The organism is Kitasatospora sp. NPDC001119, assembly GCF_053598475.1.
Genome location: NZ_JBSFKI010000034.1, coordinates 1 through 57,020, shown reverse-complemented (window position 1 = coordinate 57,020; position 57,020 = coordinate 1). Strand labels below are relative to the sequence as shown.

Annotated in this window: 45 protein-coding genes and 1 pseudogene (1 of these 46 running past the window's edge); 27 read left to right on the top strand and 19 right to left on the bottom strand. The window is 75.4% G+C overall.

Annotated elements, in window-relative coordinates:
* Together ACWDD9_RS33325 and ACWDD9_RS33320 are read left to right on the top strand one after the other, a co-directional pair.
* Positions 1-166, top strand: partial view of a universal stress protein gene (locus tag ACWDD9_RS33325; RefSeq protein WP_049659205.1) — the 3' portion only. 296 nt of this gene lie to the left of the window's left edge; the window shows 166 of its 462 coding nt (coding positions 297-462); its start codon lies off the left edge, out of view; it ends in the stop codon at positions 164-166.
* A gap of 52 nt (positions 167-218) precedes the next feature.
* Positions 219-1,067, top strand: coding sequence for a DNA-formamidopyrimidine glycosylase family protein (locus ACWDD9_RS33320; RefSeq protein ID WP_049659204.1), 849 nt, complete (start codon positions 219-221; stop codon positions 1,065-1,067).
* Here the strand turns inward: ACWDD9_RS33320 and ACWDD9_RS33315 are convergent.
* The 3 genes from ACWDD9_RS33315 to ACWDD9_RS33305 form a co-directional block, all read right to left on the bottom strand.
* Positions 1,015-1,650, bottom strand: coding sequence for a nucleoside/nucleotide kinase family protein (locus ACWDD9_RS33315; RefSeq protein WP_416875770.1), 636 nt, complete (start codon positions 1,648-1,650; stop codon positions 1,015-1,017). The genes ACWDD9_RS33320 and ACWDD9_RS33315 overlap by 53 nt on opposite strands.
* Positions 1,651-1,680: 30 nt before the next feature.
* Positions 1,681-3,018: an outer membrane protein assembly factor BamB family protein gene (locus tag ACWDD9_RS33310; protein ID WP_449813651.1), complete on the bottom strand. Its 1,338-nt coding sequence runs from the start codon at positions 3,016-3,018 to the stop codon at positions 1,681-1,683.
* A 104-nt stretch (positions 3,019-3,122) separates the two neighbouring features.
* Positions 3,123-3,449: a DUF4326 domain-containing protein gene (locus ACWDD9_RS33305; RefSeq protein ID WP_449813650.1), complete on the bottom strand. Its 327-nt coding sequence runs from the start codon at positions 3,447-3,449 to the stop codon at positions 3,123-3,125.
* 93 nt (positions 3,450-3,542) lie between these two features.
* On the opposite strand from ACWDD9_RS33305, the gene ACWDD9_RS33300 reads away from it, so the two are divergent.
* From ACWDD9_RS33300 to ACWDD9_RS33275, 6 genes are all read left to right on the top strand, one after another.
* Positions 3,543-6,050: a SpoIIE family protein phosphatase gene (locus ACWDD9_RS33300; protein WP_449813649.1), complete on the top strand. Its 2,508-nt coding sequence runs from the start codon at positions 3,543-3,545 to the stop codon at positions 6,048-6,050.
* A 147-nt stretch (positions 6,051-6,197) separates the two neighbouring features.
* Positions 6,198-7,898 (top strand): sensor histidine kinase, encoded by a 1,701-nt coding sequence (locus tag ACWDD9_RS33295; protein ID WP_387974066.1) that lies wholly within the window; start codon positions 6,198-6,200, stop codon positions 7,896-7,898.
* A gap of 149 nt (positions 7,899-8,047) precedes the next feature.
* Positions 8,048-8,716, top strand: coding sequence for a response regulator transcription factor (locus ACWDD9_RS33290; protein WP_049652130.1), 669 nt, complete (start codon positions 8,048-8,050; stop codon positions 8,714-8,716).
* A 556-nt stretch (positions 8,717-9,272) separates the two neighbouring features.
* Positions 9,273-10,004 (top strand): LysM peptidoglycan-binding domain-containing protein, encoded by a 732-nt coding sequence (locus tag ACWDD9_RS33285; protein ID WP_449813648.1) that lies wholly within the window; start codon positions 9,273-9,275, stop codon positions 10,002-10,004.
* A gap of 274 nt (positions 10,005-10,278) precedes the next feature.
* Positions 10,279-11,043 carry an SDR family NAD(P)-dependent oxidoreductase gene (locus ACWDD9_RS33280; RefSeq protein WP_198959499.1) on the top strand — a complete coding sequence of 255 codons (765 nt, stop codon included), beginning with the start codon at positions 10,279-10,281 and terminating at the stop codon, positions 11,041-11,043.
* 176 nt (positions 11,044-11,219) lie between these two features.
* Positions 11,220-11,816 (top strand): TIGR03086 family metal-binding protein, encoded by a 597-nt coding sequence (locus ACWDD9_RS33275; RefSeq protein ID WP_049652127.1) that lies wholly within the window; start codon positions 11,220-11,222, stop codon positions 11,814-11,816.
* 12 nt (positions 11,817-11,828) lie between these two features.
* On the opposite strand, the gene ACWDD9_RS33270 is transcribed toward ACWDD9_RS33275, so the two are convergent.
* The 3 genes from ACWDD9_RS33270 to ACWDD9_RS33260 form a co-directional block, all read right to left on the bottom strand.
* Complete coding sequence (locus ACWDD9_RS33270; protein WP_449813647.1) at positions 11,829-12,986, bottom strand: alpha/beta hydrolase; 1,158 nt, start codon at positions 12,984-12,986, stop codon at positions 11,829-11,831.
* Positions 12,987-13,137: 151 nt separating this feature from the next.
* Positions 13,138-13,605: a (2Fe-2S)-binding protein gene (locus tag ACWDD9_RS33265; protein WP_049652133.1), complete on the bottom strand. Its 468-nt coding sequence runs from the start codon at positions 13,603-13,605 to the stop codon at positions 13,138-13,140.
* A gap of 35 nt (positions 13,606-13,640) precedes the next feature.
* Positions 13,641-16,097, bottom strand: coding sequence for a molybdopterin cofactor-binding domain-containing protein (locus ACWDD9_RS33260; RefSeq protein ID WP_449813646.1), 2,457 nt, complete (start codon positions 16,095-16,097; stop codon positions 13,641-13,643).
* 468 nt (positions 16,098-16,565) lie between these two features.
* Here ACWDD9_RS33260 and ACWDD9_RS33255 point away from each other — a divergent pair, with 468 nt between their 5' ends.
* The 3 genes from ACWDD9_RS33255 (at position 16,566) to ACWDD9_RS33245 (ending at position 20,932) form a co-directional block, all read left to right on the top strand.
* Positions 16,566-17,843, top strand: a complete 1,278-nt coding sequence (locus tag ACWDD9_RS33255) for an MFS transporter (protein ID WP_074005760.1) — start codon at positions 16,566-16,568, stop codon at positions 17,841-17,843.
* Between the two features lie 107 nt (positions 17,844-17,950).
* Complete coding sequence (locus tag ACWDD9_RS33250) at positions 17,951-18,775, top strand: Mut7-C RNAse domain-containing protein (RefSeq protein WP_082345763.1); 825 nt, start codon at positions 17,951-17,953, stop codon at positions 18,773-18,775.
* 261 nt (positions 18,776-19,036) lie between these two features.
* On the top strand, positions 19,037-20,932 hold the full coding sequence (locus ACWDD9_RS33245; RefSeq protein ID WP_416875779.1) for a CocE/NonD family hydrolase: 1,896 nt from the start codon (positions 19,037-19,039) through the stop codon (positions 20,930-20,932).
* 76 nt (positions 20,933-21,008) lie between these two features.
* On the opposite strand, the gene ACWDD9_RS33240 is transcribed toward ACWDD9_RS33245, so the two are convergent.
* On the bottom strand, positions 21,009-22,085 hold the full coding sequence (locus ACWDD9_RS33240) for a restriction endonuclease (RefSeq protein ID WP_049652136.1): 1,077 nt from the start codon (positions 22,083-22,085) through the stop codon (positions 21,009-21,011).
* Positions 22,086-22,314: 229 nt separating this feature from the next.
* Between ACWDD9_RS33240 and ACWDD9_RS33235 the strand changes: the two genes are divergently transcribed.
* Positions 22,315-22,815, top strand: a complete 501-nt coding sequence (locus tag ACWDD9_RS33235; protein WP_049652137.1) for an inorganic diphosphatase — start codon at positions 22,315-22,317, stop codon at positions 22,813-22,815.
* 85 nt (positions 22,816-22,900) lie between these two features.
* On the opposite strand, the gene ACWDD9_RS33230 is transcribed toward ACWDD9_RS33235, so the two are convergent.
* Entirely contained in the window at positions 22,901-24,160 is a 1,260-nt protein-coding gene (locus ACWDD9_RS33230; RefSeq protein ID WP_074005758.1) for a hypothetical protein, read from the bottom strand.
* 258 nt (positions 24,161-24,418) lie between these two features.
* On the opposite strand from ACWDD9_RS33230, the pseudogene ACWDD9_RS33225 reads away from it, so the two are divergent.
* Positions 24,419-24,970: pseudogene (locus tag ACWDD9_RS33225) on the top strand (TerD family protein); the annotation flags it as partial.
* A 702-nt stretch (positions 24,971-25,672) separates the two neighbouring features.
* Here the strand turns inward: ACWDD9_RS33225 and ACWDD9_RS33220 are convergent.
* Positions 25,673-26,293 (bottom strand): TetR/AcrR family transcriptional regulator, encoded by a 621-nt coding sequence (locus ACWDD9_RS33220; RefSeq protein ID WP_449813645.1) that lies wholly within the window; start codon positions 26,291-26,293, stop codon positions 25,673-25,675.
* Positions 26,294-26,412: 119 nt separating this feature from the next.
* On the opposite strand from ACWDD9_RS33220, the gene ACWDD9_RS33215 reads away from it, so the two are divergent.
* Complete coding sequence (locus ACWDD9_RS33215) at positions 26,413-27,450, top strand: aldo/keto reductase (protein ID WP_380782629.1); 1,038 nt, start codon at positions 26,413-26,415, stop codon at positions 27,448-27,450.
* 164 nt (positions 27,451-27,614) lie between these two features.
* Here ACWDD9_RS33215 and ACWDD9_RS33210 read toward each other — a convergent pair whose 3' ends face one another.
* The gene (locus ACWDD9_RS33210) at positions 27,615-28,583 is read right to left on the bottom strand and encodes an NAD-dependent epimerase/dehydratase family protein (RefSeq protein ID WP_449813644.1); all 969 of its coding nucleotides are present in this window, start codon (positions 28,581-28,583) and stop codon (positions 27,615-27,617) included.
* 490 nt (positions 28,584-29,073) lie between these two features.
* Between ACWDD9_RS33210 and ACWDD9_RS33205 the strand changes: the two genes are divergently transcribed.
* From ACWDD9_RS33205 to ACWDD9_RS33175, 7 genes are all read left to right on the top strand, one after another.
* On the top strand, positions 29,074-31,731 hold the full coding sequence (locus tag ACWDD9_RS33205; RefSeq protein ID WP_449813643.1) for an SdrD B-like domain-containing protein: 2,658 nt from the start codon (positions 29,074-29,076) through the stop codon (positions 31,729-31,731).
* A gap of 133 nt (positions 31,732-31,864) precedes the next feature.
* The gene (locus ACWDD9_RS33200) at positions 31,865-32,662 is read left to right on the top strand and encodes a hypothetical protein (RefSeq protein WP_074005754.1); all 798 of its coding nucleotides are present in this window, start codon (positions 31,865-31,867) and stop codon (positions 32,660-32,662) included.
* Positions 32,663-32,852: 190 nt separating this feature from the next.
* Positions 32,853-33,743, top strand: a complete 891-nt coding sequence (locus ACWDD9_RS33195) for an ABC transporter substrate-binding protein (RefSeq protein ID WP_449813642.1) — start codon at positions 32,853-32,855, stop codon at positions 33,741-33,743.
* Between the two features lie 31 nt (positions 33,744-33,774).
* The gene (locus tag ACWDD9_RS33190; protein ID WP_259316988.1) at positions 33,775-34,755 is read left to right on the top strand and encodes an amino acid ABC transporter permease; all 981 of its coding nucleotides are present in this window, start codon (positions 33,775-33,777) and stop codon (positions 34,753-34,755) included.
* Complete coding sequence (locus ACWDD9_RS33185; RefSeq protein WP_107418955.1) at positions 34,752-35,552, top strand: amino acid ABC transporter ATP-binding protein; 801 nt, start codon at positions 34,752-34,754, stop codon at positions 35,550-35,552. Before ACWDD9_RS33190 ends, ACWDD9_RS33185 begins: the two co-directional genes overlap by 4 nt.
* Positions 35,553-35,581: 29 nt before the next feature.
* Positions 35,582-37,210 carry an N-acyl-D-amino-acid deacylase family protein gene (locus ACWDD9_RS33180; RefSeq protein WP_416875785.1) on the top strand — a complete coding sequence of 543 codons (1,629 nt, stop codon included), beginning with the start codon at positions 35,582-35,584 and terminating at the stop codon, positions 37,208-37,210.
* Positions 37,207-38,046 carry a serine hydrolase gene (locus ACWDD9_RS33175; protein ID WP_449813641.1) on the top strand — a complete coding sequence of 280 codons (840 nt, stop codon included), beginning with the start codon at positions 37,207-37,209 and terminating at the stop codon, positions 38,044-38,046. The genes ACWDD9_RS33180 and ACWDD9_RS33175 overlap by 4 nt, the downstream gene beginning before the upstream one ends.
* Positions 38,047-38,113: 67 nt before the next feature.
* On the opposite strand, the gene ACWDD9_RS33170 is transcribed toward ACWDD9_RS33175, so the two are convergent.
* Both ACWDD9_RS33170 and lysA read right to left on the bottom strand, forming a co-directional pair.
* On the bottom strand, positions 38,114-39,037 hold the full coding sequence (locus tag ACWDD9_RS33170) for a LysR family transcriptional regulator (protein ID WP_049660390.1): 924 nt from the start codon (positions 39,035-39,037) through the stop codon (positions 38,114-38,116).
* 9 nt (positions 39,038-39,046) lie between these two features.
* The gene (gene lysA, locus ACWDD9_RS33165) at positions 39,047-40,405 is read right to left on the bottom strand and encodes a diaminopimelate decarboxylase (protein WP_449813640.1); all 1,359 of its coding nucleotides are present in this window, start codon (positions 40,403-40,405) and stop codon (positions 39,047-39,049) included.
* Between the two features lie 183 nt (positions 40,406-40,588).
* Between lysA and ACWDD9_RS33160 the strand changes: the two genes are divergently transcribed.
* Both ACWDD9_RS33160 and ACWDD9_RS33155 read left to right on the top strand, forming a co-directional pair.
* Complete coding sequence (locus ACWDD9_RS33160; RefSeq protein ID WP_380777080.1) at positions 40,589-41,257, top strand: GntR family transcriptional regulator; 669 nt, start codon at positions 40,589-40,591, stop codon at positions 41,255-41,257.
* 105 nt (positions 41,258-41,362) lie between these two features.
* Positions 41,363-42,613 carry an MFS transporter gene (locus ACWDD9_RS33155; protein ID WP_380741470.1) on the top strand — a complete coding sequence of 417 codons (1,251 nt, stop codon included), beginning with the start codon at positions 41,363-41,365 and terminating at the stop codon, positions 42,611-42,613.
* 51 nt (positions 42,614-42,664) lie between these two features.
* Here the strand turns inward: ACWDD9_RS33155 and ACWDD9_RS33150 are convergent, their stop codons facing one another.
* Positions 42,665-44,731, bottom strand: a complete 2,067-nt coding sequence (locus ACWDD9_RS33150; protein ID WP_449813639.1) for an MDR family MFS transporter — start codon at positions 44,729-44,731, stop codon at positions 42,665-42,667.
* 275 nt (positions 44,732-45,006) lie between these two features.
* Between ACWDD9_RS33150 and ACWDD9_RS33145 the strand changes: the two genes are divergently transcribed.
* Positions 45,007-46,482: an MFS transporter gene (locus tag ACWDD9_RS33145; protein ID WP_053112161.1), complete on the top strand. Its 1,476-nt coding sequence runs from the start codon at positions 45,007-45,009 to the stop codon at positions 46,480-46,482.
* An 81-nt stretch (positions 46,483-46,563) separates the two neighbouring features.
* Here ACWDD9_RS33145 and ACWDD9_RS33140 read toward each other — a convergent pair whose 3' ends face one another.
* On the bottom strand, positions 46,564-47,448 hold the full coding sequence (locus tag ACWDD9_RS33140; protein ID WP_380777082.1) for an ABC transporter permease subunit: 885 nt from the start codon (positions 47,446-47,448) through the stop codon (positions 46,564-46,566).
* On the bottom strand, positions 47,445-48,368 hold the full coding sequence (locus ACWDD9_RS33135) for an ATP-binding cassette domain-containing protein (RefSeq protein WP_380777083.1): 924 nt from the start codon (positions 48,366-48,368) through the stop codon (positions 47,445-47,447). The genes ACWDD9_RS33140 and ACWDD9_RS33135 overlap by 4 nt, the downstream gene beginning before the upstream one ends.
* Before the next feature lie 126 nt (positions 48,369-48,494).
* Between ACWDD9_RS33135 and ACWDD9_RS33130 the strand changes: the two genes are divergently transcribed.
* On the top strand, positions 48,495-49,754 hold the full coding sequence (locus ACWDD9_RS33130) for a sensor histidine kinase (protein WP_380777084.1): 1,260 nt from the start codon (positions 48,495-48,497) through the stop codon (positions 49,752-49,754).
* Positions 49,755-49,804: 50 nt separating this feature from the next.
* Positions 49,805-50,464 (top strand): response regulator, encoded by a 660-nt coding sequence (locus ACWDD9_RS33125; protein ID WP_449813680.1) that lies wholly within the window; start codon positions 49,805-49,807, stop codon positions 50,462-50,464.
* A 22-nt stretch (positions 50,465-50,486) separates the two neighbouring features.
* Here ACWDD9_RS33125 and ACWDD9_RS33120 read toward each other — a convergent pair whose 3' ends face one another.
* On the bottom strand, positions 50,487-51,326 hold the full coding sequence (locus tag ACWDD9_RS33120; RefSeq protein WP_074005743.1) for an SAM-dependent methyltransferase: 840 nt from the start codon (positions 51,324-51,326) through the stop codon (positions 50,487-50,489).
* 99 nt (positions 51,327-51,425) lie between these two features.
* Entirely contained in the window at positions 51,426-52,175 is a 750-nt protein-coding gene (locus ACWDD9_RS33115) for a hypothetical protein (RefSeq protein ID WP_117492901.1), read from the bottom strand.
* A gap of 445 nt (positions 52,176-52,620) precedes the next feature.
* Here ACWDD9_RS33115 and ACWDD9_RS33110 point away from each other — a divergent pair, with 445 nt between their 5' ends.
* Positions 52,621-55,419: a hypothetical protein gene (locus ACWDD9_RS33110; RefSeq protein ID WP_449813638.1), complete on the top strand. Its 2,799-nt coding sequence runs from the start codon at positions 52,621-52,623 to the stop codon at positions 55,417-55,419.
* A gap of 94 nt (positions 55,420-55,513) precedes the next feature.
* On the opposite strand, the gene ACWDD9_RS33105 is transcribed toward ACWDD9_RS33110, so the two are convergent.
* Together ACWDD9_RS33105 and ACWDD9_RS33100 are read right to left on the bottom strand one after the other, a co-directional pair.
* Positions 55,514-56,539 (bottom strand): DUF1648 domain-containing protein, encoded by a 1,026-nt coding sequence (locus ACWDD9_RS33105; protein WP_375875707.1) that lies wholly within the window; start codon positions 56,537-56,539, stop codon positions 55,514-55,516.
* Positions 56,536-56,883 (bottom strand): GntR family transcriptional regulator, encoded by a 348-nt coding sequence (locus ACWDD9_RS33100; RefSeq protein ID WP_074005740.1) that lies wholly within the window; start codon positions 56,881-56,883, stop codon positions 56,536-56,538. The genes ACWDD9_RS33105 and ACWDD9_RS33100 overlap by 4 nt, the downstream gene beginning before the upstream one ends.
* Between the last annotated feature and the right edge of the window lie 137 nt (positions 56,884-57,020).

The following is a 57,020-nucleotide window of genomic DNA, read 5'->3' as shown; positions in this document are numbered from 1 at the left end:
GCTGGAGGCCGCCAAGGGCGCCGCGCTGCTCGTCGTCGGCAGCCGCGGCCTGGGCGGCTTCTCCGGCGTGCTGCTCGGTTCGGTCAGCCGCCACCTCACCGAGCACGCGCCCTGCCCGGTGGTCGTGGTGCGCGAGGCCCACGGCGCCGCCGAGCAGTCGGAGTAGCGCACCCGGGGGCGGTGCCCCGGCGGGCCGCCGCGCGGACCAGAATGGAGGCATGCCAGAAGGTGACTCCGTCTACCGCGTGGCGGCCCACTTGCACGAGGCCCTCGCCGGACAGCCGCTGACCAGCGCCGACCTGCGGGTGCCCGCGCACGCCACCGCCGACCTCACCGGCCGCCGGGTGCTGGAGGTCGCCCCGCGCGGCAAGCACCTGCTCGCCCGCTTCGAAGGCGGCCTCACCCTGCACACCCACTTGAGGATGGACGGCCGCTGGGTGGTCTACCGCCCCGGCGAGCGGTGGACCGGCGGCCCGGAGTGGCAGATCCGCGCCGTCCTCGGCACCGACCGGGGCACCGCCGTCGGCTACCGGCTGCCCGTCGTGGAACTGCTGCGCACCGCCGACGAACGGCGGATCGTCGGCCATCTCGGCCCCGACCTGCTCGGCTCCGACTGGGACCCGGTCGAGGCCGTCCGCCGGCTCCTCGCCCGCCCGGGCCGCCCGGTCGTCGAGGCCCTGCTCGACCAGCGCAACCTCGCCGGGATCGGCAACGTCTACGCGAACGAGCTGTGCTTCGTCGCGGGCGTGACGCCGTGGACCGAGGTCGGCGAACTCCCGCACCCCGACCGGCTGGTGGAGCGCGCCCGGCAGATGCTGGAGGCCAACAAGCTGCGCCCCGGCCACATCACCACCGGCGACACCCGGCCCGGCTACCAGCACTGGGTCTACGGCCGGGCCGGACGGCCCTGCCCGCGCTGCGTCACCCCCGTCGTCACCGGGCGCCAGGGCTCGCCGCCGCGCGACCGGACGGTGTTCTGGTGCCCGTACTGCCAGCGCGGCCCGGCCCCGGAGGTCACGGCCGCTCGACCAGCGCGGGGTGGCGCGGGTCGTCCACCCGGACGGTGACGTCGGCCGTCGCGGCGGGCCCGGTCTCCGCCTCGTAGCGGGCGAAGGCGGGCAGCGTCCACTGCTGGTCGGCCGGGGTGCGGCGGGCCAGCGCGGCCGGGCCGAGCGCCAGGTGGACGGTCAGCTCCAGCGGCAGCCAGCGGCCGAGCAGCAGCGCGCCGTCCAGCAACAGCACGCCGCCGGGCGGGAGTTCGGTGTACGGGGCGCGGGTCGACCGGTCGGTGGCCGGGTCGCGCAGGGAGGGCAGGACGCGGCCGCTGCCGCCCGGCTCCAGCGGGTCGAGCACCTCGCGGGCCAGGGCGCCGTCGTCCAGCCAGAGGTCGTGGAAGGCGTCCGCGTCCTGGTGGCCGTACTCCAGCCGGATCGAGGCCGGGCGCAGGAAGCCGTCGGCCGAGACCCGCAGCGTCGGGTGGCCGCGCAGCCGCAGCGGCTCCACCAGCGCGTCGGCGAGCGCCCCGGGGCGGGCGGCCGCAGCGCCGTCCACGGCCACCCGCAGGCGCCGGCCGCGGGCGTCGGGCAGGGCGGCGATGCGGTCGGCGAGCAGCTCGGCCAGGTTGTCGGGGGAGATCGGGCGTACCTGCATCGGGCCGTCCTGCCGTGTCGTGGGGGGCGCTCAGTTCAGGGGGAGGGCGTGCAGGACGTCGTCGTGGCCCGCGTAGAGGCGGGTGCCGTCGAACTGGTGGGCCGCGTCGGTGGCGAGGGTCCAGACGTCCTTCCCCGGACCGGAGTCGTGGAAGGTCCACCCCAGCTCGCCGGTCGCGGGGTGGATCGCGCTGACCCCGCCGGCCGCCGTACCCGGGACGAACAGCGTGTCCCTGGCGACCAGCGGACGGCTGCGGCGGTCCAGCGGGAACGGCAGCCGGCAGGACCAGAGCTCCGCGCCGGAGGACAGGTCGAGGCAGCTGACGACGCCCTGGTCCCACGGGACGTACACCCGGCCGCCGTGTTCGAGGGGCGGCAGCGCCCGCCAGGACTCGCCCCGGTGGGGCGCGTAGGTCCAGCCCGGCTCGCCGGCGGGAAGCAGCCTGCGCACGCCGCCGTTGCCGTCCGGGACGAAGAAGCCCCCCGAGCCGGCCACGCACCAGCGCAGGTCCTCCTCACCGGGGGCGGTCCACAGCTCGCGGCCGGTGGCGGCGTCCCGGGCCACCACCTCGGCGCGGCCGCCGAGGAAGCGGAGGCAGGCGAGGAGGCCGCCTCCGATGTGGGTGGCGGGCGTGACCGGCTGCTCCGTCTGCTCGGTGCGGACGGACCAGAGCAGGGAGCGGTCGGTGACCCGCAGCGCGAAGAGGCGGTTCTCCGTCCGGGTGCCGTCGGACCGCGGGCGGCCCCAGGCGTAGCCGTAGAGGATGCCGGGGGCCTGGCGGTCGTAGCCGGCGAGGCGGACCTGCCCCTGGAGCTCGTCGGGCAGCGGCAGGCTCCAGTCGCCGGCCGGGTCGGTGAAGTGCCGGGCGTCGAGGTGGCCCTCGTAGATCGTGAAGAGGTGGTCGGGCCCGACCACCACCTTGCCGAGCACGTCGCCGTCGATGGGCCAGCTGCGGGCGGCCGGCGGGTCGAAGACCAGCAGCCGGGCGGCGGTGCCCTTCTCGTGGTCGAGGACCTGCAGGCCGTTCCTGGAGAGGTAGACCGGGTGGCTCGGCGGGTCGGTGAGGCGCTCCGGGGTCATCGCCTCCGGGCCGCGGTACGTCCAGAGCGGCGTCGGCCCGGACAGCGCGGTCGGGACCGGCCCGGTCGGCCCGGGCGAGGGGAAGGCCCCGCCGACACCCGAACGGCCGAACGCCCAGGCGGCCCCGCCCACCGCGAGCACCCCGGCCCCGAGCAGCAGCCGGCGCCGGCTCGGCCGCGCGCGCTCCCCGCCGCCCGCGATCACGTCCTCGGGGGCCCCGCCGCCGTCCGTCTCCTCGTCCCACTGCCACGCCGTCCCGCTCGCGGGACCCCCGGACGACGACTGCATACGGCTCTCGCTTCCCCACCGGCGGCCCCACGCCGCCACCCGCCCGGAGAATATCGAACAGTCAGCTATGCATACGAAATGGTGGAAGAGGTGGGGAAAGCGGATCACGCAGGCGGGTGGTCGGCGAGGACGGCGAGGACGTCGGCGTGGCAGGGGAGCGGGGCGCACCAGCAGCCGAGGCGGTGGCCGCGCAGGGGTGGGACGAGGGCGAGCAGGTCGGGGTGGGCGAGCAGGTGGGCGCGGTACCTGGCGACCATCTCCTCGCGGGTGAGGTCCGGGCCGGGGCGGTACGGGCAGTGCAGCGGGGACTCGGCGAGGTGCCAGCCGCCGCGGTGCATGGCGCGGCCGACGTAGACGACGTCGCGGTACCCGGGGTCGTCGCGGTGGCCCTTGAGGTTGACCACGGTGGTGCGGCGGGGTTCGCTCGGCATGCCGTCCATGCTGGCGCACGGCGGGCCCCGGGGCAGCCCGGGCCGGTGCGGGCTCGCCTTGACACCGGTGCGGGCCGGGCGTAGCAAAAGAGCATGCGCCATCCGCACGCGACCGGCCCGGACCGGCCGCCGGAGCCCGGGGCCGGCGCGGAGACCGGCCGGGCGGCCCCGCCGTCCGTCCGGGAGACGGCCCGGCGGGCGGACCACCGGCGCGACGAGCTGCTCGCCCTGGCCGCGCGCCGGGTACTGGAGTCGACCGGGGCGTACGGCTCGCTGGTGTACCTGCGCTCGCGGGACCGCCGCTCGCTGGTGCTGCGCACCATCGCGGGCGTGCCGCTGTCGGTGATGGGCCCGTTCCGGCGGGTGGCCGCCGCGGGGCCGCTGCCGGTCGCGGTCGCCTTCCGGACCGGGCGCGCCGTCGTCCTCACCGACGCCGAGGACACCATGCGGCGCTTCCCGCAGCTCGCGGTCGGCCTGCCGTACGACTTCGTCTCCGCCTGCGAGCCGGTGGGGCGCGGCGTGGAGCGGTTCGGGGTGCTGACCGCGCTGTGGCCGGCCTCGGACGAGGGGGTGGCGGCGCCGGCGGCCCGGCGGCTGGCCGAGGCGGCCGCCCAACTGGCCGACGGCCTGGCCGGGTTGGCGGAGTCCGGGCAGTCGGTGGAGCCGGGCTGCGAGGCGGCCGTGGTGGAGCTGCCGCCGCCGTCGGTGCCGACCACCCGGGTCGGGCTGTTCGACTGGGACGTGGCCACCGGGTCGCTCGCCGCCGACACCCAGTTCCTGGAGATCTTCGGCTTCGGACCCGGGGAATTCGACGGCACGGTGGCCGCCCTGGGCCGTCGCGTCGCCCCCGGCGACCTGCCCGGGTTCCGGGCCGCCGCCCGGATCGCGCTGGAGCGCGGCGAGGTGCTGGCCGCCCGGGTCCGGGTGCTCGGCCCGGACGGCCTGCCGTACCCGGTGGAGCTGTGGGCCCGGGTGCCCCGGGCGATCTCCGACGGCCGGACCCACCTGGTCGGCGCGGTGCTGGACCTCCGGAGCCTGACCGCCGCCGCGGCCGCCGTCGACCGGCTGCCCGAGGGCGTGTTCGCGCTCGACCAGGACGGCCGGATCGGCTACGCCAACCGCGCCGTCGAGCCGCTGCTCCGGGCCCGCCGCGAGGACCTGGTCCACCGCCCCCCGTGGGAGGCGCTGCCCTGGCTCGCCGACCCCTTCTACGAGAACCGCTACCGCGCCGCCCAGCTCTCCCAGCGGCCCACCGCCTTCCTGGCCGCCCGACCGCCGGACGGCTGGCTCGCCTTCTCGCTCTACCCGGACCCGCACGGCGTCACCGCCCGGGTGGTCGCGGCCGAGGCCCCGCCCGGCGCCGCCGAGCCGGCCGCCGTCCCGCCGCCGCCCGCCGCCCGCACGGGGATGGGCGGCACCCACCACCTGCTCCAACTGGCCAGCGCGCTCACCGAGGCGGTCACCGTCCGGGACGTCTGCCGGGCGGTGGCCGAGGAACTCCTGCCGGCCTTCGGCGGCCAGGAGCTCGCCATCTACGCGGTGCGCGAGCAGCGGCTGCACCTGCTCTCGCAGACCGGCTACCCGGACGGCTTCCTGGACGCCTTCGAGGGCATCCCGATGGACACCCGGGTGCCCGGCGCGGAGACGCTCCGCACCGGCACCCCGGTCTTCTTTGAGTCGGTGCGCGAACTCGCCGCCACCTACCCCGGCCTGGCCCTGGACGAGATGGGCGCCTGGGCCTTCCTGCCGCTGATCGCCTCCGGCCGTCCGGTCGGCACCTGCATCGTCGGCTTCGACCCGCCGCGCCCGTTCACCGTGGAGGAGCGCGGCCTGTTCACCGCGCTCGGCGGCTTCATCGCCCAGGCCCTGGAGCGCGCCCGGCTGTACGACGCCGAGTTCGCCCTGGCCCGCGGCCTGCAGCAGGCGCTGCTGCCGCACCGGCTGCCCGAGGTGCCCGGCATCCGGATCACCGCCCGCTACCTGCCCGGCACCCAGGGCATGGAGATCGGCGGCGACTGGTACGACGCGATCGTCACCGGCGGGGACGTCACCCTGGTGATCGGCGACGTCGAGGGCCACAGCGTCGGCGCGGCCGCCACGATGGGACAGCTGCGCAGCGCCGTGCGCGCCTTCGCCACCGGTGGCGACCCGCCCGACGAGGTGCTCGCCCGCACCAACCGGCTGCTGCTCGACCTCGACCCCGGGCTGCTCGCCAGCTGCTGCCTGGTCCGGCTCACCCCGGCCGTCGGGCTCGGCCGGATCGCCCGGGCCGGGCACCTCCCGCCGGTGCTGCGCCACCCCGGCGGGCGGGCCGAGGCGCTGTACGTCCCGGGCGGGCCGCTGCTCGGGGTGGACGAGCGGGCCGACTACCCGGTCAGCGACCTGCGGCTGGGCAGCGGGGCAGTGCTCGCCCTGTACACCGACGGGCTGGTGGAGGACCCGGCGGTGGCGATCGACCAGGGCGTGGACCGGCTGCGGGCCGCGCTGGCCCGGGCGGTGGCGGGGGAGGGACTGGAGCAGGCGGCCGAGCGGCTGCTGCGCGAGGTCGGCTCCGCCCGCCGGGTGGACGACGTGGCGCTGCTGCTCACGGCCTTCGGCTGAGCGGCCGCGCCGTTCGGACCCGGCGGCCGTGCCGTGCGGACCGGGCGGGCAGGCCACCGGGACGGGGCCGACCAGGCGACTTTCGTCGGCGGGGGCGGCGACGAAGGAGGACGGCGGATGACCCGGCCGGACCGATAGCCTCGACGGGTGGAAGCGATCGCGCGGGCCTGGAACACGGCGGTACGGACGGCGCTGCCGGGGCCCTGGCGGCCCCGGCGGGTCGTGGGCGAGGCACTGCTCGCCCTGATGATGGGCGGCTTCGCCGCGCTGATGGAGCTGCTCTCCAACACCGGCCAGGCGGTGCTCGTCGGCGTCGGGGTCGCGGTGGCGTGGGTGCTGCGCAAGGGCCTGCCGGCCACCGTGCTGGTCGTCGTCGCGGCCGCCGCCGGCTGGGCGGTCGGCCCGATCCCGATGCTGGTCTGCGCGGGCTGGACGGCCGGGGCGCGGATCCGCCGGGTCTGGTCGCTGGTCGGCACCTTCGTGGTGGGCTGGGCGCTGTTCACCATGACGGGCGTGCTGAAGGAGGGCGCCTCGTTCTCGCCGAAGCTGCTGCTGCCGCTGTCGTTCGGGGCCTTCCTGGTGGTGGCCGTGCTGCCCGCGCTCTACGGCCGCTACCGGGCGCAGCGCCGCGCCCTGCTGGACGCGCTGCGCGAGCGCAACGAGCAGCTGCTGCGCGAGCGGGTCATGGTGGTGCACCAGGCGCGGCTGCGCGAGCGGCACCGGATCGCCCAGGACATGCACGACAGCCTGGGCCACCAACTGGCACTGATCTCGGTGCACTCGGGCGCGCTGGAGGTGGACCGGACGCTCACCGACCGGCAGCGCGAGGCGGTCGGGGTGCTGCGGCAGGCGGCGGTCGCGGCGATGCGCGAGCTGCGCGAGGTGGTCGGGGTGCTGCACGACGAGTCGACGGCGGTGCCGGCCACCGCCCCGGCGGCCGCCGGGGTGCCCACCGCCGGGTCGGCGGCCACCGGGGCGGGTGCCGGGGCGCCGGCCCGGGGCGGGGTGGACGGGATCGAGGGGCTGGTGGAGTCCTCCCGGGCGGCGGGGGCCGGGATCGACCTGACCGTGGAGGGGGAGCGGCGTCCGCTGGCGGCCGCCGTCGACCACGCGGCGTACCGGATCGTGCAGGAGGCGCTCACCAACGCGCACAAGCACGCCCCCGGCGCGCCGATCGGCGTCGCGCTGCGGTACGAGCCGGACGCGCTGGTGGTGGAGGTCACCAACGCCCGCGCGCCGGAGCTCGTGGGGGCACGCGTCGGGGTGGGCGCGGCCGTCAGCGGCGGTCAGGGGCTGACCGGCCTGCGGGAGCGCGCCCGGTTGGTCGGCGGCATGGTGCACGCCGGGCCCACGCCGGAGCAGGGCTTCCGGCTGGCGGCGGTGCTCCCCTATGAAGGGGAGGAGCAGGACGCGGCGGCGGACGGGGCCGAGGACTGGATGCTGGACGGCCTGCCGCCCGTCGAGGAGCCGGAGCGCAAGCGGCGCAGTCCGGCGATGGGCTGCGCCCTCGGGGTGGTCGCGATCGCGGTGACCGTGCTCGGCCTGGCGGTCTGGGGCGTGGTCGCCTTCGTCAAGGGCACCAACGACGCGACCGTGCAGCAGCCGATGTACGACCAGATCAGGGTGGGCACCGCCGAGTCCGAGGTGCTGCAGACGCTGCCGCGCGGCAACGACTTCATCACCGACACGTATAAGGGGACAGGGCCCGAGATCCCGGAGGGCGCGCACTGCCGCTGGTTCGCCCTGAACGGGGCGCCCGGCGCCGGCTGGAACGAGGAGCACGTGGCGCGATTCTGCTTCCGGGACGGGGCACTGGTGGAGAAACAGGAGTACGTGATCAGCGGTTGAGTGCCCCCGTGCGCGGGCGGGTGCCCCGGCCGGGCGGGCCGGGCCGGTTTCGGATCACGGTGGTCCGGATCGGGGTGGTTCGGAACGGTCCTGCCGGGATGTGAGGATGGTGCCGCAGCCCACAGCACCGTTCGAGGGGAATGACCAGCGTGATCCGAGTCCTCGTCGCCGACGACGAGCCGCTGATCCGGGCCGGAATCAGGATGATCCTCGGTTCCGCCGAGGACATCGAGGTGGTCGCGGAGGCCGCCGACGGGCGGGAGGCGCTGGAGCTCGCGCGGGCGCACCGGGTGGACGTGGTGCTGCTGGACATCCAGATGCCGGTGATGGACGGGCTGACGGCGCTCGGGGAACTGGCGAAGGTCGCCCCCGGCGCGCGGGCGCTGATCCTCACCACCTTCGGGGAGCGCGAGAACGTCCTGCGCGCCGTGACCGAGGGCGGTGCCGGCTTCCTGCTCAAGGACACCGCACCGCACGAGCTGATCCAGGCCGTCCGGGCGGCGGCGGGCGGGAACGCCTTCCTCTCGCCGGCCGCGACCCGGCACATCGTCGACTCGCTGGCTTCCGGGCGCAGCGCCTCGCTGGCCGCCCGCGCCGTCGCGGCGCGGCGTCGGCTGGAGGTGCTCACCCCGCGCGAGCTGGAGGTGTTGGCCCTGCTCGGAGAGGGTCTGTCCAACGCCGACGCGGGGGCGCGGATCCACATGAGCGAGGCGACGGTGAAGACCTACGTCAGCCGGATCCTGGCCAAGCTGGGCTGCGACAACCGGGTCCAGGCGGCGCTGTTGGCGCGGGACGCGGAGCTCGACGGCCGTCGCTGAGGGTGTTCGCGTGGTCGCCGTACGTGTCGGGCGTGACGGATGCCACTCGACGGCGGCGCGGAACCGGGAACTCCGGGTGCGGTGGTGACGGTGCGTCAGCTGACGGTTCCTCCGCGTGGATGGTGTGACGGCTTTCTCGGGCGGACAGGTGTGAGTGAGGGCACGGAATTTGACCGTTTGATCTTGGAAATCTGGTCAAAAATGGTCAAATCGGGCATGATTTTTTGACCCGTACCGCCGGTAACAGTCAACTGACCTGCGACGTCGAAGAATTGCTTGCTGCGTCCGGGTGATGCCCCCTAGCTTCATTGGCGGCGCAACGAGCGCCACCCGGGTTCACCCCGACGCACTGCCCGCCGACTGACCCGCGGCGTGAGGGCGGTGCCCGCCGACGAGACCGGCTCGAACAGGCCGTCGGCGTGCGGAGGTGACCGGGGCGGCACGGCACGTCCGACACGTGTCCGGCCGCCCGTCGAGTGAGGTGAGCGAAAGACTGCCGGCCCATGTCCCGGGCCTGGTTCCGCATGCCCACCCGGGACTTGTCGAGAGGAACTGTATGAATCCCCGTCACGAGACCGCCGCTGCCACCGACACCACCGCCACCACCAAGCGCCACCGCGTGCGGATGGCGGTCCTCGCGGGCGCCGCCGTCGCGGCCCTGCCGGTGGCCGGCCTCGTCACGGCCACCTCGGCCTCCGCCGCTACCTCCTCGACCTGGGACGCCGTCGCCCAGTGCGAGAGCGGCGGGAACTGGAGCACCAGCACCGGCAACGGCTTCCACGGAGGACTGCAGTTCAGCCCGTCCACCTGGGCCGCGTACGGCGGGACCGCGTACGCCTCCCAGGCCAACAAGGCGACCAAGGCGCAGCAGATCGCCGTCGCGGAGAAGGTCCTCGCCTCGCAGGGTGCGGGCGCCTGGCCCGTCTGCTCGCAGAGGGCGGGCCTGGGCAAGGGCGGCGCCCCGGCCGTCGCCGACACCTCGGGCGGCACGGCGGCCAAGGCGGCCAAGCCGGCCACGAAGGCCGCCAAGCCCGCGGCCAAGCCCGCCGCCAAGCCGGCGGCCGCTCAGCAGGCGCCCAAGGGGCAGCCCTCGGCCAAGCCGGCGCAGTCCGCGCCGGTCGCGCCGAAGAACACCGCCGCGGGCGGCTACACCGTCAGGAGCGGTGACACCCTGAGCGACATCGCGGCCAAGTTCGGCACCGACACGGACAGCCTGTACCAGAAGAACCTGCGCACCATCGGCGGTGACCCGGACCTGATCTTCCCGGGCCAGACGCTGACCGTCTGACCGACTGACGGCTGTCCGACCGTCCGAGCGGCCGCCCCCATCAGGGCGGCCGCTCGGCCGGTCCCGGCGCGTTCGCGGTCCGTTCCCGGGGGCCCCGGGCCGGGCGGCCGGCGGTCGGACCGCACCACCGGTGGTCGGCGCACACGCCGGGGCACGGGAGCACGTCGCGACTTGGTTGAACGTTGAACGCAACGTCCGAATACCGCCGGAGGTTTGAAGGTCCCCGGGCCAGGATCGAGTCATGTCCGAGATCGGAACGAGGAGTTCTGGAGATATGACGATGAACGGTGCGGCAGTGCTCGACAGCCTCGACGGCAAGGTGGCCCTGGTGACCGGCGGCAGCCGGGGGATCGGGGCGGCGGTCGCCCTGCGGCTCGCCGAGGACGGCGCCCACGTGGTGCTGACCTACCAGGGCGGCGCGGAGCGGGCCGAGGAGGTCGCCGCGAAGATCACCGCGATGGGGCGGACCGGCTGGGCCGTACGGGCGGACAGCGCCGACCCGGAGGCGGTGCGGGGCGTGGTCGAGGCCGTCGTCGAGCGGTTCGGGAGGCTGGACGTCCTGGTGAACAACGCGGGCGTCGGCGTCCTCGGCCCGATCGGCGACCTCACGCTGGAGGATGTCGACCGGGTCCTGGAGGTGAACGTCCGGGCACCCTTCCTGTACGCCCGGGCGGCCTCCGCGCACCTGACCGAGGGCGGGCGGATCGTCAACCTCGGCAGCTGCATAGCCCAGCGCGTCGCCTTCCCCGGCGCCACGCTGTACGGGACCAGCAAGGCCGCGCTGATCGGCCTGACCAAGGCGCTGGCCCGGGAGCTCGGGCCGCGCGGGATCACCGCCAACCTGGTCCACCCGGGGCCGATCGACACCGACATGAACCCGGCCGGCGGCCCCGCGGCGGAGGGCCAGCGCGAGCTCACCGCGCTCGGCCGCTTCGGCACCGGCGCGGAGGTCGCCGCCGCGGTCTCCTACCTGGTCGGCGAGGGCGGCCGGTACGTCACCGGCGCCGAGCTGGCGGTGGACGGCGGCTTCGCCGCCTGACGCGGGTTCGACGGCAGGCCCCCGGGGCGTGTCCCGCAGGCCCGGCAGGGATCCGCGGGGCGCGCCCCGGGCGGCGGCGGGCCCGGTGTCGCGCCGGGCGGTTGTCGGCGCACGCGCTTACGATCGCCCGGCACGACCCGTGCTCCCGGACCGGGACCCGTACCGAGAGGTGTGCCATGACCGCAGCGGAAGACCCGATCGGGCTGCTCGCCCGGGCGCTCGCGCAGACCGCCGGGCTGATCGACGGCACCGGCGTCGAGCTGGCCGGCCACCCGACGCCCTGCCGCTCCTGGGACGTCGGCGACCTGGTCAGCCACCTCCTGCACGACCTGCGGCAGTTCACCGTCCGGGCGAAGGGCGGGCAGCCGGACTGGTCGCAGCCCTTCGAACGGGTCGAGGAGGACTGGCTGCACGCCTTCGAGGCCGGGGCGGAGGAGCTGGTCGACGCCTGGCGCGCGGCCGGCGACCTCGGCGGCACCCTGGAGGTCCCCGGCGTCGGCACCCTCCCGGCCCGCTTCCCGGTGGACCAGCAGACCACCGAATTCGCCGTCCACGGTTGGGACTTGGCCCATGCCACCGGCCAGTCCACCGAGGGCCTGGACCACGAGGTCGCGCTCGCCGCGCTCGCCTGGGCGACCGGCGCGCTCAAACCCGGGTACCGGGGCGCCGAGGAGGAGCGGCACGCCTTCGGGCCCGCCGTCGACGTCCCCGAGGACGCCCCGGCGTACGACCGGCTCGCCGCCTTCTTCGGCCGCGACCCGGCGGCTACCTGACGGGGTCGGCGCCTACCGGCGGCTCCAGCGGAACTCGATCTCCGGGTGGCGCGGGGACGGGGCGTCGAGGAGCGGGGCAGGGCGGTCGCGGAGGAAGTGGTCGGCGAAGGCCCGGACGTAGGTGCGGGTGAGTGCGGTGGCGCGGGCGGGGGCGATGGTGCCGAGCAGGGCGGCGTAGAGCTCGGGGGGCAGGTGGCCCGGGAGGTTGCCGGGGACGGCGGCGTGCGGCAGGTCGGTGAAGCTGAAGTGGCCCGCGCCCAGGGTGCGCAGTTGGCGGCCCCAGGCGTGGTGGTGCTCGCGCCAGCGCCGCCAGGTGTCGTGGTCGTCGAGCGAGGTGAGCAGCAGGAACGGCCGGTCCAGCCCGAGCTCCGGGACGGGGGAGCCGAACAGGCCGCCGTCCAGGTCGAGGCCGATCCGGAAGCGCGGGTCCTGGCGCAGCGCCTCGGCGGCCGCGGCTCCGCCCATGGAGTGGCCGAGCACGCCGATCCGGGCCTCGTCGACCCGGAACGGCAGTCGGCCGCCGGTCAGTCGGCCGGTGACGAAGCGCAGGTCGCCGACCCGCGCGGCGATCTCCTCGCGCTCGGCGGCGTCCCAGTCCGGTGGCTCCTCCGACAGGACGCTGCGCACCAGCCGGCCGTCCGGGAACTCGACGGCGGCGGCGTCGTAGGTGTGGTCGAGAGCCGCGACGAGGTAGCCGTGCGCGGCCAACTCCTCGGCCAGAGCAGTGCAGTTGCTGCGCCCGCCCTTGCGGCCGTGGCCGAGCAGCAGCAGGGGGAGCGGCCCGGGGTGGGCGGGCGCGCCGGCGCGGGCGGTGGGGCGGACCAGGCCGAGGGTGCCCGGGTCCAGCGGCAGGGCCTGTTCGATCACGGCCGCGACCCGGGGGGTGGTGTAGGGCGCGAGGGGCCGGCCGGCGGTGCCGCGCGCCGGGTACCAGAGCTGGACCATCAGCTCGCGCGGGCCGGGCGTGGGCGCGAAGGGGTCGAGCCGGTCGTGGTCGACCAGGTGCAGGCTGGTGGTGCCGACCGGCCGGCCGACGGTGGGCGCGGGGAGGTCGATGGTGCGCGGCGGGGCGGTCGGAGCGACCGGCGCGGCGAGGGCGGGCGCGGCGGGCAGCAGGGCGGCGGTCCCGCCCAGGCCCGTGAGGGCGAGCAGTGAACGGCGCCTGATCATGCGTCATCCTTGCCGGCTCGGCGACGGGGTCCGGTCAGCCTAGGTGGTCTGGACCGGTGGCGCCAGGGTTCGGACCGGCAGCGGGACCGAACCCGAATCCGAAGCCGAACCCGGGCCCAGGGCCCAGGGCCCAGGGCCCAGGGCCCAGGGCTCAGGGCTTGGCGCCCTGCCGGGTGGCGGCCTGCTTGATCGCCTCGCGGATGCGCGGGTACGTGCCGCAGCGGCAGATGTTCTGGATCTGGTCGATGTCCGCGTCCGTCGGGTTCGGGGTGCGGCGCAGCAGGGCGACGGCGGTCATGATCTGGCCCGGCTGGCAGAAGCCGCACTGGGCGACGTCGCAGGCGAGCCAGGCCTCCTGGACGGGGTGGAGCACCTCGCCGTCGGCCAGGCCCTCGATGGTGGTGACGGTGTGGCCCGCGCAGTCCTTGACGGAACGGGTGCAGGGCTGGAACTCCTGGCCGTCCAGGTGGCTGGTGCAGGCGCGGCAGACGCCCACCCCGCAGCCGTACTTGGGGCCGGTGACGCCGAGCTTGTCGCGCAGCACCCAGAGCAGGGGCATGTCGTCCGGGGCCTCGACGGTCACGGGCTGCCCGTTGAGGACGAAGGTGTGGCTGGGCATGGGGGTCGCGGTTCCTCGGCTGGCTCGGCTGGTGGTCAGAAGTTGATCGGGAAGGAGCGCGGGCTGGTGCCGGTCGCGCGGGCGTAGGCGTTGGCGACGGCGGCGGAGGCGGCCGGGACGCCCAGCTCGCCCGCGCCGCCGGGCGGTCCGCTCGGCGGCATCAGGTGGATCTCGACCACCGGCGGGGTGTGCCGCTGCCGGGCGTAGTGGAAGTCGCCGTAACTGCCTTCCCGGAAGGCGCCGTTGTCCAGGTGGTTGCCGGCCTGGAGGATCACCGAGATGCCGTCGACCAGCGCGCCGGTGAGCTGGGCCTCCAGGCCCGTGGGGTTGATCACCCGGCCGACGTCGGCGACGACGACGGCCTTGGTGACCCGGGGGTTGGCGCGGTCGGTGGCGTCCAGCTCGACCAGGTAGGCGACGCAGGCGCTGTGCTCGTCGTGGTAGCCGATGCCCTGGGCCTGGCCGGGGGGCATCGGGCGGCCCCAGCCGCCCCGCTTGGCGAGCTCGTCCAGCACCGCCCGCCCGGTGGCGCTGCGCATCCGGTCGCGGCGGAAGGCGAGTTCGTCCTGGCCCATCCGGCGGGCGAGTTCGTCCATCATGATCTCGTCGGAGACCCGGACGGTGCCGGAGTAGACGGAGCGCCAGCTGCCGGTGTGCAGTTCCAGCGGCACCTCGGCGAGCAGCTGGTTGGTCACCCCGACGTCGTACGGGATCTTCTCGGTGAGCAGGAAGAACAGCTCGGCGCCGGTGAGCCCGGCCAGCGGGAGCTTGTAGCCGGCGGCGGTGAACATGTCGCCGAGGCCGTGTCCGAGGTCGGTGCGGACGCCCGCCACGTGGTGCTCCCAGCTGAACACCTGGCCGAGGCCGTAGGTGGCCCGGACGATGTGGTGGCTGGCGGGGCGCATCCGGCCGTGGCGCATGTCGTCGTTGCGGGTCCACATCAGCTTGACCGGGCGGCCGGCGGCCTTGGAGACCTGGGCGGCCTCCAGGGCGGCGTCGAAGAACAGCCGGCGGCCGAACGAGCCGCCGCCGCGCACCACGTGGACGGTGACGGCGTTCGTCGGCAGGCCGAGTTCGGCGGCGATGGTGCCCTGGGCGAGGATCGGGCTCTGCGCGGCGAACCACAGCTCGGCCCGGTTCGGCCGGACGTCGGCGACGGCGGTGAGCACCTCCATCGGGGCGTGGTTGACGAAGGCGAAGTCGAACTCGCCCTCCAGCCGGTGGGAGAGCAGCGGCGGCGGGAGGGACGGCAGGTGGGCGGCGCGCAGCCGGGACCGTACGTCGGCGTCGGACAGGCCGGCGACCGGCCCCGGGTTCCAGGTGGTGCGCAGTGCGTCGCGGGCCTTGAGCGCCTGGTCGAAGGTCTCGGCGAGGACGGCGACGCCGGTCGGGATCCGCACCACCCCGAGGACTCCGGGCATGGCGCGGGCGGCGGAGGCGTCCAGGGACTTGAGGGTGCCGTTGACGGTGGTCGGGCGGGCGACCACGGTGGGCACGGCGCCCGGGACGTCGAGGTCCCCGGCGTACTTGGCACGGCCGGTGACGATGTCGCGGGCGTCGATCCGGCCGGTCGGCCGGCCGACCAGGCGCAGCTGGTCGGGGGTCTTGGGGAGGGCCGGGACGGCGGGGGCGGCGACGGTGGCCGCCTCGGCGGCGAGGTCGCCGTAGCCGAGCCGGCGGCCGTCGGGGGCGAGGACGGCGGAGTCGGCGGTGCGCAGGGTGGGCGCGGGAACGTTCCAGCGCCTGGCGGCGGCGGTCACCAGCCGGGCCCGGGCGGCGGCGGCCGCGGCGCGGACCGGGTCGTACAGCGAGCGGATCGAGTTGGAGCCGCCGGTCAGCTGGTTGAAGAGCAGTTCGGGGCGGGCGTCGGAGAGCGGGACGTCGACGTCGGAGAGCCGGGCGTCGAGCTCCTCGGCGACGATGACGGCGATCGCGGTGGTGAGGCCCTGGCCGACCTCCAGCCGGGGCAGGTGCAGCACGGCGCGTCCGGCGGGGGTGACTTCGAGGACCAGCAGGTGGGCGGTCGGCAGCCCGGCGATGATCATCGCGTCGCCGAGGTCGACGATGTCCGGGATGCCGGGCAGGCCGATCAGCTGCTGGGGGAGGGCGGTCTCGCGGACCGGCACGGCGGCCGCGGCGGGGGACGGGACGGGGCGCGGGGCGGCCTGTGCGGTGGCGGGTGCGACGGCGTCGGCGCCGAGGCGGGCGCCGACGGTGAGGGTGGGCGCGGCCAGCAGGTAGGTGAGGAAGCGCCGGCGGCGGGTGCCCTCCGGGCCCGGGGCGTCCGGGTCGGCCGGAGCGCCGGCGGTGCCCGGGGCGTCCGTGGCAGCAGCCGTACCGTGCGGGTGCCCGGCGTCGCGCGGTCGGCCGTTGGAGTCCGAGGGGGCGAGGGAGGTGCTGATGGGAGGACACCCTTCGGGCCGGAGACGGCGACGGAACGGGCGGGCGGGGCGGCCCCGGGCCGGTGCCGGATCGCGAACGCCGTTGAGCATAAAAGGAGGCTACTGACGGGTCAACACGGTCAAAGTTGGCCCTTGGTCGGCCCGATCACGGTTGTGCGGCGGTCGGCGGGAGCGGAGTCGGAGCGGGTACGGACGGCGCTTCGGAGCTGCGGGCGGGGCCGGGGCAGGGCCGCCGGGACGGGCTCGGAGGCGCCAACTGGCGCCCCTCGCACGCGGGTTCAGGGGTCGGTCGACGGTGCGGCGGCAGGGGGAATTGGCCCAGGAAATTCCTTGATCACTGGACCGTTCCACTGGGCCGGTTCTTCCGTAGGCTGGGGGCGCACCCGAACCGGCGGTTGCGAGGACCGACTCCGCGCGCCGCCCGTCCGGGGGCCGCGAACAAGGGTGACGGTCCGTGAGGCGTTTACGGCCGCGGGGCGTTGACGGCCCTGGGGCGCGTGCGGGTGACCGCCCGGACGCCTCCGGCCGGTGGCGCCCGCGAACGAGTGAAGGAGGGGCATGCCGTCCGACCGAACCGCCCGTTGGGGTGCCCTGCCGCCCGCCGGGCCCCAGCGGACCCTCGCGGCCGCCCAGTTGGCCGCCGCCGTGGGCGACGGCGCGTACTACACCTGCTCCGCCCTCTACTTCACCCGGGTGGTCGGGATGTCCCCGACCGCCCTCGGGCTCGGCCTCACCCTCGCCTGGGCGCTCGGTTCCCTCGCCGGTGTCCCGCTCGGACACCTCGCCGACCAGCGGGGCCCGCGCCGCACCTCGATGGCGCTCGCGCTCGGCACGGCGGCCGTGGTCGCCGCCTTCCTGGTGATCCGCTCCTACCCGCTGTTCTTGCTCGCGGTCTGCCTCTACGCCACCGCGCAGTCCGGCCTGACCGCCGCCCGGCAGGCGCTGGTCGCCGCCCTGGTGCCGCCCGCGCAGCGGACCGCGCTGCTCGCCCACATCCAGTCGACCCTCAACGGCGGACTGGCCGTCGGCGCGGCGATCGGCGGCATCGCGCTCAGCGTCGGCACCCGCGCCGCCTACCTGGCCGCCTTCGCCGTCACCGCGCTCGGCTTCCTGATCGGCGCGCTGGTCCTGCGGCGGCTGCCCGAAGCCCCGCCCGCGACCGGGCCGTCGGACGCCGGGCCGCGCCTGGCCGTGCTGCGCGACCGCCGGTATGCCGCCGTCACCGCGGTCAACGCCGTCCTGCTGCTGCGGATGCCGCTGCTCAGCCTGATCATCCCGCTCTGGATCGCCGCGCGCGCCCCCGGGATCGGCTGGCTCGGCTCGGCGCTGTTCGTGCTCAACACCCTCGCGGTGCTGGCCTTCCAGGTCCGGGCGGCCCGCGGCATCACCGGACTGGAACCGGCCGCCCGGGCGGTCCGCTCCGCCGGGCTGCTGCTGCTCGGCTCCTGCGCCGTGTTCGGGCTGTCCGCGCTGGACGTGCCGGTCTGGGCGGTCGGCGCGCTGCTGGTCGCCGCCTCCGTCCTGCAGGTGGCCGGGGAGATGCGGCAGTCGGCCGGCAGCTGGCAGATCGCCTTCGACCTCGCCCCGCCCGGGCGGATCGGCCAGTACCAGGGCTTCTTCGGCACCGGCGTCGCCGTCGCCCGCACCCTCGGACCGTTGCTGCTCACCGCGCTGCTGCTGGAGGGGGGCCTGGCCGGCTGGCTGGTCCTGGGCGGGGTGTTCCTCGCGGCGGGGTACGCGATGGGGCCGGTCGCCCGCTGGGCGGCCCGGGACCGCGGTCACGCGGTGTCGCCGCCGGCGCCCCCGGTGGTGGCGGGAGCGGCGCCGGGGGCCTGACCGTACCGGACGGGAACCCCCAAGGCGGCCCGGGGAGCGTCCAACGGGACCGGACCGGACCGGAAACCCGGTGGTCCCGGGCCGCCGCCCGCTGGCATGCTGGCCGCGTGGACCGACCCCAGATCCAGCTCGACTTCGCCCCCGAGCTGCACCTCTTCGTCTCCGCGCCCCGGCGGGCCGGCCGTACCGCGCTGCGCACCGACGGCGCCTCCACCCTCGGCCACGTCGTCGAGTCCCTGGGGGTGCCGCTCACCGAGGTCGGCGCCCTGCTGGTGGACGGCCGGGCGGTGCCCGACAGCCACGTCCCGGCCGACGGCGAGGAGATCACCGTCCGGGCCGTGGCCAGGCCGCAGCCCTCGCCCGTCCCGGCGCGCTTCCTGCTGGACGTCCACCTCGGCACCCTCGCCCGTCGGTTGCGCCTGCTCGGCGTGGACGCCGCGTACGAGAACCCCGACATCGGCGACGCCGCCCTGGCCGCCCGCTCGGCCGCCGAGCAGCGGATCATGCTCTCCCGCGACCGCGGCCTGCTGCGCCGCCGCGAACTGTGGGCCGGCGCCTACGTCTACAGCCACCGCCCCGCCGAGCAACTGCGCGACGTGCTCTCCCGCTTCGCGCCGCCGCTCGCCCCGTGGAGCCGCTGCACCGCCTGCAACGGCAGGCTGCACCCGGCCACCAAGACCTCGGTGCGCGAGCAGCTGCGGGACGGCACCGAGCGCTCGTACGACGCCTTCGCCCAGTGCGAGGACTGCGGCCAGGCCTACTGGCGCGGCGCCCACCACGCCCGGCTGGAGGCGATCGTCGCCGAGGCGGTGCGCGACTTCGGCCCAGGCCGGGCCGGCGGACCGGGCCAGGAGCCAGGGCCGGTAGGGGAGTTCGGGGAGGTCCACGGGTCCGGGGAGGGCCAGGGCCGGATCGGGGTCGTCTCAGGGTAGCGCGCTCTGGCGGACGGCCCGGCGCCCGTGGTCCCATCGGCGGTGGGGGACGAGACCACGCTACTCACTCGCAGGAGAGAGGCCAGGTCGTCGTATGAGTACTCAGCCAGGGCAACAGCCCTTCCGCACCACGGACACGGGGGTTGCCGCGGTGCCGACCGCCCCGGACGGGGCCGGGGGGTACCCACCGCCGCTGCTCAAGGTATCCGGGACCGACGGTGGGGCACGCCCGGAGGAAGGCCCCCGGAAGGCGACCGTCCGATGAGGCGGGGAGTGCTGCGCCGCCCGCTGGCGGCGCTGGTCGCCGCCGCGGCCGTGCTCGGGCTCTCGGTCGCCCCGGCGGCCGCCGCCGGGCCGTCCGGGCCCGCCGAGCCGCATCTGCGGTCGCGCTACGTGACCATGCCGGACGGGGTCCGCCTCGCCGTCGACGTCTACCTGCCCGAGGGCACCCGGGCCGGCGCCGACCTGCCCACCGTCCTGGTCACCCAGCGCTACTGGCGGGCCAGGGTCAAGGCCGGCCAACCCGGCGGCACCAGTGGCGAGGCCGAGCGGTGGACCGCCCGCGGCTACGCCTACGTGGTCGCCGACCTGCGCGGCACCGGCGCCTCCTTCGGCACCCTCACCTCCGAACTCGGCGCCGACGTGACCGCCGACAGCGGCCCGCTCAGCGACTGGATCGCCGCCCAGCCCTGGTCCAACGGCCGGATCGGCACCACCGGCATCTCCTACGGCGGCGACACCGCGATGCTCGCCACCTCCCTCGGCAACCACCACATCACCGCCGCCGCCCCGATCTCCTACGACTTTGACCCCTACGAGGACCTGGTGCGCCCCGGCGGCCTGCTCATCGAACCCAGGGTCGCCCCGTACGCGCTGCTGCTGCGCATCCTCGACCAGGCCGGCGGCACCACCTGCGAGACGGACGAGGACACCCGGCAGCTCTGCGCGCGCATCGGCCTCACCGGCCTCCAGCCCCGGCCGGTCGACGGGCCCGACGGCCCCGCCCTGCTCGCCGCCGCGCGCGCCGAGCACGCGAACAACGCCAACCTGGTCGAGATGGCGCACTCCGGCGTCCACCGCGACTACCGGGACGGGCCGAAGAGCTGGACGGTCGGCAGCGTCGGCGAGCGGACCGACGCCGTCGAGGCCGGCGGGGTGCCGGTCCTGACCAGGGCCGGCTGGCTCGACGCGGGCACCGCGAACGGGGTGCTCTCCCAGTTCACCGGCCTGTCCAACACCCAGGACGACTGGATCGGCCCGTGGAACCACGGCGCCGGCTGGTTCGCCGACCCGTTCCAGCCCGCCCGCCCGCTCACCGGGCAGGAGCACCAGGAGAACGACCAGCGGGTGCTCGACTTCTTCGACCGCTACGTCCGCGGCGACGCCCGCCCCGACGGCACCCGGCGGGTGCACTACTACACCTTCAACGAGGGCGTCTGGCGCACCACCACCCGCTGGCCGGTGCCCGGCACCCGCACCCGGCGGTTCGACCTCGGCGCGGGCCGCTCGCTCACCGACCACCCGCCCACGGGCCCTTCGTCCGTCGACGGGGCGGACGACCGCCGCGGCGGCTCCGACCAGCTGCTCCTCGACCCGACCGCGGGCACCGGCCCGCTGGACCGCTGGAACACCAACCTCAGCGGCGACGAGGTCAGTTACCCCGACCGCGCCGCCGTCGACGCCAAGCTGCTCGGCTACACCACCGCACCGCTGGGCGCCGACACCCGGGTCACCGGCAACGGCAAGGTCACCCTCGACGTCACCGGCCTGGCGGGTTCGGCCCGCGGCGCCCTGCACGTCTACCTGGAGGACGTCGCGCCGGACGGCCGGGTCACCTATCTGACGGAGGGTCAACTCTCGCTGGCCGACCGGGCGGTGGCGGACCGCTCGGACAATCCCGACTGGCGCCGGCTGCGCACGCCGCGCAGCTACGCGGCCGAGGACGCCGAGGACTTCCCGCAGGGCCGCGCGCAGCGCGTCACCATCGACCTCCAGCCGGTCTCGGTGCTGTTCCGGGCCGGTGAGCGGATTCGGCTCACCGTCGCGGCCGCCAACCCCGACTCCTTCCAGCTGCTCCCGGCCGACGGGAAGGCGGGCTACCGGATCGGCTGGGGCGGCGACCGCGGCTCGGCGCTGGAGCTGCCCGTCGTGCGCTGAGCGGTGCGACGCGGGGCACCCGGTCTCGGCCGGGCGCCCCGCGTCGGCACCTCACCTCACGTCGTGCCGCGCCGGGTCACGCGTCCACGACCTCCAGGCCGTACGCGGTCACGGCCTGCCGCAGCCCGCCCGGGTACCCGGCGAGCGCCGGGGTGAACTCCCAGTCTCCGGAGGGCTCGCGGTCGAACCGGCCGAGCCGCATCGCGGTGTTGGTCTCCGCGCCGTCCGCCAGGTGCACCACGGCCGCGTCCTGTCCGGCGCCGGCCTCCAGGATCAGCGCGGGCCCGGCGAACCCGCCCATGGTGGCCCCGGGGTGGTTCTCGGTGTCGGCGGCGGCGATGACCACCAGCCGGTCGACGTCGGCGGGCAGCGCGTCGAAGTCGACCATCAGGCAGGCGTTCGCGTCGCCGTATCCGGTCACCAGCCGCACCGAACCGTCCGGCGTGGAGCCGTTGTTGTAGAACACCAGGTGGTCGTCGGAGAGCGCCACGTTGCCCCGGCAGACCAGGGCGGCGATGTCGTACTCCTCCTCCCCGGTCCAGTGCAGGAGCAGCCGGGAGGGCTCGGCGGCCACCTCGATCGCGGGCAGTCCGTCCAGGGCGCCGGCCTCGGCGGAGGCCTCGTCCTGGACGGCCGCGAAGACCTCGTGGAAGCCGTGGTGCTTGAGCAGGCCGACCAGCTCGGAGCCGTTCAGCAGGGTGATCGGCTTGCCCGCGACGAACTGGTGCGAGCTGGGGCCGAACCTGCTGGTGGTGACCAGGACGGCCTTGGTCGCGGCCTGGTCGTGGCGCAGCGTCCCGTACAGGTCCCGCACCGCGGTGGGCGCCACCGTGTCCCGGTACCGCTTCACCTGCACGATGACGTTGCCGCCGCGGAACGGGTCGGGGTCGATGCCGCGGACGTCCACCCCGCCGTCCCGGGACCGGGCGGTGAGCTCGACCTTCATGCCCATCGCCTCCATCAGCCGGGCGATGAGGCCTTCGAACTCGACCGGGTCCATCGCCAGCAGGAGCTGGAGTTCGCGGACGCGCCGGGCCATCCGGCCGCGGTTGGCGTTGGTGTCGTCGCGGAGGTGACGGAAGAGCGCGCGCTGGGCGCGGCGTTCGTCGGCGTCGGGGTTGCTGAGGCGGTGGAGCTTCCGGCTCCGGGACATGGGCGTGCCCCCTCTTGCATGGTGACGGCTGTTGCAGGCGTCACCGTAGAGGAATCGTGGACGAAGAATTGTCGGGCCGTCACTTCCGCCGCACAATCGAGACCTGGCGCACGGGCACCGGCGTGCGCACGGGCCTCGGGCGGCGCGGGGGCGGCTCGACGGCGGGGGTGCTTCCGGTGGCCGTCCGGACGGCGGACAATCCCCCCAGGAGCCGAGGAGGAGGCCAGCGGTGGAGTTCGAGGTCATGATCGAGACCCCGCAGGGGTCGCGGAACAAGTACGTGATGGACTTCGTGGCGGGCCGGATCCGGCTGGACCGCACCCTCTTCACGGCCACCGCCTACCCCGCCGACTACGGCTACGTCGAGGGCACCCTCGGCGGCGACGGCGAGCCGCTGGACGCCCTGGTGCTCGGCGGCGAGCCGGCCGTCCCCGGCTGCGTGCTCACCTGCCGGGCGGTGGGCGTGTGGGTGATGCGCGACGAACGTGGCCCGGACCAGAAGGTGCTCTGCGTCCCGGCCCACGACCCGCGCTATGCCGACCTGCGGGACATCGGCGACCTGCGCGAGTTCGACCTGCTGGAGATCACCCACTTCTTCCAGGTGTACAAGGACCTGGAGCGCGGCAAGTCCGTCGAGGGCTCGCACTGGGCGGGCCGCGACGCCGCCTACGCGGAGATCGCCGAGTCGCGGGCCCGCGCGGCGGGCACCCGCTTCGCCGACCCGGCGTAGCGGGCGCCCCCCGGGCCGCCCCGGGCCGCCCCGGGCCGCCCCGGACCGTCCCCGGGGCGTGCTCGGGGCGTGCCCGGACGGTCCGTCAGAGCCTGGCGGCGCTCAGGATCGCGCGGACCTCGTCGCCGATCGCGGCCTCGTTCTGCTCGAACTCCGGTGCGGTGAGCCGGTCCGGGTCGGCCGGCAGGCCGTTCAGGACCGGGGTGTGCAGATGGCCGCCGGGGAGGTCCGGGGCGAGGAACAGGCGCAGCCGGTTGGAGCGGTAGGCGACCTCGTTGGAGAGGTACCCGCCGCCGCCACCGGAGACCGCGCGGGAGCCGGGGGTGGGGCCGTCCGGCCGGAAGACCGGCCCGGTGGCGCCCGCCGGGATCTCGGTGACGAAGGTGTTGAGCAGCACCGGGAAGGGCTGCTGGACGGCCCGCATGGCGTCGGTCGGCAGGGTGGTGCGGACGAACTGCGGCCCGGGGGCCAGCCCCGGGGCGTCCACCGGGTGCTGGGAGGTGCCGCCGGAGAGCGCGGCCACGTTGTCGGTGGCCGGGTCGGCGGAGCGGGCGCGCCCGGCCCACTCCTCCAGGGTGAACTTGCCCGGGTAGCCCTGGCTGATGCTGGTGATCAGGTCGGCGGACTGCCGGCCCGGCCGCAGGTGCGGGGTGAAGGCGCGCTCCACGATGCCCTTGTCGAAGTCCCCGTAGCGCACCGGCAGGACGACCGCCCGGACCTCGGCGGTGCTGCCGTCGGCGAGGGTGATCCGCTGCCCGTGCAGCTGCAGGACGGCGGACCCGGAGGGGTTGGCGCGGCGCGCCTCGGCGTCCAGGCCGAACGGGTCGAAGCCGCTGACGAAGATCCGCCGGACGCCGGGGGCGGCGCTGAAACCGTCGTCCAGGCCGCGCGAGGCGTCCTCGAAACGGGCCCGCAGCGCGGCGTGGTCGACGTCGAACCGGGGCTGCCAGCGGGCGAGCTGGACGGTCATGGCGAGCCTGGTCCAGTACAGCGGGCGGTCGTCCCGGGCGGGCAGTTCGCCGCTCGGCCGCCGGCCCTGGGCGCGGTCCACGCCCGCCTGCCAGAGCGTCCGGCCCCAGGTGTCGGCCACCCGCTCGGCCTGCCGGGCGTTGCGGGCGGCGCACAGCGCGGAGGGGAAGCCGCCGAGCAGCTCGCCCAGGCCGGAGCGCTCGGTGAAGCCGGCCGTGCGGGCGTCCTGGAGGCGGGCCTGCTCGGCGTCCAGCGGCACCGTGGCGGAGGTGCGGCAGCCGGCCGGGGCGGCCTGGGCGGCGGCCGGGGCCAGCAGGGCGACGAGGGTTCCGGCGAGCGCGGCGGCCAGTCCGGCGGTGCGGCGTAGACATGTCATGTGCGCTGACAATAGGTCCGGACCTGACGGCCCGCCAGAGTGCCGACCCGGCGCGCCGTACGCCGGTCCAAGGGCCGCCGGACCGGCCCGCCCGGTACCGGGAGGCGCCGCCGCGGGCCCCTCGGGCGGCGTTCCGCCGCTGGTGGGACGGCGTTCCGGCCCGGACGGAAAGCCGGCGGTTCGACCGGGAACCGCCGCGAGTTCTACAGCGTTGTCGTGGTCGAACAGCGGTACTCGTACGGTGGTGGAGGAAGTTCCATGAGCGTGGCCCTGACGAAGGGTGGCAACGTCTCCCTGGGCAAGCAGGCCCCCGGGGTGCGGGTGGTGCGGGTGGGCCTGGGCTGGACGGCCGGTGACGGGTACGACCTGGACGCCAGCGCGCTGCTCTGCGGGGCGGACGGGAAGGTCGCCTCGGACCAGCACTTCGTCTTCTTCAACAACCTGCGGAGCCCGGACGGCTCGGTCCGCCACCTGGGCGGGGCCGGCGGCGGCGCCGACCGCGAGCAGGTCGAGGTCCGGCTCGCGGAGGTCCCCGCCGGGGTGGAGAAGGTCGTCTTCGCGGTGGCGATCTACGACGCGGCGCAGCGGCGGCAGTCCTTCGGGCAGGTCCGCGGCGCCCACATCCGGGTCGTCGACCCGGACAGCGGCACCGAGGTGGCCCGGTACGACGTGGCGTCGGAGGCCGGCAGCGAGACGGCGATGGTGTTCGGCGAGCTGTACCGGCACGGCGCGGACTGGAAGTTCCGGGCGGTCGGGCAGGGGTACGCCGACGGGCTCGCGGGCATCGCCACCGACTTCGGGGTGGACGTCCTGCAGCCGGCGCCCGCCGCCGCCCCGCCCGCCCCGGTGAAGCCGCCGGTCGCGCCGCCCGCCCCGCCCGTGGCTCCGCCCGCCGCGCCGCCGGCGCCGGTCGCGGCCCCGGTGGTGGCCGTGCTGCCCGCCGCCGCGCCCGCCGTTCCGATGACCCGGCAAGGACCAGGGAGTTACCCCGTGACGTGTTTCTTCGACCCCTCGCACGGCGCCGGCACCACGGCGGTGTACTGGTCGCCGCAGTGGGGCGTGCCGCGCCAGATCGAGGCCTGCGTGGCCTGCGCCCAGCGGGTGCAGACCAACGTCCCGCCGTTCTACACCCCGGCGCAGGCGGGCTACCCGCAGCCGGTCCAGCAGGGCCAGCCGCCGCAGGTGCCCGGCCAGCAGGCCCAGGGCGGACGGCGCTTCGGCACCGGCGCGCTGATCGGCGCCGGCGCGGCCGGCCTAGTCGGCGGCGCGCTGCTGAACGAGGCCTTCGACGACGACCCGCAGGTGGTCGTCAACAACTACTACGAGGACGACGGCTTCTTCTAAACCGTCTTCTGAACCGTCAGGTCGCGGCCGCGGCGAGGGCCGCCGGGGGAGCCCCCGGCGGCCCCCGCCGTCGGTCGGATGATGTCGGAGCGTCGTTCCGGCCTTCCAGGGCCCTCGCCGCGCCCGGCGGCCGCACAACGCTTCGGCGCTGTGCGGCCGTTCGCGTCCCTAGCCGCCCTGCCGCCGGTACGCCCCGGCGCGGGCCGCCGCCTCGGCGGCCTCCGCCGCGCGGTCCGCGGCCGCCTCGTCCAGCGGCTCGGCGGTGGTGAGCATCCGGTAGTAGAGCGGCGCCGAGACCGCCCGGACGACCTCGAACCCGTCGGTGTCCGGCGGGAGTTCACCGCGCTCGACGGCCGCGGCGACGCACGGCGCCCACTCCTCGACCCGGCGCCGGTAGAAGTGCCGCAGGGCCTCGGCCGCGTCCGGGTCGCAGGTCGCCGCCACGATGACGGCGCGGAACAGCGCGCCCTGCCGGGGGTCGGCCAGGGTGCGCCGGACGAGCCGGGCGTTGGCCCGGAGGTCCCCGGCGAGGGAGCCGCTGTCGGTGCGCGGCAGCGACTGCTCGGCCATGTCCGCGAGCAGGTCGGCGACCAGTGCGGTGGTGCTGCCCCAGCGGCGGTAGACGGTGGTGCGGCCGACCTCGGCCCGCTGGGCGATGTCGCCGAGGTCGAGGCCGCTGAAGCCGCGCTCGACCAGGGCGTCCTCGGCGGCGCGCAGGACGGCGGCGCGGACCCGGGCGGTCCGGCCGCCGGGGCGGACCGTGCCGGGCGTGGAGGGCTCGACGGCCATTAACGGGATTCCTGTTCCATTAGACGGGTGGACTCTGCTAGGTTCAGAGCATCCTAACGGAACAGCGGTCCCATTAGGGGCTTCGAGGGGAGAAATCCGCCATGACCATCGCCACCGACATGGAGTACCGCCGGCTCGGCGCGTCCGGACTCAAGGTGCCCGCGCTCAGTCTCGGCACCGGCACCTTCGGCGGGCGCGGCCCGCTGTTCGGCGCCTGGGGCACCACCGACGTCCAGGAGGCCCGCCGGCTCCTCGACATCTCCATCGACGCCGGGGTCACCCTCTTCGACACCGCCGACGTCTACTCCGACGGCGCCTCCGAGGAGGTGCTCGGCCAGGCGATCCGCGGCCGCCGCGACCAGGTGCTGATCTCCACCAAGGCCGGACTGCCCACCGGCGACGGCCCGCAGGACGCCGGCACCTCCCGCGCCCGGCTGGTCCGGAGCGTCGACGACGCGCTGCGCCGCCTCGGCACCGACTACCTGGACCTGTTCCAGCTGCACGCCTACGACGCCGGCACCCCGATCGAGGAGGTGCTCGCCACCCTGGAGGACCTGGTCCGGGCCGGCAAGATCCGCTACACCGGCGTCTCCAACTTCTCCGGCTGGCAGCTGATGAAGTCCCTCGCCCTCGCCGACCGGCACGGCCGCCCCCGGTACGCCGCCCACCAGGTCTACTACTCGCTCGTCGGCCGCGACTACGAGTGGGAACTGATGCCGCTCGCACAGGAGGAAGGCGTCGGCGCCCTGGTCTGGAGCCCGCTCGGCTGGGGCCGGCTCACGGGGAAGATCCGCCGCGGGCAGCCGCTCCCGGACGGCAGCCGGCTGCACGACACCGCCGACTACGGTCCGCCGGTGGAGGACGAGCTGCTGTACCGGGTGGTCGACGCGCTGATCGAGGTCGCCGCCGAGACCGAACGCACCGTCCCCCAGGTGGCGATCAACTGGCTGCTGCGCCGTCCGACCGTCTCCTCGGTCATCATCGGCGCCCGCAACGAGGAGCAGCTGCGCCAGAACCTCGGCGCGGTCGGCTGGTCCCTGACGGAGGAGCAGGTGGCCCGGCTGGACGCGGCGAGCGCCCGCACCGCGCCGTACCCGTACTTCCCGTACCGGCGGCAGGAGGCGTTCGCCCGGCTCAACCCGCCCCTGGCGGGCTGAGACGCGCGGGGAGGGACGGGGAGGGGCGTGGCGACCAGCGGAGGCGCGGGAGGCCCGAGCGGCGTGGGCCCCGGCCCGGGAGATGTCCGGGCCGGGGCCGGACCGGCTGTCGCGGGGCGGCGGTCGGCCCCGTGCCGGTGGACTCCGCGTCGGCGCCGCTACCGCTACCGCTGGTGCCAGGCGGCGAGGAGTTCGGCTTCCCGCTCGGGGTCGAGGGTGCCCGGCACGCGCTCGAACGGCTGGATGTCGCGGGCGCTGTCGGCCACCGGCCGGAGGGCGAGGCCGGTGGCGAGGGCGGCCGCCGGGTCGGCGGTGCTGGTGGCGCGGCTCTCCGGGTCGGCGGGCCAGAGCGGGAGGGTGCGCTCCTGGACGCCGGCGGCCCGGAGGAAGTCCTCGTCCACCCAGGTGAGGGTGGTGCCGGGCGGGGCGACCGCCGCGGCGACGGCGTCGAGCAGGTCGCCGATGCCGAACGGCGGGGGAGTGGCGGCGTGGTAGGCGCCGGAGGCACCCCGCTCCAGCAGGGCGAGCATCCAGGCGGCGAGGTCGCGGACGTCGACCACCTGGAGCGGCGCGTCCGGCCGGCCCGGGGCGAGCACCTCGCCTCCCCGGGCGAGGCGCTCCACCCAGTAGTCGAAGCGGTGGGTGTAGTCGCGGGGGCCGATCACGTACGTCGGGCGGACCAGCAGGGTCTCCGGGCCGAAGGCCTGCCGGGCGGCGCGCTCGCACTGGACCTTGAGGACGCCGTAGGTCTCGGCGGTGATCTCCTCGGCCTCCGGGCCGTCGGCGGGGAGCAGGGCGGAGTCCTCGGCGTAGCCCGGGGCAGCCGGGACGTCGTACACCGAGAGCGAGGAGACCAGCAGGTAGCGCCCGGCGGCGCCGGGGTCGAGGGCGGCCGCCAACTCCCGTACCTGGCGCGGGTAGTAGGCGCAGAGGTCGACGGTGGCGTCCCAGTGCCGGCCGCGCAGCGCGGACAGGTCGGCGTCGCGGTCGGCGATCAGGTGGGTGGCGTCCGGGAGGAGTCCGGCGCCGGAGCGGCCCCGGTGCACCACCGTGACCTCGTGCCCGGCGGCCAGTGCCGCCTCGGCGAAGTGGAATCCGATGAAGCGGGTGCCGCCGATGACCAGAATGCGCATTCGGACATCGTGCCAGTCCGCCCCGGGGCGGGGCCAGCCGGTGGCCGGTTGTTGCCCAAGTTGTGGGTGGGGTGGGTGAGTCGGGGCCCGGTGTGGACGGTTCCGGGGGGAAGAGTGTTCGACGGTCAACGGTGCGGTACGGTGACGGCCGGGGGCGGCGGGCCGCAGCAGGCGGATCGGCGCTGGTCAACGGCTCGACGGCCGGGGCCGGATGAGCAGCCGTGACGGCCTCGTAACGTCTGATCTCCTGTCAAAGTTCCTTGTTTCCCGGCGAACTTGTGTGAAGTCCCTTTAAGCTCCCGTTAACAATGGCGGCTTTCCGCCACTCGCGAACTCGCTCCCGAGGTCGGGCGGCAGGCCCAACTGGATGATGAGAGCAGGGATGACGACGACAAATGATCGAACCGTCGGTGCCGCGCGCGGCTCCGGCGGGCGGCGGACGGGTCCACCCGGCCGCCGCGCCGCGGGCCTTCGCACCGCGGGCGGCGCGGTGACGCTGGCCGTACTGGCCGGTTCCTGGTCCCTGGCGGCGGCCCCGCCGGCCTTCCCCCAGACCGGCGACGGCACGGTGGCGGTCCACGTGATCCGGGCCGTGGACACCGACGGTGTGTGGACGCCCGGGCTGGAATCGGGCATGGCGGGCGTGAAGGTGACGCTCACCGACGAGGCCGGGGTCGCCATCGAGGGCACCACGGCGGCGGACGGCACGGTGACGCTGGCGCCGGCCGCGAGCAAGCTGACCGGCGGCAAGTACCGCGTCCAGGTGGTGAACCCGAAGCCGGGCGTGCTCTACCCGGCCTTCGCCTCCCGCGAGGGTCTGGACGGCGGGCCGAACAAGCTGAGCTCCAACGAGGAGTTCGTCGATCTCTCCGGCGGCAAGAAGGTGGAGATCACCACGGGGCTCTGGAGCCCGGGTGACTACTGCCAGAAGAACGCGCCGCTGGTGTCGACCTGTCAGAACCCGCCCCAGGACGGGGCCGCCCAGCACACGCTGGTGTCCTTCCCGTACGAGTCCCGGGGCACGGCCGGCACCGGCTTCACCCTGACCGACGTGGCCACGGCCGGGCAGACCGGCAACCTGTACGGCATCGCCTGGAACAAGGCCGACAAGCGGGTGTTCTCCTCGGCCCAGGCCAAGCGGACCACCGCCTACGGCCCCGGCGGCCCCGGCGGGATCTACGTCACCGACTGGGCGACGAAGAAGACCACGCTGTTCGCCACCGTCCCGGAGGCGGGCACCACCCCGCACGGCCCGGGCAACGACGACGGCTTCCTGGCCCCGGTGGGCAAGGAGAGCCTCGGCGGCATCAAGATCACCGACGACGGCAAGGACCTCTTCGTCGTCAACCTGAACGACCGCAAGCTCTACCGCTACGACGCCACCGCGGCGACGGCGGCCGCGCCCAAGGCCGCCTACGCCATCCCGGACCCGGGCTGCCCGGCGCAGGGGGACTGGCGTCCGTACGGCCTCGGCATCCAGGACGGCACCGGCTTCCTCGGCGGCGTCTGCTCGGGCGAGTCCACCGGCAAGGCCACGGACCTGCGCGCCGTGGTGCTGCCGTTCGACCTGTCCACCGGCGCGTTCAAGCCGGCCGTGCTGAACCAGCCGCTCGACTACCCGCGCGGCACCACGGTCGGCGGTCCGTGCCCGGGCACCGCCTGGTTCCCGTGGCAGGACACCTTCCCGACCACCCAGAACGGCCAGGCCTGCGGGGCCGACTACCTGGCCAACCCCGAGCCGGCGGTCGCCGAGATCGCCTTCGAGACCGACGGCTCGATGCTGCTCGCCTTCCGGGACCGCTTCGGCGACCAGTCGGCGGCCAGCCCGACGGGCAGCGCGATGTCCAAGGTCCTGCCCGGCGGCGACCTCCTCAAGGCCTGCCCGGAGAACGGCACGTACGTGCTGGACACCAACCTGGGCTGCGGGTCCAAGGCCCGGGGCCAGCGGTTCTTCGACAACGCCCGGATCGGCCACAACAACCCGGCCAACGCCGGGATGGCGTTCTCGAAGGTCGAGGACTCCATCGTGACCTCGGGCTACGACAGCGACAGCCAGGCCTTCGGTTACGGCAGCGCCTTCCAGAAGCGCGACGGCAAGGCGGACGGCGGCGTGCGGCTCAACACGGGCCCGGGCATCCCGCCGTTCGGCAAGGGCGCCGCGATGGGCGACCTGGAGGTGCTCTGCGACCAGGCGCCGCTCCAGATCGGCAACCGGGTCTGGTACGACCCCGAGCGCAGCGGCCTCCAACTGCCGGGCCAGAAGCCGGTTCCGGGTGCCACCGTCCACCTGTACGACGAGTCGGGGAAGCTCGTCGGCACCACCAAGACGACCAAGCGCGGCGAGTACTACTTCGACGACAGCAACGTCGACGGCGGCCTCAAGCCGAGGACCAAGTACACGATCAAGCTGGACAACCCGGCGGACTACGCCAAGGACGGCCCCCTCTTCCAGTGGGTGCCGACCGACCACGACGTCGGTGACAACCACTTCATCGACTCCAAGGGCATCGTTCCGAAGGACGGCAGGTTCCCGGAGCGGGCGCTGACCACCGGCGGCCCCGGCGAGAACGACCACACCTACGACTTCGGCTTCCGGCTCCAGGAGGGCGCGCTGCGCCTGGTCAAGCACGACCAGGACGGCAAGCCGCTGGCCGGCGCCAAGTTCCAGCTGTGGCACGAGACCAACGGGACCGACGGGCTCCAGCCGACCGGCGACAAGCCCGACACCAAGGTCGGTGAGCCCTGCACGACCGGCGCCGACGGCATCTGCCAGGGCACCGGCGTGCCGGGGACGTACTACTGGCAGGAGCTGAGCCCGCCGGACGGCTACGCGGCGCCGGAGGTCACCGTCTTCGGTCCGCTGAAGCTGACCTCGGCGAACCTCGACGCCGGTGTGGAGGTGACGGCCGTCAACAAGCTGATCCCGACGCCGACGCCGACGCCCACCCCGACCGAGACGCCGACCCCGGCGCCGACGACGGCGGCCCCGGTGCCGCCGGCCCCGGCGCCCCCGGCGTCCGGGCACCTGCCCAACACCGGTGCGGGTGAAGGGATGCCGATCGTGTTGACCAGCGCGGCGGCGCTGATCGCCCTCGGCACCGCCACGGTGCTGGTGGCCCGCAGGCGCAAGGCCGCCCAGCGCGGCTAGCCGCAGACGGGGTGTTCGTACCGGGCCCGGTGCGGGGAGACCGGCACCGGGCCCGAATCGGGCGGGTTCGTGGGACCGTTGGTCCCCGGGCCCGCCCGACTGTCGTGTCCGACCGAGGAGAGGGAGCGGCTGCATGCCCCGCAAGACGAAGGCCGACGGCCGCGGGCCCCGGCGGTCCCACTGGCTCAAGGCCCTGATCGCGATCGTGGTGTGCGGCGCCGCGGCGGGCGGCGTGGCCGTCTACCGGACGGTCTCCGACGAGGCCGTCGAACGCCCGGTGACCACCGACGAGGCCGGCCGGCTCGCCCTGTCGCGGCTGAACCTCTACCAGGCGAGCCCGGTGGCGGTGACGCTCACGGCCGAGGAGGGCGGGGGCGTCACCATCCGGGTCGACGGGGTCGTCGACTACCGCAACCACCGGGGGGTCGGCCGCTACCGGACCACCGGCGCGAGCGGGGCGCTGGACCACGGCCTGATCGTCTGGGACACCGGCGGCCTCGGGCTGGCCCCCGACCAGGCCGGCACCGCCCCCGCCACCGACGCCCCGGCCTGGGAGCAGGCCGAGCGCATCCCGCGCCAGGGCTGGTCGCCGCGCACCTACACGGCGGATCCGCTGGACGCCGGACTGAACCTGCTGGTCCAGCTCGGCGCGGACCGCCCCGACAACCCGCTGCTGCTCGCCCAGTCCGGGGCCCGCTGGCTGGGCCGGGACCGGATCGACGGCAAGGGCTACGACCGCTTCGCCGGTCCGCGCGCCCAGGGGGCCGCGCCCGACGGCGCCCGTTCGCCGCTGACCTACTGGGTCGACGGCGACGGCGGGCTGCGCCGGGTGACGATGCGGATGCCGGGGCTGGGCACCCCCACCACCGTCGAGCTCGCCGGCCGGCAGGCGGACGCCAAGCTGCCCGAGGCCCCGTGGCTCACCGGCTGACCGGCGCACCGGTCGGCCGGCCGACCGGTCGACCGGGCGACCGGGCCGGCCCGGTACGGCCGGAAGCCGCAGGACAGGGCGGTCAGCCGTACAAAAATCGTTGGTGAGGCAGCAATAGCTTCATCATCTTCCGTTCACCCGGACCCGGCTGCCAGCATCGGCGCACCGTCACCGCCCGAGGGAGTAGCCGATGAACCGCCCCCGTTCCCTGCGCTGTCTGGCCGCACTGTCCCTGGTCGTCCTGGCCGCCACCGCCTGCGGGCGCTCCGACCAGGGCGGCTCCCCGGCCGCCGGCGCGGCCCAGGCCGCGCAGAACGCCGGGAAGAGCGCCGCCGAGCTGCTCCCGGCGAAGAACAAGCAGAGCGGCGTGCTCAGAGTCGCCACCTCCGTCGGCTACCCGCCGATGGAGATGTACAAGACCGGCACCACCGAGCTGACCGGGGTCGACCCGGACCTCGCCGCCGCCGTCGCCGGGAGGCTCGGCCTGAAGCTGGAGCTCGCCAACTCCTCCTTCGACGGCCTGATCCCCGGCCTCCAGGCCGGCCGCTACGACCTGGTGATGTCCTCCATGACGGACAGCGCCCAGCGCCGCCAGGCCGTCGACTTCGTCGACTACTTCCGCACCGGCGGCGTGATCATGACGAAGAAGGGCAACCCCGAGGGCATCAAGTCCCTGGAGGACCTCTGCGGCAAGAAGGTGGTCCTCGCCAAGGGCAGCTCCAACCTGGAGATCGGCGAGCAGCAGAACGCCAAGTGCGCCACCAGGATGGCGATCTCGCAGAGCGAGGACGCCCCGACCGGGCTGCTCCAGCTGGACAGCGAGCGGGCCGTGGCCACGATCGTGGACTACCCGGTGGCGCAGATGTTCGTGCAGAACAGCGGCTCCTACGAGGTGCTGCCGGACCAGTACGGGACGGCGCCCTGGGGCATCGCGGTGGCGAAGAAGGACTCCGGGCTGCGCGACGCGGTGCAGAAGGCGCTCCAGGAGCTGATCGAGAGCGGCGAGTACCGCAAGGTGCTGGACACCTACCAGGTCGGCGGCAGCGCGGTGGAGCGCGCCACCGTCAACGCGGCGCAGTGAGAACGGCGGCACCGACGAGATGAGCACCGACATGAGAGACCCCGCGATGCCCGCACCGGCCGGCCGGGTCCCGACCGCCGAGGCCGCGGCCGACGACGACCTGGCCTTCGAGGTCACCGGCCGGCCCCGCCCGGCGCGCTGGTTCGCCGTGCTGGCGGCGGCCTTCGTCGCCGTCTGGCTGGCCTGGACGATCATCGTCAATCCCAACCTGCACTGGGACATCGTCGCCCGGTACCAGTTCGACGGCGTGATCCTGGAAGGGCTCTGGGTGACGGTCCAACTCACCCTGATCTCCCAGGTGGTGGGCATCGTCATCGGCGTGGTGGTCGCGGTGATGCAGCTGTCCGACAGCCCGGTGCTGCGGACCACCGCCGGGGCGTACACCTGGTTCTTCCGCGGCACCCCGCTGCTGGTCCAGCTGATCTTCTGGTTCAACCTGGCGCTGCTCTTCCCGGAGATCAGCATCGGCATCCCGTTCGACGGGCCCAAGCTGGTCAGCTGGCAGTCCAACACCCTGATCACCGGCTTCGTGGCGGCGCTGCTCGGCCTGTCGATCAACGAGGGCGCCTACATGTCCGAGATCGTCCGGGCCGGCATCCAGAGCGTCGACCCCGGGCAGCGCGAGGCCGGCGCCTCGCTCGGCATGTCCAACCGGCAGATCCTCACCCGGGTGGTGCTGCCGCAGGCGATGCGGGTGATCATCCCGCCGTTCGGCAACCAGTTCATCTCGATGCTGAAGACCACCTCGCTGGTCTCCGTCATCGCCGGCGCCGACCTGATGACCGTCTCCCAGCACCTCTACCTCGCCAACTTCGAGGTGATAGCGCTGCTGATCGTCGCGTCCCTCTGGTACCTGGTGCTCACCACCATCGCGAGCGTCGCCCAGCACGCGGTGGAGCGGAAGTTCAACCCGGCCGGCGCTCCGCCGGCCCTGCACCGCCGGGTGCTGGCCAACCTGCGGCCGGGGCGCGGCGCAGCACAGAAGCGCGTGAAGAAGGGGGAGGGCAAGTGACGGGTACGGATCCGGCGAAGCCGACCGCCGAGGTGGTCCTGTCGGCCCGGAAGGTGCGCAAGCACTTCGGGGAGCTGGAGGTGCTGCGCGGCATCGACCTGGAGGTCCGGGCGGGGGAGGTGCTCTGCGTGATCGGCCCCTCCGGCTCCGGCAAGTCCACCCTGCTGCGCTGCTTCAACCACCTGGAGAAGATCGACGCCGGGCGGATCGAGGTGGACGGCGAGCTGGTCGGCTACGAGCCGCACGGCGCCTCCGGCAGCAGGCTGCGCGAGCGCCGGCCGCGCGACATCCGCCACCAGCGCGAGCGGATCGGCATGGTCTTCCAGCGCTTCCACCTCTTCCCGCACCGCACCGCGCTGCAGAACGTGATGGAGGGCCCGATCGCGGTCAAGGGGCGCCCGCGCCAGGAGGCCGAGCGCCGGGCCCGCGAGCTGCTCGCCCGGGTCGGCCTGGCCGACCGCGCCGACCACTACCCGGCCCAGCTCTCCGGCGGCCAGCAGCAGCGGGTGGCGATCGCCCGGGCGCTGGCCATGGAGCCGACCCTGATGCTCTTCGACGAGCCCACCTCCGCGCTCGACCCGGAGCTGGTCGGCGAGGTGCTCGGCGTGATGCGCGACCTCGCCCGCAGCGGCATGACGATGATCGTCGTCACCCACGAGATGGGCTTCGCCCGCGAGGTCGCCGACCGGGTCGTCTTCATGGACGAGGGCGCCGTCGTGGAGGCCGGCAGCCCGGCCGAGGTGTTCACCGCCCCGCGGCACGACCGCACCCGGGCCTTCCTCTCGACGGTGCTCTGATGGGAGCGACAGGACTGATGGGAGCGGACGTGACCACGACCCCGGCCGACCTGCTGCTGCGCGGCGGCACCCTGGTGGACGGCACCGGGGCGCCCGGCCGCGCGGCCGACCTCGCCGTCGCGGGGGGCCGGGTCACCGTCCTGCCGCCGGGCACCGCGGTGGCCGCGGCCGAGACGCTGGACGTCACCGGACGGGTCGTCACCCCCGGCTTCATCGACGTCCACACCCACTCGGACGCGCTCGCCGCCCCCTTCGGCGGCGGCACCCACACCGACGGCGACGCCCTGGACGAACTGCGGCTCGCCCCGCTGCTCCAGGGCGTCACCACCGAGATCAGCGGCAACTGCGGGATCAGCCTGTTCCCCGCCCTGCCCGAGCGGCTGCCCGAACTGGCCGGGCACCTGCGGGTCTCCTTCGGCCTCGGGCCGGTGCTGCCCGCCGAGGACTTCGACGCCTTCGCGGCCGGCCAGCGGCCCGAACTGCGCCGCAACCACATCGCCTCGCTGGTCGGCCACGGCACGCTGCGCGCCGGGGTGATGGGCTTCGAGGACCGCCCGCCCACCCCCGAGGAGCTGGCCGCCATGTGCGACCTGCTCGACCGGGCGCTGGCCCAGGGCGCGGCCGGCCTCTCCACCGGCCTGATCTACCCGCCCGGCGTCTACGCGGACACCGAGGAGATCGTGGCCCTGGCCAAGGTCGCCGCGCGGCACGGCAAGCCGTACGTGACCCACCTGCGCGACGAGATGTCCCAGGTGGAGAAGGCCCTGGAGGAGGCGCTGGAGATCGCGGTGCGCTCCGGCGCGGCGCTCCAGGTCTCCCACCACAAGACCGCCGGGCGGCACGCCTGGGGCGCCACCCTGCGCACCCTGCCGCGCCTGGAACAGGCCCGCGCCGACGGCGTGGACGTGCTCTGCGACGTCTACCCGTACACCGCCGGCAGCACCGTGCTGCACGCGATGCTGCCGCCGTGGACCAGCGAGGGCGGGCCGGCCGCCCTGCTGGAGCGGCTGCGCAGCAAGGAGGTGCGGGACCGGATCCGGGCGGACATCGCGAACGGCGTCGAGGGCTGGGAGAACACCGTCGGCAACGGCGGCTGGGACCTGATCTCGGTGGCCGCCGCGCCCGCCCGCCGTACCGCCGAGGGCCGCCGGATCGCCGACCTGGCCGCCGAGCGCGGCGCCGACCCGGTCGACTACGTGAGCGACCTGCTGCTGGAGGCGCAGGGCGAGGTGACCATCATCAGCCACTCGATGCGCGAGGACGACGTCCGCCGGGTGCTGGCCAGCCCGCTGTCCATGATCGGCTCGGACGGCGTGCCCAAACCCGGCCGCCCGCACCCCCGTTGGGCGGGCAGCTTCGCCCGGGTGCTCGGCCACTACGGGCGCGAGCAGGGCCTGCTGCCGCTGGAGCTCGCGGTGCACAAGATGACCGGCCTGCCCGCCGGGCGGTTCCGGCTGGCCGGGCGCGGGGTGGTTCGGGACGGCGCCGTCGCCGACCTGGTGGTGCTGGACCCGGCGGCCGTCCTGGACGGCGCGACCTTCGAGCGGCCGCTGCTGGCGCCGGCGGGCGTGGAGACCGTCGTGGTGGCCGGCCGGGTCGCGGTGCGCGGCGGCCGGCCGACCGCGAGCCGGGCCGGAGAGGTGGTGCGGGTCCGATGAGCCTCGCCCAGGTGGCCGCCGCCGCGCGCAGCTCGGCGGCGCTCCCGCTGACCCTCGCGGTGGCCGCCGTCGACGTGGACGGCGGCGAAGCGGTCGGGGTGGACGACACCGTCGTGCTGCCCGTCGCCAGCGCCTCCAAGCTGCTGCTGCTCGCCGAGGTCGCCCGGCGGCTGGACAACGGGGAACTGGCGGCCGGGCAGCCGGCGGCGATCCTCCCCGAGGACGTCACCGGCGGCACCGGCCTGCTCGGCCGGCTCAGCCGCCCCGGCTGGACGGTGGAGGACCTGGCCTGGCTGACCGCCGCGGTCAGCGACAACACCGCCACCAACGCCCTGCTGCGGCTGGTCGGCCTGCCGGCCACCGAGCGGCTGGCCCACGACCTCGGGCTCGAGCGGCTCACCCTGCACGACCGGGTGCGCGACGAGCGCGGGCCGGACGTCCCGCCGGTCTTCGCCACCGGCACCGCCCGCGACCTGGCCCGCCTGGTGGCCCTCGCGGTCCGGGGCACCATGGCCACCCCGGGGGCCTCGGCCCGGCTGCTCGGCTGGATGCGCGCCAACACCGACCACGGGCTGGTGCCCGCGCTGATCGACCACGACCCGTACGCCCCCGGCTTCCCCGAACCGCTGCCCGGCCGCCTGCTGGTGGCCAACAAGACCGGTACGGACACCGGGGTGCGGGCCGACGCGGGCGTCATCGTGGGCGCCCGGCGGGTGGCCTACGCGGTCGTCGCGCACTGGGACGTGGCGCTCGGGCCCAGCACCGAGCGGGCCGCCGTGCACGCCATCCGGGACGTCGGCGGCGCCCTCGCGGCCTGGGCGCAGCGGCCGGCCTGACGGGCTCCGGGCCGGGGAGGTCAGGGCCGGGCATGGTCCGGGCCGGGGGACGTCCGGGCCGGGGAGGTCAGGCCCAGCGCATGTCGAGCAGCGACCTGATCTCCCCGGCCGCCGCGCCGAGTTCGGCGAGGAAGGACCGCAGCACCGGGTTGCGGTTGGTGGTCCGGGTGGCCACCCCGATCCGGCGGTGCAGCTGCGGGTGGTCCAGCCGGCAGACGTGCACCCCGGCGCTGTCGGCCAGGCCGAGCGCCGGGATCAGCGCGACGCCCATGCCGGCCCGCGCGAGGTTGATGGTCACCTGGTAGTGGTCGCTGCGGCAGCGCACCCGGGGGCGGAACCCCTCGGCCGCGCAGGCGCGTTCGAGCACCGGCTCGCCGGTGCTGCCGCCGTGGGTGCCGATCCAGCTCTCGCCCTCCAGCTCGGCCAGCCGCACCAGCGAGCGCCGCCCGAGCCGGTGCCGCAGCGGCACCACGACCAGCTGCGGCTCCTCGAAGTACATCCGCACGTCCACCGCCGCCTGGCGGCACCACGGGTCCAGCGGGTGCTCGAAGACGACGGCCGCGTCCAGCCGGCCGGCCTCCAGGTCCGGGACCAGCTCGTGCGGCTGGCCCATGATCAGCTCCAGCTCGACCTGCGGGTTCGCGGCGGAGAACGCGGCCAGCGCCCGGGGCAGCAGGTCCAGCCCGGCGGAGGCGAAGAAGCCGATCCGCAGCACCCCGGCCGCGCCCTCGGCGTGCGCCCGCAGGTCGTCCTGGGCGACGGCCATCAGATCGGCGATCGCCTGGGCGTGCTCGGCCAGCCGGACACCCGCGGGCGTCAGGCGCAGGGACTGCGGAGCCCGTTCCACCAGCGCGACACCCAGCTCCTGCTCCAGGCGGGCGAGCTGGTGCGAGATGGCGGACGGGCTCAGGTGCAGGGCCTGCGCCGCGGCCACGATGGTGCCCCGGCGGGCGATCTCCAGGAGGACGTGCAGTCGGGCGCTGTTCAGCATCGGCCCAGGTTAGACGGCATGCGACCGCTGCGCAGCCACCGGTTCCCCGAGGCCGTCGCCGGCGGCCACGTCCAGCCGGAGCAGGTCGTGCTCGGTCTCCCGGCGCACCACCAGGCGGGCCTCGCCGTTGCGGACGAAGACCACGGCGGGCCGCGGCAGCTTGTTGTAGTTGGACGCCATGGCGTAGCCGTAGGCGCCGGTCACCGGGGTGGCCAGCAGGTCGCCGACCCGCAGGTCGGCGGGGAGCGCGGCGTCGTCGATGATCACGTCGCCGCTCTCGCAGTGCTTGCCGACCAGCCGGGCGTGCCCCGGCCGGGGCGCTTCGGGGCAGCGCGGCAGGAAGGCCTCGTAGCGGGCGCCGTACAGCGCCGGGCGCAGGTTGTCGCTCATCCCGCCGTCCACGCTGACGTAGGTGCGCACGCCCTCGATCCGCTTGACGGTGCCGACCCGGTACAGCGTCAGCCCGGCCCGGGCGGCGATCGAGCGGCCGGGCTCGACGCCCACCTCGCCGCTCCAGCCGGCGCCGCGCACCGCCGCGCGGACCCGCTCGGCCCAGACCGCGAAGGAGGGGGCGCTCTGCCCGCTCAGGTAGGCCACGCCCAGGCCGCCGCCGACGGTCAGCCGGCGCAGTCCGTGCTCCACCGCGAACCGGGCCACCGCGGCGGCGCCGTCGGCCAGCTCGGCCGGGTCCAGCACCTGGGAGCCGACGTGGGCGTGGACGCCCTCCAGCCGTACGGCGGCGGAGCCCCGGGCGCGGCGCACCGCGGCCGCGGCGGCGCCGTCGGCCAGGCCGAAGCCGAACTTGGAGTCGTGGCCGCCGGTCTGGATGGCCTGGTGGGCGCCGGCCGCGACCCCGGGCGCCACCCGCAGCTGGACCCGGGCCGGGGGCAGGCCCTCCTCGCGGTGCAGCCGCTCGATCCGGTCCAGCTCGTCGAAGCTGTCCACCACGATGTGGCGCAGGCCGACGGTCAGCGCGGTGCGCAGCTCGGCCTCGTCCTTGTTGTTGCCGTGCAGCACGATCCGGTCCGGGTCGACCCCGGCGTACAGCGCGGTGCGCAGCTCGCCGCCGGAGGCGACGTCCAGCAGCAGGCCCTCCTCGGTGGCGAGGCGGGCCATCGCGGTGCAGAGGAAGGCCTTGGAGGCGTAGGCGACGTTGCCCCGGCCGAAGGCGGCCACCGCCTCCCGGCAGCGCCGGCGCAGGTGCTCCTCGTCGTAGACGAACAGCGGCGTGCCGTACCGGCGGGCCGCCTCGTCCAGGAGCACGCCGCCGACGGCCAGGCCCTCGGGGCGGAACTCGGCGGTGAGCGGCAGCAGGGCCGGGTCGAGGGGCGGCAGGGCCGGGTCGAGGGGCGGCAGGGCTGGGGACACAGGGGACAAGGCTTCCTCCCGGCAGGCTGGTTGGCCCCGCCCATCCTCGGCCCTGCGGGAGGGGGTGAGAAAGCGCATTCTTCCGGCCCTGAGCAGTACCGAAACCGATGCTCCCGGCCCGGGGCACGGCTCTGTCCCGACTGTTGCATCTAAGCTTGCATCTATGGTGCTACGGTGTGGTCCATGGCCGACACCCCGCCCCCCGCCCGCGTCCCGGCCGCGGACCGCGCGTACGACCTGACCAAGGACCTCATCCTCGGCGGCGGCCTCCCCGGCGGCACGCTGATCAGCGAGGGCGAGATCGCCGAGCGCGCCTCGCTCAGCCGCACCCCGGTCCGGGAGGCCTTCCTGCGGCTGCAGGCCGAGGGCCTGCTCCAGCTCTTCCCCAAGCGCGGAGCCGTCGTGGTGCCGGTCGGCCCCGGCGAGGCCGAGGACGTGCTGGAACTGCGCGAGGCGCTGGAGAGCACCGCCGTCCGCCGGATCACCCGCCGCCCCGACGGCCTCGACGCGCTCGTCCGGCAGCTGTCCGAGCTGATCGACCAGCAGCGCGAACCCGCCCGCCGGGCCGACCTCGGCGCCTTCGCCGACGCCGACGAGGCCTTCCACCGGGGCATCGTGACGGCCTCCGGCAACGAGCTCGCCGAACGGTTCTACGGGACGCTGCGCGACCGCCAGCGCCGGATGGCCGTCCAGCTGCTCCAGGTGCAGCCGGAGGGGCAGCGGCAGCGGCTGGCCTCGCTGGTCGAGGAGCACACCGTGCTCGTCGAACGGATCGCCGCCCGCGACGCCGAGGGCTTCACCGCCGCCCTGCGCGCCCACCTGGACGCCCACCGCGCCGTCACCGACCGCTGACCTTCCCCCATCGCGCGCCGACGCGTTCGCGCACCGACGGGCGTTTCGCGCGCACAGCCCCGACGGACCGCCGGGACCTCCCATCCGACAAGGAGCAGCACCACCATGAGCACCACCCGGCCACCGTCCGCCGGTCCCGTCGCACCCTCCGGCCGGGGGCGGCCGTGGCTGCTCGCCGCCCTGGCCATGTTCTGCTGCGGATGGGGCGGCAACCAGTTCACCCCGCTGCTGCTGATGTACCGCCACCTCGGCGGCTACTCGGAGGTCACCGTGGACGCCTTCCTGGGGGCGTACGTCCTCGGGCTGGTCCCCGGACTGCTGGTCGGCGGCGCCGCCTCGGACCGCTACGGGCGCCGCCCGCTGATGATCGGCGCGGTGGCCGCCTCGCTCGCCGCCAGCGGGGTGCTGTGCGGCGGCGTGACCGGTGAAGTCCCCATCTACGCCGGGCGGTTCCTCACCGGCATAGCCGTCGGCATCGCGATGGCCGTCGGCACCAGCTGGGTCAAGGAGCTCTCCCAGGCCCCGCACGACCCGGCCGCCGACCAGGGGGCCGGCGCCCGCCGCGCCTCCCTCGCCCTGACCCTCGGCTTCGGCCTCGGCGCCGGGGTGGCCGGCGTGCTCGCCCAGTGGGGCCCCTGGCCGATGGTCACCCCGTACCTCGCCCACCTGCTGGTCACCCTGCCCGCGCTGTTCCTGCTCCCGAAGGCCGTCGAGACCCGGGCGCGGGCGACCGCCGCCGTCCGCGGCCTCTGGGCCGACCTCAAGGTCCCGGCGGCCGGGCACCGGCGCTTCGTCCGGGTGGTCCTGCCGATGGCCCCCTGGGTGTTCGGCTCGGCCGGCGTCGCGTACGCGGTGACCCCGCAGCTGGTCGGCGACCGGCTCGGCCACTGGTCGCTGGCCTACGCGACCCTGCTGACCGTCCTCACCCTCGGCACCGGCGCCCTCGTCCAGCCCTTCGCCAAGCGCCTGGACTCGCTCTCCTCGGCGCGCGGCGTCATCGTCTCCATGGTGCTGATGGCCTGCGGCATGGCCGTCTGCGCCGCCGACGCGGCGCTGCGCTCCCCGCTGCTCGGCCTGGCCGGCGCGGTCCTCCTCGGCGCCGCCTACGGCATCGGGGTGGTCTCCGGCCTGCTGGAGATCCAGCGCATCGTCACCCCCGACGACCTGGCCGGCATCACCGGCGTCTACTACGCGCTCTGCTACTCCGGCTTCCTGCTCCCCGCCGTGCTCGCGGCGCTCTCCTCGCTGGCCTCCTACACCGTGATGCTCAGCGTGGTGACGGCCCTCGCCCTCGCCAGCCTCGCCGTGATCACCCTCTCCTCCCGCCGCACCGCCCCCGCCGAGGCCTCCCGCTGACCCCACCACCGCCGCCGCCCCCGCCCATCCCCGGGCGGGGGCGGCCTGCTGTCAGACCTTGGCGTCGTCCTTGGGGCGGGCGTGGGCGGGGAGGCCGTTGGCGAGGTCCTCGACCAGGAGGCGCCAGGCGATGGTGTCGGCGGCGGCCCTGAGCCGGGGGCTGCGGGGGCGGCCGGCGTCGGCGTCGAGGCGGGCGTTGAGCCAGTCGGACCAGGCGCCCGCGAGGGTGCGGACCTCGTGGGTGCCGGCCTCGGTGGGGGAGAGGCGGTCGCCGTCGCGGCGGAGGTAGCCCTCGGCGGCCATCCGGTCGAAGACCGGTTCCAGGACCTCGGGCGGTACCCGTTTGCGGGCGGCGATGAGGTCGAGCGAGGCGTGGCCGACGGCCTTCTTGTGGCCGGCCACCTCCATCAGCGCCCAGGCCCCGGCGAGGTCCACCCGGGTGTCGGCGCCGGAGACGATGGTGCGGACGGTGTCGAGGTCGACCCCGCGGACGATCTTGCAGACCGAGTACTCCAGGTGCGGGTCGGAGTCGGCGGTGGTCGGTTGGGCGAAGCCCTCGCCCATGTCGGTGGAGCCCGCCCGGGCGGTGTCGCGCAGCTGCACCTGTTTGAGGAAGAGCGCCACCACGAAGCCGACCACGGCCACCGGGATGGTCCACAGGTACACGGTGTGCAGGGCGTCGGAGTAGGCCTGGACGATCGGCGCGGCCTGGTCGGCCGGCAGGCGGTGCAGGCCCTGCGGGCTCTCCGCCGCGTGGGCGAGCACGGCCGGGTCGGCGCCGGTGAGCCGGGCGGCGGTGCCGATCCCGTGGGCGAGTTCGGTCTTCAGGCTGTTGGCGTAGATGGTGCCGAACACGGCGGTGCCGAAGGAGCTGCCGATGGTGCGGAAGAAGGTCACCCCGGAGGTGGCGGTGCCGAGGTCGGCGTAGTCGACGGTGTTCTGCACGGCGATGGTGAGGACCTGCATGCTCAGCCCGATGCCGGCGCCGAGCACGAACATGTAGAGCGAGGCCAGCGCGGTGCCGGTGCCGGGTTCCAGCCGGGAGAGCAGGTAGAGGCCGACGGCCATCACCGCGGTACCGACGATCGGGAACAGCCGGTACTTCCCGGTCTTGCTGACGGCGTTGCCGCTGCCGACCGAGGCGATCAGCAGACCGATCACCATCGGCAGCGTCCGGACGCCGGAGACGGTCGCCGAGTCGCCGTCCACGTACTGGAGGAAGGTCGGCAGGAAGGTCAGCGCGCCGAGCATGGCGAAGCCGACGATGAAGCTGAGCACCGAGCAGACCGTGAACACCGGGTTGCGGAACAGCCGCATCGGCAGCATGGGTTCGACGGCCCGGGTCTCCACCCAGCAGAACAGGCCGAGCGCCAGCGCGCCGCCGACGAACAGGCCGATGATCACCCCGGAGCCCCAGGGGTACTCGTTGCCGCCCCAACTGGTCGCCAGGATCAGCGCGCCGGCGCCGACCGCGACCAGCACGATGCCCAGGTAGTCGACGACCGGGCGGGTCGCCGAGCGGACCGAGGGGATGGTCCGGGCGGCCGCGGCGACCACCACGACCGCGATCGGCACGTTGACGTAGAACGCCCAGCGCCAGGACAGGTGGTCGGTGAACAGCCCGCCCAGCAGCGGCCCGATCACCGTGGCCACGCCGAACACCGCGCCGATCGCGCCCTGGTACTTGCCGCGCTCGCGCAGCGGGATGACGTCCGCGATCAGGGCCATGGCGGTGACCATCAGGCCGCCCGCGCCGAGGCCCTGGACGGCCCGCCAGGCGATCAGCAGGGTCATGTTGGTGGACAGGCCGCACAGGAACGAGCCGCCGACGAAGACGATCGCCGAGATCTGGAACAGCAGCTTGCGCCCGTACAGGTCGCCGAACTTGCCGGCCAGGACGGTGGCCACCGTCTCGGCCAGCAGATAGGACGTCACCACCCAGGACATGTGCGCGGCCCCGCCGAGGTCCGAGACGATGGTGGGCAGGGCGGTGCCGACGATGGTCTGGTCGAGGGCGGCCAGCAGCATGCCGAGCACGATGGTGGCGAAGACGACGTTCCGCTGCCGGACGTCCAGCACCGGAGGGGCGGAGGGCGGGGGCTCGGTGGCGACGGTCATGCCGTCAGCCTCCGGGGTGCGGGCGGTGGCCGCGATCCGGTTCGGCCGTCCGGGTGAGGCCGGGTGACGGGGGCCCGGGCGGCCTTCCCAGCCGAGGCCCGGTCGAGGCCCGGTCGGTGACCCGGTGGCGGTCCCGGTGGCGGCCCCGGACGGGCCGGGCGACGATGAGCCGGACGAAGCCGAGCGAATTCGAACGAACCTGATTCGAAGCCGGTCGAAGCCGACCGACGTTCGTCCGGGTGCCACGACGCCCCGGCCCCCGGGAAGGGGCTCCCATGAACGCCGACCCCCCGCGCAGCACCGCGCACCCGGCGCAGCCCGGCGCCACCGCCGTGGGCGGCCGGGCCGCCGCCCGTCGCTGGCGGGCGCTCGCGGTCTGCCTGGTCGCCGGCTTCATGACCCTGCTGGACGTCAGCATCGTCAACGTCGCGCTGCCGACCGTACGGGCCGGGCTGCACATGTCCGACAGCGGCCTGCAGTGGGTGCTCAGCGGCTACGCGCTGGCCTTCGGCCTGGTGCTGGTGCCCTCCGGGCGGCTCGGCGACGCGCGCAGCCGGCGGGCCGTCTTCCTCGCCGGGCTCGCCCTGTTCACCGTGGCCAGCGCGCTCGCCGGGGCGGCGCAGAGCCAGGAGTGGCTGGTGCTGGCCCGGCTGTTCCAGGGCGCGGCCGGCGGGGTGCTGGTGCCGCAGGTGTCCGGCTTCATCCAGGTGCTGTTCCAGGGCCCCGAGCGCGGCCGGGCCTTCGGCGCGCTGGGCGCGACGATCGGGCTGTCCACCGCCGTCGGGCCGCTGCTCGGCGGGCTGCTGATCCACGTGGTCGGCCCGCAGGACGGCTGGCGCTGGGTGTTCCTGGTCAACCTGCCGATCGGCGTGGCCGCGCTGCCCGTCGCCTACCGGCTGCTCCCCGCGCCCCCGCCCGCCGGCGACCGGGCCGGGCACCGGGACTTCGACCCGGTCGGCGTGCTGCTGCTCGGCGCCGGGACGGTCTCGCTGCTGCTGCCGTTCGTCCAGGCGCAGCAGTGGCACGGCCCGACCCGCTGGCTGCTGCTGCCGCTGGCGGCGGTGCTGCTCGCCGCCTTCGTCGGCTGGGAGCTGCACTACGGGCGGCGGCGCGAACCGCTGGTGAGCATGGCGCTGTTCGCGGTGCGGCCGTACGCGGCGGGGGTGCTGCTGTCGCTGGTGTACTTCGCCGGGTTCACCGCGATCTTCTTCATCTTCACGCTCTACCTCCAGGCGGGCCTGCACTACTCGGCGCTGACGGCGGGCCTGGCGATCACGCCGTTCGCGGTCGGCTCGGGGGTGTCCGCGGCGGTGGGCGGGCGCCTGGTGAGCCGGCTGGGGCGGAGGCTGGTGGTGGCCGGACTGGTGCTGGTGCTGGCCGGGCTGCTGGCCTCGGCGCTCGCGGTGCAGCTGTGGTCGGGGCCCCGGGTGGGCTGGACGACGGCGCTGCCGCTGCTGGTCGCCGGGGTGGGCAGCGGACTGGTGATCGCCCCGAACCAGACGCTGACCCTCCAGCAGGTGCCGGTGGCCCGGGCGGGCAGCGCGGGCGGGGTGCTGCAGACCGCGCAGCGGGTCGGCTCGGCGGTGGGCATCGCCGTCGTCGGCTCGGTGTTCTTCGCCCATGCCGCGGGGCCCCGCCCGGACTGGTCGCTGGCCTTCCAGCTGGGTGTGACGGTCGCGGCCGGGCTGGTGCTGGCGGCGCTGCTGGTGGCGGTCGCCGACCTGGCCTCGGGCCGGGGCGGCCGGCCGTAGGAGCGCACCGGGCGGCCGTAGCGCGCCGGCCGGGCGGCCCGGCGCGCGTATCGGCCGTCAGCGGTCCCGGCGGTGGTCCCGTCAGTGGTCCCGGCGGTGGACGGCGGCCGCCGCGACGGCGACCGAGGCCAGCGCCCACACCGCGTAGGTGGTCCAGGCCCCCGTGACGGTGGCCGGGTACTCGGACGGCCGCAGGCCCGTCAGGGTGGTCCGGGCCAGGCGCTGCCAGGCGGACAGCGGCAGGGCGTGCAGCAGGTCGGCGCTCCACCGGTAGCGCTCGGTGACCAGCGAGGGGATGAAGAACAGCACCACGACGGTGCCCACCACGGCCCCCGCGCTGTGCCGGATCAGCGCGCCGAGGCCGAGTCCGACCAGGGCGCAGACCGGGCCGAACAGCACTGCCGCCGTGATGTACCGCAGCGCGGCTGGGTCCGTGACGGACTGCCCGATGCCGGTCCCGGACAGGACCGCCTGGCTGATGCCGAAGGAGGCGCCGACGGCGAGCACGCCGTAGCCGGACAGGACGGCGGCCAGCACGCAGGCCTTGGCGGCGAGCACCGCCCGGCGGTCGGGCACGGCGGCCAGGGTGGTGCGGATCAGCCCGGTCGCGTACTCGCCCGTGATGACGAGCGCGCCGAGGCCGCCCGCGACCAGCATCAGGATGTCGGCGGAGGCGGCACCGAAGGCGTTGTTCAGCGCCACCTGCGCCATCATCACCGGGTCGTCCTCGCCCGGCGTGTAGTGGTCGCGGGTGTACAGCGCGGACTTGAGGCCGGCGGCGACGATCGCCAGGGCGCTGAGGCCGAGCACCCAGGGGACGGAGCGCAGCGACCAGAACTTGATCCACTCGGCGGCCAGCAGGTCGCCGAACCGGGCGCGCGGCTCGGCGGCGCGGGTGTCGGCGCGGGTGCCGGTGCGGGGGTCGGCGGGAACGGTGCCCAGCGGGGTGTTCGAGGAGGTGTTCAACGGGGCTCTCCGGCGGGGTACTCGACGCTGTCGGCGGTCAGGTCCATGAACGCCTCCTCCAGGGAGGCGCCCCTGGGGGTCAGGGCGTGCAGCAACAGGCGGTGCTCCAGGGCGAGTTCGCCGATCCGGGTGGCGTCCACGCCGGTCGCCGCGAGGGCGCCGTCCGGGCCGGGCCGCACGGCGGCGCCGGCCGCCGTCAACACGGCCGCCAGCCGGTCGGGTTCGGCGGCCCGGACGGTGACGGTGCCCCGGCCGGCCCGGGCGGCGAATGCGGACAGGCTCTCGTCCGCGAGCAGCCGGCCGCGTCCGACCACCACCAGGTGGTCGGCGGTGTGCTCCATCTCGGCCATCATGTGGCTGGAGACGAAGACGGTGCGCCCCTCGGCGGCGAGCCGGCGGAACAGCCCGCGCACCCAGAGCACGCCCTCCGGGTCCAGCCCGTTGAGCGGTTCGTCGAAGAGCAGCACCGGCGGGTCGCCGAGCAGCGCGCCGGCGATGCCGAGCCGCTGCCTCATGCCCAGCGAGTAGCCGCCGATCCGGCGCCCGCCCGCCTCAGCGAGCCCGACCTCGTGCAGCACCTGCTCGACCCGGGCGGCCGGGATCGCGTTGGTGCAGGCGAGCGCCCGCAGGTGGGCCCGGCCGGTCCGCCCGCCGTGGGCGTCGCCCGCGTCGAGCAGCGCGCCGGCGTGCCGCAGGCCGCGCGGCCTGCCGCGGAAGGGGCGGCCGTCGACGGTGACGGCGCCGGAGGTGGGGGCGCTCAGGCCGAGGACCAGCCGCAGGGTGGTGGACTTGCCGGCGCCGTTGGGGCCGAGGAAGCCGGTGACCCGGCCGGGCCGGACGGTGAAGGAGAGACGGTCGACGGCGGTGCGGACGCGGTGGCCGCGGCCGTAGCGCTTCGTCAGCTCGGTGACTTCGATCATGGGCTCCACGGTGCCCGTCCGGCCCGTACGGCAGCATCGGACCGGCGTCGACAGTGCCCGTCACCCCCGGCCGTACAACCACGGCTGGATGACGGCCTCGCCGGACCGTCGTTACGATCTTGGACCATGTCATCGACGCCCTCCCCGCCGCTGCTCCGGCGCGTCCCGCCCGAGGTCTGGGTCGGCCTCGCCTGGTGCGTGGCCGCCGGCTACCCCGCCGTCCGGCTCGGCGGCGACGCCTCGCAGCACCCCGGCGCCGCCGCGCACGGCGGCTGGGCGTTCACCCTGGCCGACACGGTGGTGGCCTTCGCGGGCGCGGCGCTGGTGCGACGGCTGCCGGTGCTCTCCGTCGTCCTGCTGCTGATCGCCGCGTTCACCGAGACCGACGGGTGGGCCGGCGGCGCCCAGGTGCCGCCCGGCGCGCTGCTCGCCGTGGACGTCGCGCTCTGCCTGATCACCGCGACCCGGCCGCGCCGCACCTCGCGGGCCGCCTTCACGCTGGTGATGGCCCTCCTGGTGGCGCACATCGGCATGGTGCACGGCAACACGGTGGGCATCTTCACCGGCACCCACATCGGCTCGGCCGACGGCGCCGCGCTGCTCGCGCTGGTCGCCTGGCTGGTCGGCCGCTCGGGGCGGCAGAACCGGGAGCACGCGGCGGCGCTCGGCGCCCGGGCGGCCGAGGAGGCGGTCACCGCCGAACGGCTGCGGATCGCCCGCGAGATGCACGACACCGTCGCGCACAGCCTCGGCATCGTCGCCCTCCAGGCGGGCGCCGCCCGCCGGGTGATCGACCGTCGGCCGGAGCGGGCCAAGCAGGCGCTGGGCGAGATCGAGGCGGCCGGGCGGGACACCCTGGCGGCGCTGCGCAGAATGCTGGTCGCGCTGCGGGAGGCCGACGGCGAGGCCTCGGCCCCGGTGCCGCAGGGCCTGGCCGACCTCGACCGGCTGGCCGGGGCGACCACCGCGGCCGGGGTGCGGGTGGAGCTGCGGCGGCGCGGCGAACCGGGGCCGCTGCCGCCGGAGGTGGACCTCGCGGCCTTCCGGATCGTCCAGGAGTCGGTCACCAATGTGGTGCGGCACGCGGACACCGACGCCTGTGTGGTGGCGGTGGACCACCGGACGGCGGGGGAGCTGTCCGTCGAGGTCACCGACCGGGGCCGGGGCCTGGGTCCGGTCCGGGGGGCCGGCGGCGGGTTCGGGCTGGCCGGGCTGCGGGAGCGGGTCGCCCTGCTGCGCGGCGAGTTCGAGGCCGGGCCGCTGCCCGGGGGCGGCTTCCGGGTGGCCGCCCGGCTGCCGGTGCCGGTGGCGGTATCGGTGTCGGTACCGGGCTCGTCGGGTTCGTCGGGCTCGTCGGGTTCGTCGGCCGGGGAGGCGGGCGCGTGATCCGGGTCCTGCTGGTCGACGACCAGCCGCTGGTGCGCGCCGCGCTGGAGATGGTGATCGCGGAGACGGCGGACGTCGAGGTGGTCGGCGAGGCCGGCACCGGGGCGGAGGCCGTCCGGCTGGCCGCCGAACTGCGGCCGGACGTCGTAGTGATGGACATCCGGATGCCCGGCATGGACGGCATCGAGGCGACCAGGTTGGTGACCGCCGACGGCGGGCCGACCAGGGTGGTGGTGCTCACCACCTTCGACGAGGACGAGCACGTGTACGCGGCGCTGCACGCCGGGGCGTCCGGCTTCCTGGTCAAGGACATGGCGCTGGACGACATCCTCGGCGCGGTGCGGGTGGTCGCCGCCGGGGACGCGCTGATCGCGCCGGGCGTCACCCGGCGGCTGATCGGGGCGTTCGTCGGGGGCCGCCCGTCGCGGTCGGGGACCGGCGGGCCCGGGCCGGGTGCCCGGGGTGTCACCGCTGCTGCCGCCGTCGTCGCAGCCGAGCGGCGGCTGGCGGCGATCACCGGGCGCGAGCGCGAGATCCTGACCCTGGTCGGCCGGGGCCTGTCCAACACCGAGATCGCCGCCGAACTGGTGCTCAGCATCGCGACCGTCAAGACCTACATGACCCGGCTGCTGGCCAAGCTCGACGCCCGGGACCGGGTGCAGCTGGTCATCCTGGCCTACGAGGCGGGCCTGGTCTCGGTGTCCGGCTGACCGGGCCCGCCGCAGAAACGATTCAGCGCTTGATCGCCACGCCCGCGTACATCGCGATGTCCTGGTCGCGGACGGGCGCGGCACCGGCGTCCGGCCGCCAGTGGTGCACCAGCGTGACGCCCGGGTCGAGCAGCTCGTAGCCGTCGAAGAAGGCCTCCGTCTCGGCCTTGTCGCGGATCTGGAGCGGGATGCCGCGCGCGTTGTACTCACGGCCGACGCCGCCCACGCCCACCGGGTCGGTGTCCCCGGTGAAGACCGTCAGGGCGAGGAAGCTGCCGGGGGCCAGGGCGTCCATGAAGCGGCGCACGATGCCCTGCGGGTCGTCCTCGTCCAGCACGAAGTGGACGATCGCGATCAGCGACAGCGCCACCGGCTGCGAGAAGTCGAGCACCTCGCGCAGCCGGGGGTTGCCGATGATCGACTCCGGGTCGCGGAAGTCGGCCTCCACGTAACAGGTGCGGCCCTCGGGCGTGCTGTCCATCAGGGCCCGCGCGTGGGTCAGCACGATCGGGTCGTTGTCCACGTAGGCGACCCGGGCCTCGGGGTCGACCGCCTGGGCGACCTCGTGCACGTTCGGCGAGGTCGGGATGCCGGTGCCGATGTCGAGGAACTGCCGTACGCCGTACTGCTCGGCGAGTCTGCGCACCGAGCGCTGCATGAACTCGCGGGTGGTGCGCATCGAGGTCGGCAGCGCCGGCCAGGCCCGCACCGAGGCGTGCGCCGCGACCCGGTCCGCCTCGAAGTTGGTCTTGCCGCCGATGAGGTAGTCGTAGACCCGGGCGGAGTGCGGAACGTCCATCCGCAGGTCCACCGACGGGTAGTCCTCGCGCGGACCGTGCTCTGCCCGGACCTCGTTCGCCATGTTCGTTCTCCCGCCGCTGGGCATCCGTCACCAACCGCCCTGGTGGCGGTTCATGGTGCGCATGGTAACGGTCGCCCGCCGCACGGGAATGACAGGGTCTCAGGCGTGCGCCTCCGGGTGCTTCGGGTCGAGCGCGTCGGCGCCCGGCTGGCGGGGGACCACGGCGCTGTCGGCGTCGCGCCGCCCGTGCGCCGCGAGTTCGAGGGCGGCGCCCGTCCAGGCGAGGCCGAAGGCCCAGGTGGCCAGCCACTCGCCCAGGTACAGCGGCCGCACCGGCCAGTCGGAGCCGACGCCCGTCACCCCGGCCAGCAGCGAGAGCGCCAGGGCGGCCAGGATCACCACCCCGGCCACCAGGTACGCCGTGCCCACCCGGGCCGGCTGGGCGGAGCGGGGGTTGCGGAAGGAGTAGAGGCAGAAGACCGCCAGCATGACGAACAGCAGGCCGGCGAAGACCAGGTGGAACACCCCGACGGTGCGGTCGAGGCCGGACCCGCCCCCGGTGTACGTCGGGCAGAGCGCGACCCCGAGCGCGAAGAACCCGGCCGCCGTGCTCCAGCGGTCGTCCCGGCGGTCGAAGCGGTAGCAGATCAGGAACACCCCGAGGGCGCACAGCGCGCCGACGAAGACGTTCCGGGTGTCGGTGTAGTACGCGCCGCTCATCGAGTTCGGCCAGAAGCCGTCGGTGCCGCGCCCCGTCAGCTCGGCGGCCAGCCAGTTGCCGAACGGCAGGGCCACCGGCAGCAGGATGCCGATCAGGCCGACGCCGAGGCGCAGGATCGCGATGGTCCGAACGTCCTGGGTGCTCCGCCGGACAGCGGGGGAGTTCTGCGTGCGCACGTCGTGAGTCACGGACGCCTCCTTGCCTTTCGCACGGGCGCGTGGGCCCGCTCGTCCTCCGGCCGCGCGGGACGGGGTGGGGCGGCGTCGGACGGGCGCCGCCACACACCTGAGCGACCGTCAACTGGTGTACCCGCATTGGCGTTCGAAGCACCACCGATTTGAGCGGTTTAGACCCCCGATGACCGTCCGGAGCACCCCGGACGACCATCCACTACGGACCCGGTGGGCCCGACGGTTCAACTCCCGCGCGGAGAGCGGGACAGCGGCCCCCACCAGCCCCAACCGTGCCTGGACGAGCCGGGATCGATCTGTACCATTCCCTTCCGATCGGTGATCGGATCTGACAGCATCGTCCGGCGACCGGTCGCCGGTGATCCGTGCGCGGTGCGCGCACGACGCGTCCACCCGCGGCCCCTCCGGCGGCCGCCGTCCTGCTGCGCCTCGTGGAGGAGACGTGACCGCCAAGGCCGGCACCCCCGGGGCCGCCCACCGCCCGGCGCACTGGGTCCGCACCCGGCTGCGCGCCGACCCGGGCACCGCCCTGCTGACGGCGGCCCTCGCGTTCGTCACCGTCCTGCTGTCCGTGGCCGTCCCCCGCGTCACCGACCGGGGCGCGGACGCGGCGCTGCGGGACTACGTGCACCGGCAGGGCATCCACGCGACCAGCCTGCACTTCTCCTCCAAGGCCCGGCCGAGCGACACCGCCGCCGACCTCGACGCCGTCGACCGGCAGCTCGTCGAACGGGTCGGCGGGAAGCTCGCGCTGTCCCCGGCGGGCCTGGCGCACGGCTCCGTCACCGATTCCGTCCCGATGTTCAACCCGGGCTACCGCCGGGTGAGCGACAGCGCCCCGCCCAGGCTCTCCCTGGCCCACCTGGCCGGCCTCGCCGACCGGGTCACCCTGACCGAGGGCAGCCGCCCGGGCCCCGCCACCGCCGGAGCCCCGCTGCCGGTGATGGTCAGCCGGACGGCCGCCGAACTGGTCGGCATCAAGGTCGGTGACGTCGTCGACAGCGGCAGCACCGGCCCCGACAGCCGGCGGACCGCCGTGGTGACCGGCCTGTTCCGGGTCAACGACCCGTTGGACCCGTTCTGGACCGGCCTCGGCTGCCCGGACCGCCCCTGCCTGAACATCGACCTGGAGCACGGCAACTGGCTGGGGGCCACCGGCTTCGTCGACGGCGACAGCCTGGCCGGGCTGACCGGCTGGGGCACGTCCGTCCAGAACTTCTGGCGGGTGGCCGTGGACCCCGCCCCGCTGCGCGCCGACCGGCTGGAGCGGACCCGCGCCGACGTCCTGCCCCTCGTGTCCGGGCCGGGCGTCGCGGCCCTGGCCGACGCGACCGGGCGCGCCGACCTGCGGTCCGTCTCGACGCTGCCCGTCATCCTCGACCGGGCGGCCGAGCGCTACCGGGCCGCGATGGCGCTGAGCGCGATCGGGCCGGCCGGCGTCGCGGGCGTCGCCGTGGTGGTGCTGTGCCTGGCCGCCGCGCTCGGCACCGACCGCCGCGCCGCCGAACTCGGGCTGCTCCGGGCCCGCGGCGGCTCGCGCGGCGGGGTGCTGCTGCGGCTGCTCGGCGAGGGCGCGGTGACCGTGCTGCCCGCCGCCGCGCTCGGGGCGGTGCTCGCCCTGGTGCTGCTGCCCACCCCGCGCTGGGGCCTCGCGGTGGCGGCCGGCCTCGGCACGACCCTGCTCGCGCTGCTCGCCCTCCCGGCCCGCGCCGCCCTGCTGTGGGACCGCCCCCGGCCGGCCGGCCGCGGGCGCCGGGTGGTCGGCGAACTCGCGCTGCTGGCCGTCACCGCCGTGGCGGTGGCCGAGGTCCGCCGGCGCGGCGTCGGCCACTCCGGCCGGGGCGTGGACCCGCTGCTGGTGGCCGCCCCGCTGCTGCTCGCCGTCGCCGGCGGGCTGCTGCTGGCGCGGATCGAGCCGGTGGCGACCGGCTGGCTGGCCGCGCTCGTCGGCCGCGGCCGAGGGCTGATCGGCTTCCTCGGCCTCGCCCGGGCCGCCCGGGACGGCTCCGGGCGCCGCCGGCCCTCCGCGCTGCCGCTGCTCGCCCTGCTGATCGCCGTCACCGCGACCGGCTTCGGCGCCACCCTGCTCGCCTCGGTGGACCACGGCAGGCTGCACGCCGGACGGGTCGCGACCGGCGGCGACATCGCCGTCTCCGTCCCGGACTACGCGACCCTGCCGGACCCGTTCCTCAAGGCCGTGGGCGGACTCCCGGAGGCCCGGAGCGCGACCGCGGTCCGGGTGGACCAGCGCGCGCGGTTCGTCGGCGCCGGCCCCAACGACTACACCAAGGTGACCCTGGTGGTCGCCGAGCCGACCGCGTACGCCGCGATCGCCCGCACCCTCGGGGCCGGCGCGTTCGACCCGGCGAAGCTCGCCGGCACCCCCGGCGGCCCGGACACCCCGGTACCCGCGCTGTTCAGCCGCGACCTGGCCGCGCGCCTGGCCGCCGGCGCGCCGACGCTGCACCTGTCCACCGCGAGCGAACTGCGCACCACCGTCGCCGGGATCGTCACCGCGACCCCGGCACTGCCGGAGCCGGAGCAGCCGTTCGTCGTGGTGCCCAGCGGCCCCGCCGTGGAACGCCTGCCGGAACTCGGCCGGTGGACCGGGTGGCTGGCCGTCGGCGACGGCCTCGACCCCGGGCGGATCAGGTCGCTCCTCCTGGAGCGGGGCCTGGTCGAGCCGACCGGCCTCGACAAGCTGATCGCGGACGAGGCCGCGGCGGCCGGCCGGGGCAGCCACGGACTGCCGCCCGCCTACCGGGTCGGCAGCAGCCGCGAGTACGCCGCGCAGCTCGCCGACGACCCGTTGCAGCAGGCCGCCGGACGGCTGTTCTGGTACGCGGCCCCGGCCAGCGCCGGATTCGCCGTCCTCGCGGTCCTGTTGACGCTGCTGCGGGCCGCGCCCGACCGTACGGCGGTGCTCGCCCGGCTGCGCACCATGGGCCTGCGGCCCCGGCAGGGGCTGGCGCTGATCATCGCCGAGGCGCTGCCGCGGACCCTGGCGGCCTCCGCCGGCGGCGCCGGGGTCGCGGTGCTGGCGGCCGTCCTGCTGGGGCCGGCCTTCGACCTCTCGACCCTGGTCGGGGCCGGGACGGGCGGCTCCCTCGATCCCGCGCCGCTGCCGGTGCTGCTGCCCACCGCGGGCCTGACGCTGGTGGCCTGCCTCGGGGTGGTGCTGGAGACGCTGGTCGCCGGACGGCGGCAGATCGCCACCGAACTGCGCGCGGGGGAGTCCTGAGGGGAGCGGGGGTGAGTGCGGCGAGGGGAGTCGGAACGGCGAGGCGGCCCGGTCGTGGTGACCGGGCCGCCGGGTACCCCGCCGCCGAAACGATTCAGCCGGTGGGCTGCCGGGTGCGGGCGATCAGCGCGTTGAGCAGTGCGGCCCCGCGCTCGGCGTCGTCGACGCTGACCGCGAAGTCCGTGCCCCGACGGGTGCGGACCACCAGGCAGACGCCCGGGCGCACCATCACGGTGGTGCCGAGCCCGTTGATCCGGTAGCCCCAGCCGCCCGACTGCGCGGCGGTGCGCCGCTCGGCACGGGCGGAGTCGAGCTCGGCGGGGGACCAGCGGCGGGCGGGCCACCCGAACGGGCCGAAGCCGACGGTCAGGCCGCGGGCCGTCACCCGGGTCCGTACCGAGGAGCAGCCGAGGAGCGCGAGGGCGCCGACGGCGAGCGGCAGCACCAGCACCCAGTCCAGGTCGACGACCCCGCTCGCGGTGAGCAGCACCCCCGCCACCGAGAGCAGCCCGAGCACCGCGGCGGACAGCTGCAGCCACGGGTTGGCGGCCTGGGAGAGCCAGACGACCTGCTCGCCCGGCGGCACCTCCAGCGCCGGTGCCCCGGCCGCCGGGTGCCGCTCCGGCCGGCCGCCGTAGCGCCGGCCGGCCAGCACCGCCAGCACCCCGGCGAGGCCGGTGGCCAGCAGGATCAGGACCACCTCGATGCCCATCGGGGCGGCGTCCTGCCAGCGGGCGCGGTCCAGGTTGGCGTGCACGATGGAGGCCTGCGCCCCCGTCAGCAGCACCCCGCCGGCCGCCAGCATCGCCGACGCGGCCCCGGGCGTCCGGCCGGCCCAGTACCGCCGCAGGACCACCGAGATCAGCACCAGGACCGCCCAGAACGCGGCCGGGAAGACCGTGGCCGCCGTCAGCGACATCGAGCCGTCGGGTTCCCGCCCGCCCCAGTGGGTGGCCAGTGGGTCCGGCAGCCGGTGGCGCGCCACCAGCGGCAGGGCGACCAGCAGCGCCAGCACCCCGACCGACCAGGCCGCCGCGGCCCAGACGGCGCCACCGGGTGCCGGTGGCCGCGCGGCGGCCGGCTCCGTGGTCGGTTCCGTGGTGTTCCCCGAGTCCGTCACGACATCCCCCTGATCATGTCCACGAGATCGTTCCTGCTGTAGCCGGCCCGGGCCGCGTCCTCGACCAACTGCCGTACCCGGTCCACCAGTTCGGAGCGGGTGTCGGCGCCGGTCGCGATCGTGATGCCGCGGCCCCGGCGGAACTCCAGCACCCCCTCGTCGCGCAGCGTGCGCAGCCCGCGCAGGACGGTGTTGGTGTTCACCCCCAGGGCCCGGGAGAGCTCCCGGGCCGGGGGCAGCTTGTCCCCGGGGGCGCACTCGCCCTCGGCGACGGCTCGTCTGATCGCGCCGGCGACCTGTTCGTGCAGTGGTCGGGTGTCCCCGATGTCCAGCTTCAGCAACATGGTGCTAGTGACGATAGCACCATTCGCGTCTGATGCCACGGCCCAGGGACGGCGGAACGGGCAGCGGTGGGGGCGGGTCCCAGGCGCCGGCTCCCACTCCTCATCCACCCACACCACACACTCCGCGAGCCCCTCCA

Bases quoted from the DNA above. Each gene is read 5' to 3' on its own strand.
- ACWDD9_RS33320 (WP_049659204.1), top strand. From the start codon at position 219: ATGCCAGAAGGTGACTCCGTCTACCGCGTGGCGGCCCACTTGCACGAG.
- ACWDD9_RS33315 (WP_416875770.1), bottom strand. From the start codon at position 1,650: ATGCAGGTACGCCCGATCTCCCCCGACAACCTGGCCGAGCTGCTCGCC.
- ACWDD9_RS33310 (WP_449813651.1), bottom strand. From the start codon at position 3,018: ATGCAGTCGTCGTCCGGGGGTCCCGCGAGCGGGACGGCGTGGCAGTGG.
- ACWDD9_RS33305 (WP_449813650.1), bottom strand. From the start codon at position 3,449: ATGCCGAGCGAACCCCGCCGCACCACCGTGGTCAACCTCAAGGGCCAC.
- ACWDD9_RS33300 (WP_449813649.1), top strand. From the start codon at position 3,543: ATGCGCCATCCGCACGCGACCGGCCCGGACCGGCCGCCGGAGCCCGGG.
- ACWDD9_RS33285 (WP_449813648.1), top strand. From the start codon at position 9,273: ATGAATCCCCGTCACGAGACCGCCGCTGCCACCGACACCACCGCCACC.
- ACWDD9_RS33280 (WP_198959499.1), top strand. From the start codon at position 10,279: ATGACGATGAACGGTGCGGCAGTGCTCGACAGCCTCGACGGCAAGGTG.
- ACWDD9_RS33275 (WP_049652127.1), top strand. From the start codon at position 11,220: ATGACCGCAGCGGAAGACCCGATCGGGCTGCTCGCCCGGGCGCTCGCG.
- ACWDD9_RS33270 (WP_449813647.1), bottom strand. From the start codon at position 12,986: ATGATCAGGCGCCGTTCACTGCTCGCCCTCACGGGCCTGGGCGGGACC.
- ACWDD9_RS33265 (WP_049652133.1), bottom strand. From the start codon at position 13,605: ATGCCCAGCCACACCTTCGTCCTCAACGGGCAGCCCGTGACCGTCGAG.
- ACWDD9_RS33260 (WP_449813646.1), bottom strand. From the start codon at position 16,097: ATGCTCAACGGCGTTCGCGATCCGGCACCGGCCCGGGGCCGCCCCGCC.
- ACWDD9_RS33255 (WP_074005760.1), top strand. From the start codon at position 16,566: ATGCCGTCCGACCGAACCGCCCGTTGGGGTGCCCTGCCGCCCGCCGGG.
- ACWDD9_RS33245 (WP_416875779.1), top strand. From the start codon at position 19,037: ATGAGGCGGGGAGTGCTGCGCCGCCCGCTGGCGGCGCTGGTCGCCGCC.
- ACWDD9_RS33240 (WP_049652136.1), bottom strand. From the start codon at position 22,085: ATGTCCCGGAGCCGGAAGCTCCACCGCCTCAGCAACCCCGACGCCGAC.
- ACWDD9_RS33230 (WP_074005758.1), bottom strand. From the start codon at position 24,160: ATGACATGTCTACGCCGCACCGCCGGACTGGCCGCCGCGCTCGCCGGA.
- ACWDD9_RS33220 (WP_449813645.1), bottom strand. From the start codon at position 26,293: ATGGCCGTCGAGCCCTCCACGCCCGGCACGGTCCGCCCCGGCGGCCGG.
- ACWDD9_RS33215 (WP_380782629.1), top strand. From the start codon at position 26,413: ATGGAGTACCGCCGGCTCGGCGCGTCCGGACTCAAGGTGCCCGCGCTC.
- ACWDD9_RS33210 (WP_449813644.1), bottom strand. From the start codon at position 28,583: ATGCGCATTCTGGTCATCGGCGGCACCCGCTTCATCGGATTCCACTTC.
- ACWDD9_RS33200 (WP_074005754.1), top strand. From the start codon at position 31,865: ATGCCCCGCAAGACGAAGGCCGACGGCCGCGGGCCCCGGCGGTCCCAC.
- ACWDD9_RS33195 (WP_449813642.1), top strand. From the start codon at position 32,853: ATGAACCGCCCCCGTTCCCTGCGCTGTCTGGCCGCACTGTCCCTGGTC.
- ACWDD9_RS33190 (WP_259316988.1), top strand. From the start codon at position 33,775: ATGAGAGACCCCGCGATGCCCGCACCGGCCGGCCGGGTCCCGACCGCC.
- ACWDD9_RS33175 (WP_449813641.1), top strand. From the start codon at position 37,207: ATGAGCCTCGCCCAGGTGGCCGCCGCCGCGCGCAGCTCGGCGGCGCTC.
- ACWDD9_RS33170 (WP_049660390.1), bottom strand. From the start codon at position 39,037: ATGCTGAACAGCGCCCGACTGCACGTCCTCCTGGAGATCGCCCGCCGG.
- ACWDD9_RS33160 (WP_380777080.1), top strand. From the start codon at position 40,589: ATGGCCGACACCCCGCCCCCCGCCCGCGTCCCGGCCGCGGACCGCGCG.
- ACWDD9_RS33155 (WP_380741470.1), top strand. From the start codon at position 41,363: ATGAGCACCACCCGGCCACCGTCCGCCGGTCCCGTCGCACCCTCCGGC.
- ACWDD9_RS33150 (WP_449813639.1), bottom strand. From the start codon at position 44,731: ATGACCGTCGCCACCGAGCCCCCGCCCTCCGCCCCTCCGGTGCTGGAC.
- ACWDD9_RS33145 (WP_053112161.1), top strand. From the start codon at position 45,007: ATGAACGCCGACCCCCCGCGCAGCACCGCGCACCCGGCGCAGCCCGGC.
- ACWDD9_RS33135 (WP_380777083.1), bottom strand. From the start codon at position 48,368: ATGATCGAAGTCACCGAGCTGACGAAGCGCTACGGCCGCGGCCACCGC.
- ACWDD9_RS33130 (WP_380777084.1), top strand. From the start codon at position 48,495: ATGTCATCGACGCCCTCCCCGCCGCTGCTCCGGCGCGTCCCGCCCGAG.
- ACWDD9_RS33125 (WP_449813680.1), top strand. From the start codon at position 49,805: ATGGTGATCGCGGAGACGGCGGACGTCGAGGTGGTCGGCGAGGCCGGC.
- ACWDD9_RS33120 (WP_074005743.1), bottom strand. From the start codon at position 51,326: ATGGCGAACGAGGTCCGGGCAGAGCACGGTCCGCGCGAGGACTACCCG.
- ACWDD9_RS33100 (WP_074005740.1), bottom strand. From the start codon at position 56,883: ATGTTGCTGAAGCTGGACATCGGGGACACCCGACCACTGCACGAACAG.